Below are 57671 nucleotides of genomic sequence, written 5' to 3'. Positions count from 1 at the left end.
CAGCTCCGCTGCCGGTGGCTCAGCCCGGGCCGGTGCGATCTCCGCGCTGCGCCTCCCGGAGCTCCAGGCGCTCGCCTCGCAGCTCGGGGTCAAGGGCACGTCGAAGATGCGCAAGAGTGACCTCGTCGACGCGATCAAGAGCACCCAGGGAGCGGGAAGCCGACCCGCTGCAGCCGTCATCGTCGACGATGCCGTCGGCGCGTCCGAGGGCGGTCGGCGGGCGACCCGCTCCGCCCGGGCCCCGCGCGTCTCGGAGCCCGCTGACAGCGGATCCACCACCACCAGCGCGCCCGTCGCATCGACGACGGACGGCCGCACCGACGGTGCGCCGGAGCAGCAGCCCGAGACTCCCGAGCGCGGCGACGGTGCCGCGCGCCGGGAGCGCGGGCGCCGCGACATCCGTCTCGCAGCGGGTGAGACGGCGGACGAGCGTGCCGCCCGTGCGGCGGCAGCCGTCGTCGACGTCACCCTCCCGGACCAGCGCTCGCAGCGTGAGCGCGGGTCCCGTCGCGCGGCCCGGGGCGCCGGCGCGCCGCAGGACCTCGTGGCCGGGATCGTTCCCGACGTCGCCGTCGAGCAGGGACGCCCGGCACGTGGCGCCGCCGACGACGCTCCGCAGGGTGCGGGCGACACTGCCGACGCGTCGGCCCACCCGTCCGGTGAGCAGCGGGAGTCGCGCCGTCAGCGCAACGAGCAGCGTCAGAGCGAGCGTTCGGGCGGCGAGCCGCGTCAGAACGAGCGTCCGGCGGGCGAGCCGCGTCAGAACGAGCGGCCCGACGACGACGACGAGCGTGGGGGCCGGCGTCGCCGGGGCCGCGACCGCTACCGCGACCGGGCCAGCGAGCGCCCGGGCGCCGAGCGCGTCAACGAGCGCAAGCGCGGGCGCAACCGGTCGAGCGCGAGCGACGCTGCAAGCTTCGAGGACATCGAGGTGCGCGAGGACGACGTCCTGCTCCCCGTCGCGGGGATCCTCGACATCCTCGACAACTACGCGTTCGTCCGCACGAGCGGGTACCTGCCCGGGGCCAACGACGTGTACGTCTCCCTCAACCAGGTGAAGAAGTCCGGTCTGCGACGGGGCGACGCCGTGACGGGAGTCGTCCGCCAGCTCCGGGACGGCGACACGAGTGGTCAGGCCACGGCGAACCGCCAGAAGTACAACGCGCTCGTGCGGCTCGACACGATCAACGGCATGGCTCCTGACGAGGCACGTGGCCGCGCCGACTTCTCGAAGCTCACGCCCCTGTACCCCCAGGAGCGCCTGCGCCTGGAGACCCCGGAGGCCACCCGCCTCACGCCCCGCGTCATCGACATCGTCGCCCCGATCGGCAAGGGCCAGCGTGGTCTCATCGTCGCCCCGCCCAAGGCGGGCAAGACGATCATCATGCAGCAGATCGCCAACGCGATCACGGCCAACAACCCCGAGGTGCACCTCATGGTCGTGCTCGTGGACGAGCGCCCCGAGGAGGTCACGGACATGGAGCGGACCGTCAAGGGCGAGGTCATCGCCTCGACGTTCGACCGCCCCGCGTCCGACCACACGATCGTCGCCGAGCTCGCCATCGAGCGTGCGAAGCGGCTCGTCGAGCTCGGTCAGGACGTCGTCGTGCTGCTCGACTCGCTCACCCGCCTCTCGCGGGCCTACAACCTCGCGGCCCCCGCGTCCGGGCGCATCCTCTCCGGTGGTGTGGACGCGTCCGCGCTCTACCCACCGAAGAGGTTCTTCGGTGCAGCGCGCAACATCGAGAACGGTGGGTCGTTGACCATCCTCGCCTCGGCGCTCGTCGAGACCGGCTCGAAGATGGACGAGGTGATCTTCGAGGAGTTCAAGGGGACGGGCAACATGGAGCTGCGGCTCGCCCGCTCCCTCGCGGACAAGCGCATCTTCCCGGCGGTCGACGTCAACGCGTCGGGCACGCGCCGCGAGGAGATCCTCATGGGCCAGGACGAGCTCCGCGTGACCTACAAGCTCCGCCGGGTCATGGGTGCGCTCGACCAGCAGCAGGCGATCGAGCTGCTGCTCGGCAAGCTCAAGCAGACGAAGTCCAACGCCGAGTTCCTCATGCAGGTCCAGAAGACCACGCCGAACGGACTCGTCGACGACGAGAACGCCGGCCGCACCGTCTGACCCGCTCGACCGGACGTCGGAGGGGGCGGGAAGTTTCCTGCCCTCCTCGGTGTTCTGGCATACTGTCCCGTCGGCTTCTGGTTCACGGGGACTGTCCGTCCCCGACCCAGGCCATATCCCAAGGAGAAGCACCGTGAAGGCTGAGATCCACCCCGAGTACGTCGAGACGACCGTGACCTGCACCTGTGGCAACTCGTTCGTCACCCGCAGCACGCAGACCTCCGGGCGTATCTCGTCCGACGTCTGCAGTGCCTGCCACCCGTTCTACACGGGCAAGCAGAAGATCCTCGACACCGGTGGCCGCGTCGCCCGGTTCGAGGCTCGCTACGGCAAGAAGGCCGCGAGCAACTAGTACCTCAGCAGCGCCGGTGGGCGTACGTCGACAACCTCTCCAGGGGCAGCCGACGTGCGGCCCGCCGGCGCTGTCGTCGTCCTACCGCCGGGCGCCCAGCCCGCGGCGCACCCGAACCAGGAAGCTGACCACGCCATGAGTGAGTCATTCGCGGCGGTCGAGCCGCTCCTCGCCGAGCACGCGGAGATCGAAGCGCAGCTCGCCGACCCCGCCATCCACGCGGACCCGGCGCGAGCGCGTGCGCTCGGCCGGCGGTACGCGGAGCTCGGACAGGTGGTCGCGGCGTACCGGGGCTGGCGGGAGAGCGTCGACGACGCCGGCGCCGCGGCCGAGCTCGCGGCGGAGGACGCGTCGTTCGCGGCCGAGCTGCCCGAGCTGCGCGCGGCGGCGGACGCGGCTGCCGAGAAGTTGCGTCGTGTGCTCGTGCCGCGCGACCCGGACGACGGGCGCGACGTCATCCTCGAGATCAAGGCGGGGGAGGGCGGCGACGAGTCGGCGCTCTTCGCGGGCGACCTCCTGCGGATGTACCTGCGGTATGCCGAACGGCGAGGCTGGAAGACCGAGATCATCGCGGCGACGGAGTCGGACCTCGGCGGGTACAAGGACGTCCAGGTCGCGGTCAAGGCGCGGGGGACCGTGGCGCCCGAGGACGGCGCCTGGGCCAACCTCAAGTACGAGGGCGGCGTCCACCGTGTCCAGCGCGTTCCCGTCACCGAGTCCCAGGGCCGGATCCACACCTCCGCGGTGGGCGTTCTCGTCTACCCCGAGGTCGAGGACGCGGGGGAGCTCGAGATCGACCAGAACGACCTGCGCATCGACGTGTACCGCTCCTCGGGGCCCGGCGGCCAGTCCGTGAACACGACCGACTCCGCGGTGCGCATCACCCACCTGCCCTCCGGGATCGTCGTGTCGATGCAGAACGAGAAGTCCCAGCTGCAGAACCGCGAGCAGGCGATGCGCGTGCTGCGCGCACGGCTGCTCGCGGCGCGGCAGGAGGCGGAGGCGGCAGCGGCCAACGACATCCGCCGCTCACAGGTGCGCACGGTGGACAGGTCAGAGCGGATCCGCACGTACAACTACCCCGAGAACCGCATCGCCGACCACCGGACCGGCTACAAGTCCTACAACCTCGACCAGGTCCTCGACGGCGACCTCGAGCCGGTCGTCCGGTCGGCGATCGAGGCGGACGAGGCGGCGCGTCTCGCAGCCGCCGGGAGCTGACGGTCGATGGACCTGCTCACCGCCGCTGCGCGGCAGCTCTCGACCGCCGGGATCGAGTCCGCCCGGGTCGACGCAGAGCTGCTCCTCGCGCACGTCGCGGGGACCGACCGGGCCGAGGTGGTCCGTCGCGCGCTGCTCGGGCGTGAGCTCCTCTCCCCGCCCGACGTCCAGCGGTATCGGGAGCTCGTCGCCCGGCGCGCGGCCCGCGAACCGTTGCAGCACCTCACCGGGCGCGCAGCCTTCCGCCACCTCGACCTGGTCGTCGGGCCTGGCGTGTTCGTCCCGCGCCCGGAGACCGAGGCGGTGGCACAGGTGGCGATCGACGAGGCCGCCCGGTTGCGCGCCGCCGGGACGGCGCCGGTCGTCGTCGACCTCTGCACCGGCTCCGCCGCCATCGCCCTGGCCGTCGCGACCGAGGTGCCCGGCGCGCGTGTCCACGCCGTCGAGCTCGATGCGGCGGCGCACGCCTGGGCGGAGCGCAACGTCGCCGCCCACGGGGGAGCGGTGGAGCTCGTTCGCGGGGACGCCCGGACCGCGCTGCCGGCCCTCGCCGGCACGTGCGACGTCGTCGTGTCGAACCCGCCCTACGTCCCGCCCGGCGCGGTCCCGCGCGATCCCGAGGTGGCCGAGCACGACCCCGCGGTCGCGCTGTACGGGCTCGGTCCCGACGGGCTCGAGGTCCCCCGCGGCGTGACGGCAGCGGCCGGACGGCTCCTGCGTGCGGGCGGTCTCTACGTCATGGAGCATGCGGAGTCGCAGGCGGAACCCGCCCGCCGCATGGTCACGGCGTCGGGCATGTTCGGGCCGCCGACCACGCTTCTCGACCTCACGGGCAGGCCGCGCATGGTCGTCGCCCGTCGGACCCCGCCCGCAACCGTGGAAGACTCGATGACGTGAGCACGTCCAGCATCCGACCCGCACTCGACCCGGCAACCTGGGGCCCGGCCCTCGACGAGGCCGTCCACGTCCTGACGCAGGGCGGTCTCGTCGTCCTGCCGACCGACACGGTGTACGGCATCGGTGCGGACGCCTTCCGGCCCGACGCGGTCACCGCCCTGCTGGCCGCGAAGGGACGCGGTCGGCAGATGCCGCCGCCCGTCCTCGTCGGATCTCCGGCGACCCTCGACGCCCTGGCCACGGACGTCCCGGACGCGGCACGCGCGCTGGCCGAACGCTTCTGGCCAGGTGCCCTGACGATCATCCTGCGCTCGCAGCCGTCCCTCGCCTGGGACCTCGGTGAGACCTTCGGCACCGTGGCCCTGCGCATGCCGGACCACCCGGTCGCGCTCGCGCTGCTCGCGCGGACCGGGCCGCTCGCGGTCTCCAGCGCGAACCGCACGGGACGCCCCGCCGCGACGACGGCAGCGGACGCCCACGAGCAGCTCGGCGGAGCCGTGCGCGTGTTCCTCGACGCTGGTGAGGCACCGGGTGGTGTGGCGTCGTCGATCGTCGACGCCACCGGCCCGGAGCTGCGGCTCGTGCGGGCGGGCGCCCTGAGCCTCGAGGCGCTCCGCGAGGTGGCCGACGTCCAGCCACCGCAGACCGCGCCGCCATCGGGGGGAGCGGCCCGGTGAGGGTCTACCTCCTCGTCATGCTCGTGGCCGCGGCGGTGACCTTTCTGCTCACGCCGTTCGCGCGCTGGTTGGCGATCCGGACCGGCGCCGTGACGGCAGTGCGGGCGCGCGACGTCCACGTCATCCCGACCCCGCGGCTCGGTGGTGTCGCCATGCTCCTGGGGTTCGCGGTCGCGCTCGTCTTCGCATCGCGGACGCCGTTCCTCGACGGCGTCTTCGCCGCGTCCGACACCGTCTGGGTGGTGCTGGGCGCGGGAGCCCTCGTCTGTCTGCTCGGCGTCGCCGACGACATCTGGGACCTCGACTGGATGACCAAGCTCGTGGGGCAGGTGCTCGCCGCGGGCCTCATGGCCTGGCAGGGCGTCCAGCTCATCACGTTGCCGGTCGGCGGCCTGACGATCGGCTCGAGCCGGTTGTCGCTCTTCGCGACGGTGCTCGTCGTCGTCGTCGCGATGAACGCCGTGAACTTCGTCGACGGTCTGGACGGCCTGGCCGCAGGCATGATCGCGATCGGAGGCACCGCGTTCTTCGTCTATACGTACCTGCTCACCCGCGCCGACTCGGGGCCCGCCGACTACTCGAGCCTGGCGGCAGTGATCATCGCGGCGCTCGTGGGAGCGTGCATCGGGTTCCTCCCGCACAACCTCCATCCCTCGCGGATCTTCATGGGGGACTCGGGCTCGATGTTCATCGGGCTGACCCTCGCGGCAGCGTCCATCGTCGTGACGGGCCAGATCGACCCCGAGAACGCATCGAGCGGGCAGCGGCTGCCAGCGTTCATCCCGATCCTCCTGCCGACCGCCGTGCTGCTCCTCCCGCTGCTCGACATGGGCCTGGCGGTGGTCCGACGCCTCCTCGCGGGCAAGTCACCGTTCCACCCCGACCGGATGCACCTGCACCACCGGCTGCTCGAGCTCGGGCACTCCCACACCCGCGCCGTGATCATCATGTACCTGTGGAGCGCCGTCTTCGCGTTCGGCGCCGCGGCGCTCGTCGTGGCCGCGTGGCGGGACGTCGTCGTCGGTCTGGCCGTCGCGGTGCTCGTCGCGCTCCTGCTCACCCTCGGCCCCCTGCGTGGACGCACCAGGAAGGCCGCCCACCAACCTCAAGGACAGAACCGATGACCTCGCCCGACGACCGTGTGCCCACCGGCGCCCCCGACGACCTCCCCGCCTTGCCCGTCGTCCCCCCGCACGTGACGAAGGAGATCTTCCGTTCCGCGCTGCGAGCGACCCTCCTCCTCCTCGTGGTCGTCGCCGTCGTCGGTGTCGGCGTCGGCTACCTCGTCGCGGGGACCGCTGGGGTGTGGGGCGCCCTCATGGGCGTGGGGATCACGCTCCTGTTCTCCGGGACGACCATCTGGTCGATGCTCTACACGGCGGACAAGAGCCCGTCGACGACGATGGCGGTCGTCATGGGGGCGTGGCTCGCCAAGATGGTCGTGCTCATCGCGATCCTCGCGACCGTGGGCCAGATGGACTTCTTCCACCGCCCCGTCTTCGCCATCATCGTGCTCGTCGGCGTCGTGGGGTCCGCGGCACTCGACATGTACGCCGTCGCGAAGGGTCGGGAGCCCTACACGAGGGCGGTCTGACCCGCCGCTCCGGGGCCTCTGGGCGCCGGCTCCACGGTGGTCCACAGGCCCGACCACGCCCCCGCATGGGTTAGGATTCATGCGATCCATGACGGACAGGTCCACCGCAGGCGAGCACGCGAAGCAGCGTCCGCATACACGACCACGACGACCGGGAGTTTGCTCTGTCCACCAACGCGACGATGACCCAGCTCGCCGCCGCCGGTGAGGACGGCGGATTCCATCCTCCGTCGATCTCCGAGTTCTTTCCGGCGCCCATCCTCTTCGACGGCACGATCCTCGAGTTCAACCGGATCATGCTCGTCCGCGTCATCGCGGCCGTCGTGCTCATCTGGCTGTTCGTCCTCGCGGCGCGCAAGGCCAAGCTCGTCCCCGGGCGCGGCCAGAACATGGCGGAGATGGGGCTCGACTTCGTCCGCGTGAGCATCGCCAAGGAGATCCTCGGCGACAACGCGCGGCGCTACGTGCCCATGCTCACGACGCTCTTCTTCGCGATCCTCGCGTTCAACATCACAGGTGTCGTGCCCTTCCTCAACATCGCCAGCACGTCGCTGTTCGGGCTCCCGATCATGATGGCGCTGTGGGTGTACGTCGTGTACCTCGCCTCCGGCGTCCAGAAGTTCGGGCTGGGCGGATACCTCAAGGCGAACCTGTTCCCCCCCGGGGTCCCGTGGTTCCTCTACTTCCTCATCACGCCGATCGAGATCCTTCAGGTCTTCGTCTTCCGGCCGGCGACGCTCGCGCTGCGACTCACGGCCAACATGATCGCCGGGCACCTGCTGCTCGTCCTGTGCTTCGGCGCGACGCACTTCTTCTTCTTCGAGGCTGCAGGTGCGCTCAAGGCGATGGGAGTCGTCTCCCTCGTCGCAGGCCTCGGGTTCACGCTCTTCGAAATCCTCGTCGCGGTCCTGCAGGCCTACGTCTTCACCCTGCTCGCCGCGGTCTACATCTCCATGGCGGTGGAGGAGGAGCACTGAGCCGCTCGGCTCCCGCTCGCCTCGCCGCCGTCCCCAGCGTGCGCCCCAACCACGCATAGCACGTCTCACACGACGCCCCGACGGGGCGCCCAACGGAAGGATCACCCCAGTGGACACCACGACCACTCTCGCCGAGCTCACCGGTAACATCAACACGATCGGTTACGGTCTCGGTACGCTCGGCCCGGGCATCGGCCTCGGTATCCTCATCGGCAAGACCGTCGAGGGCATGGCCCGCCAGCCTGAGGTCGCCGGCCAGCTCCGGACCACGATGTTCATCGGTGTGGCGTTCGTCGAGCTCCTCGCCCTCCTCGGGATCGTCGCCGGCTTCCTCTTCCCGGCCGCCAGCTGATGTCAGCCCTGAACGCAGCCGGGATCGTTCTGGCCGCTTCCGAGGGCGACGAGGTAGAGGGCATCAACCTGTTCATCCCCGCGACCTACGACATCGTCTGGTCGACGGTCGTCCTCGTCGCCATCGCTCTGATGTTCTACAAGCTCGTCCTTCCGACGTTCACGCGGATCCTCGACGAGCGGACCGAGAAGATCGAGGGCGGGCTCAACAAGGCGGAGGCGGCGCAGGCCGAGGCCGACGCGCTGCTCGTGGAGTACAAGCAGCAGCTCACCGAGGCGCGATCTGAGGCTGCCCGGATCCGTGAGGACGCGCGCGCGGAGGCGACACAGATCGTCGCCGAGGCACGTGCGAAGGCCACGGACGAGGCGGGACGGATCTTCGAGACGTCCCAGCGTCAGATCGAGGCGGAGCGTCAGCAGGCAGCGATCTCGCTGCGCAACGACGTGGGTGCCCTGGCGACGCAGCTCGCGTCGAAGATCGTCGGGGAGTCCCTCGAGGACTCTGCCCGTCAGTCGCGCGTGGTCGACCGCTTCCTCGATGAGCTCGAGGCGTCGGCCATGACAGCAGCAGCGAAGGGGAAGTGATGCGCGGGACCAGCCAGGCGTCTCTCGAAGCCGCACAGGAACGGTTCGAGCCGGTCCTGGGTGCTCTCGGCCAGCAGGCGTACGCCGTCGGCGACCAGCTGTTCCTGGTCGTCGACGCGCTGGATGCGTCGGGCGCCCTGCGCCGGTCCCTCGCTGATCCGTCGCGGTCCGGGGAGGACAAGGCGCAGCTCGTGCGTGCAGTCCTCGCTGGCGGGTTCGACCCGCGCGCCGTCGAGACGGTCGAAGGTCTCGTGCGGTCGCGCTGGTCGTCCGAGCGGGATCTCGTCGACGCGATCGATCTGCTCGCGATCGACGCCTACCTCGCGTCGGCGCAGGCGCGTGGTGCGCTCGAAGAGGTCGAGGGCGAGCTGTTCGCGCTGACCCGTGCGCTCGTGGGTCACCAGGCTCTGCGGCAGGCGCTCTCGGACAGCTCGACCGACGCGGCCCGTCGGGTCGCGGTCGTCGACCAGCTGCTCGTCGGCAAGGCGGACGAGGTGACGATCGCCCTGTGCCGCCGCGCGACAGCACATCCACGTGGTGAGCGCTTCGTCCCCGCGCTCGGTCGCATCGGTGACATCGCTGCGGCCCGTCGCCAACGGCTCGTCGCCGCAGTCACCGTGGGCGCCGATCTCTCAGCAGCCCAGCGCAGCCGTCTCGAGGCGCTCCTCGCGGACGCCTACGGCTCGCAGGTGCAGCTGCACGTCACGGTCGACCCGGCGGTCCTCGGCGGTCTGCGCGTCCAGGTGGGCTCGGACGTCGTCGACTCGACGGTGCTGTCACGGCTCGCCGAGGCACGCCGGCGGCTGGCGAGCTGACCGACCCGCACGTACGCCGACGCGCTCGTCGGCACCCATGACAGAACGTTCGACCGCGACATGCGGCCACGACAGGAGATATGCAATGGCTGAGCTGACGATCCGGCCCGACGAGATTCGGGCCGCGCTGGACAGCTTCGTGAAGTCCTACACGCCTGAGAGCGTCGTCACCGAAGAGGTGGGCCGGGTCACCCTGGCCGGCGACGGCATCGCCCAGGTCGAGGGACTTCCGGGGGCAATGGCCAACGAGCTGTTGCGTTTCGAGGACGGCACGCTCGGGCTCGCCCTCAACCTCGACGTCCGGGAGATCGGTGTCGTCGTCCTTGGTGAGTTCACCGGCATCGAGGAGGGCCAGGTCGTGCGCCGCACGGGCGAGGTCCTGTCCGTCGCCGTGGGTGACGGGTACCTCGGCCGCGTCGTGGACCCGCTGGGTACCCCGATCGACGGGCTCGGCGAGGTCGCCACGTCCGGTCGCCGAGCCCTCGAGCTCCAGGCACCGGGCGTCATGGCCCGCAAGTCGGTGCACGAGCCGCTGCAGACCGGGCTCAAGGCCATCGACGCGATGATCCCGATCGGCCGTGGCCAGCGCCAGCTCATCATCGGTGACCGCCAGACCGGCAAGACCGCCATCGCGATCGACACGATCATCAACCAGAAGGCGAACTGGGAGACGGGCGACCCGAAGAAGCAGGTGCGCTGCATCTACGTCGCGATCGGTCAGAAGGGCTCGACGATCGCCGCCGTCCGCGGCGCCCTCGAAGAGGCCGGCGCGCTCGAGTACACGACGATCGTCGCAGCTCCTGCGTCCGACCCCGCGGGCTTCAAGTACCTCGCGCCGTACACCGGCTCGGCCATCGGCCAGCACTGGATGTACGAGGGCAAGCACGTCCTCATCGTGTTCGACGATCTGTCGAAGCAGGCCGAGGCCTACCGTGCCGTGTCGCTGCTGCTGCGTCGTCCGCCGGGCCGTGAGGCGTACCCCGGTGACGTGTTCTACCTGCACTCCCGTCTGCTCGAGCGTTGTGCCAAGCTCTCCGACGAGCTCGGTGCCGGATCGATGACGGGCCTCCCGCTCATCGAGACGAAGGCGAACGACGTCTCGGCGTACATCCCCACGAACGTCATCTCCATCACCGACGGCCAGATCTTCCTCCAGTCGGACCTCTTCAACGCCGACCAGCGGCCCGCGGTCGACGTCGGGATCTCCGTCTCGCGAGTCGGTGGATCTGCGCAGATCAAGGCGATGAAGAAGGTCTCCGGGACGCTCAAGCTCGACCTGGCCCAGTTCCGCTCGCTCGAGGCGTTCGCGATGTTCGCGTCCGACCTCGACGCCGCCTCGCGCGCCCAGCTCAACCGCGGTGCGCGCCTCCTCGAGCTGCTCAAGCAGCCGCAGTACTCGCCGTACCCGGTCGAGGACCAGGTCGCGTCCATCTGGGCGGGGACCAAGGGCAAGCTCGACGACGTGCCTGTCGAGGACGTCCGCCGGTTCGAGTCCGAGATGCTCGATCACCTGCGTCGCAACACCGAGGTGCTCTCGACGATCTCGTCGACGGGCAAGCTCGAGGACGCGACGGAGGCGGCGCTGACCGCTGCTGTCGACGACTTCCGTAACGGCTTCCTCAAGGGGGACGGCACGCCGCTCGTCGGCGGCGACGTCGCCGACGACGAGGCCGCGCCGGTCGAGCAGGAGCAGATCGTCCGACAGAAGAAGGCCTGAGTCCATGGCCGGAACCCAGCGCGTCTACAAGGCGCGCATCAAGTCGACACAGTCGCTGAAGAAGATCTTCCGCGCGATGGAGCTCATCGCGGCGTCGCGCATCGGCAAGGCGCGCGCCAAGGTGTCGGCCGCGGGTCCGTACTCGCGGGCCATCACGCACGCCGTGTCGGCCGTGGCGACCCACTCCAACGTCCAGCACCCGCTGACGTCGGAGCGGAGCGACACGAATCGTGTCGCAGTCCTCGTCGTCACGTCCGACCGCGGGATGGCGGGCGCGTACTCGGCGAGCGCCATCCGCGAGGCCGAGAAGCTCATCGAGCGCCTCGGCCGCGAGGGCAAGGAGGTCGACCTCTACCTGGCCGGCCGCCGCGCGGTGAGCTTCTACCAGTTCCGCGGACGCGAGATCACGCGGGCATGGACCGGAGCGTCCGACGCGCCGACGCCCGACGTGGCGGAGGAGATCGCGAGCGACCTGCTCGGCGCGTTCCTCGCGGAGGCCGAGGACGGCGGGGTAGCCGAGCTCCACGTCGTCTACACGCACTTCGTCAACATGGTCACGCAACGCCCGAGAGTGATCCGACTGCTTCCGCTGGAGGTCGTCGACGGGGTCGAGGCCGCCGAACCGGGCAGCAGCGCGCCGCTGCCGCTCTACGACTTCGAACCGTCACCGGAGGCGGTGCTCGACGCACTGCTCCCGATGTACGTGCGGAACAGGATCTTCAGCTGCCTCCTCGAAGCGGCCGCGTCGGAGCTCGCTGCACGGCAGCGAGCGATGCACACCGCCACGGAGAACGCGGAAGACCTCATCCGGATGTACACCCGTCTCGCGAACTCTGCTCGCCAGGCGGAGATCACCCAGGAGATCAGCGAGATCGTGTCGGGCGCCGACGCACTCGCCGCCTCCTGAACAGGAGCATGCCGACCGCGGACACCATCGCGGGACGCAGGCACCACACGACTACAGCTGCTGTCACACCCAGCACCAACTCCGCCGGAGTGATCTCCGGCCCTGCGAAGCGAGGCCAGAAATGACCGCCACCTCCGTCGAAGCACCGGTGGGTCCCACCGGTGGGGCCGCCGTGGGCCGTGTTGCCCGCGTCATCGGTCCCGTCGTCGACATCGAGTTTCCCGCCGATGCCATCCCCGACATCTACAACGCGCTGACGGTCCCGATCGACCTCACCGCGCAGGGTGAGGCCGAGACGGCCTTCACGCTGACGCTCGAGGTCGCCCAGCACCTCGGGGACTCCCTCGTGCGCGCCATCGCGCTCAAGCCCACGGACGGCCTCGTCCGTGGTGCGGTCGTCACGGACACGGGTGCGCCGATCAGCGTCCCCGTGGGCGACGTGACCAAGGGCCACGTCTTCGACGTCACCGGTGAGGTGCTCAACGCCAAGCCCGGTGAGCAGATCGAGATCACCGAGCGGTGGCCCATCCACCGCAAGCCCCCGGCGTTCGACCAGCTCGAGTCGAAGACGACGATGTTCGAGACCGGCATCAAGGTCATCGACCTCCTCACGCCGTACGTGCAGGGTGGAAAGATCGGCCTGTTCGGTGGTGCCGGCGTCGGCAAGACCGTGCTCATCCAGGAGATGATCTACCGCGTCGCCAACAACCACAACGGTGTCTCCGTCTTCGCCGGAGTGGGGGAGCGCACCCGTGAGGGCAACGACCTCATCGAGGAGATGACCGAGTCGGGCGTCATCAAGCAGACCGCCCTGGTGTTCGGCCAGATGGACGAGCCGCCGGGCACGCGTCTGCGCGTGGCGCTGTCGGCGCTGACGATGGCGGAGTACTTCCGCGACGTGCAGAAGCAGGACGTGCTGCTCTTCATCGACAACATCTTCCGCTTCACGCAGGCCGGCTCCGAGGTGTCGACCCTGCTCGGGCGCATGCCGTCCGCGGTGGGCTACCAGCCCAACCTCGCCGACGAGATGGGCCAGCTCCAGGAGCGCATCACGTCCACGCGTGGTCACTCCATCACCTCGCTCCAGGCGATCTACGTCCCTGCGGACGACTACACCGACCCCGCCCCGGCGACGACGTTCGCGCACCTCGACGCGACGACGGAGCTCTCGCGCGAGATCGCTTCGCGTGGTCTCTACCCCGCCGTCGACCCGCTGGCCTCGACGTCGCGGATCCTCGACCCGCGCTACGTGGGTCAGGCGCACTATGACACCGCGACCCGCGTCAAGCAGATCCTCCAGCGCAACAAGGAGCTGCAGGACATCATCGCGATCCTCGGTGTCGACGAGCTGTCGGAGGAGGACAAGACGGTCGTCTCGCGCGCCCGCCGCATCCAGCAGTTCCTCTCGCAGAACACGTACATGGCCGAGCAGTTCACCGGTGTCCCGGGATCGACCGTCCCGATGTCCGAGACGATCGAGGCCTTCTCGAAGATCGCGGACGGCGAGTTCGACCACATGGCCGAGCAGGCGTTCTTCAACATCGGTGGCCTCGAGGACCTCGAGCGCAACTGGGCCCGGATCCAGAAGGAGTACGGCGTCTGACGGACGTCCGTACCCATCCAGGCTCAGCAACTAGTTCCGAGGAGTACACGTGGCACAGCTCGAAGTCGACCTCGTCGCGGCGGACCGTAGGCTCTGGTCCGGCGACGCGAGGCAGGTCAGCGCGCCGGCGGCGGACGGGGAGATCGGCATCCTCGTCGGCCACTCCCCGCTGCTGTCGGTGCTGCGCGCCGGGAAGGTCCGGATCACGGACGCCTCGGGCGGCGTCGTGAGCGCGACGGTGTCCGGCGGGTTCATCTCGGTCGACGCTGACACGGTGACGATCGTCGTCGACAGCGCCGAGCTCGACGGACCCGCGGGCTCCGCGTCGCGCTGACGCACGTGGTGGAGCGCTGAGAGCCGTGGGAATCCTGGGGTGGTCACTCGTCGCGACGATCGTCGTCGTCGTCGCAGTGGCAGTCGCGGGGTACTCACGGCTTCGCGCTCTCACGCACCAGGTGGGCTCCTTCGAGGCGTCCTTGCGGTGCCGGACGACGACCGACCTCTCCGACCCGTGGGTGAGCGGGTTCGCCGTGTACGGGGAGGACCGGCTCGTGTGGTGGCGGACGTGGTCGCTGAGCTGGGCGCCGCGGCACGCATGGCTCCGGGACCGGTTCGAGGTCACGGGGCGCGTGCCGCTCGACCAGGCGGGGATGCCAGACCTCTACCTCGTGCAGTGCAGGTACGACGACACGTCGTTCGACCTGACGATGTCCTCGGGCGCGTACTCCGGGCTCGCATCCTGGCTCGAGGCCGCACCCCCCAGCCAGTGCAACGTCGTCGTCTGACCAGCTGCTGCTCCCGGCGCACCGGACCGTGCGGGTCCGGCTGCGACCGCGTCCTGTACCCGCCATCACCCACGTCACCCATGAGGAGCTCGCGTGCGGATCGTCGTCGCCCAGTGTTCGGCCCACTACACGGGACGGCTGTCGGCGCACCTGCCCCTCGCGACCCGGCTCCTCATCGTCAAGGCTGACGGAAGCGTCCTGCTGCACTCGGACGGCGGGTCGTACAAGCCGCTCAACTGGATGAGCCCACCGTGCACGCTGCGGGTCGGAGTGCCCGACGAGGACGCGGCGGCGCGTGGCGTCACACAGGTGTGGACCGTCCAGCACGCCAAGACGGACGACCGGCTCGTCATCGAGCTGCACACCGTCCACGAGGACGCGTCCCACGACCTCGGGGTCGACCCTGGGCTCATCAAGGACGGCGTCGAGGCGCACCTCCAGGCGATGCTCGCCGCCCAGATCGACCTGCTCGGGCCGGGGCACACCCTCGTCCGGCGGGAGTACCCGACCGCGATCGGTCCGGTCGACCTGCTCGCGCGGGACGCGACCGGGTCGACCGTCGCGATCGAGATCAAACGGCGCGGCGACATCGACGGCGTCGAGCAGCTCACGCGCTACCTCGAGCTGCTCAACCGGGACCCGCACCTGGCGCCCGTACGCGGCGTCTTCGCGGCGCAGGAGATCAGGCCCCAGGCGCGCGTCCTCGCGACCGACCGGGGGATCGCGTGCGTCGTGCTCGACTACGACGCCATGCGCGGCACCGACGATGTGGGGTCACGGCTCTTCTGACCCGGACCGTCCTCGTGCCCTCAGGCCTGCGGGACGAGCCCGCGTCCCAGAGCCGTCGCCAGCGACGGAGCGAGGGGCGCCAGCGGGATGAGGGTCGCCTGGATCGCGTGCTAGAGGTCCGGTTTCCCGGGCCACACCGTGCGTGCCGGCACGTTCGCCGCGTCGAGCTCGTGGTGCCACGAGCCGTGCTCCCGGTCGAGGAAGCTCGTCGCGACGTGGTCCCACCAGCGCGCGTAGTCCGCCGCGAACCGGGGCTCACCGGTCACGCGGTGCAGCGCCGCCGCGGCCCCGATCGCCTCCGCCGCGACCCAGTGCATGCGTGTGGCGACGACCGGGCCAGCGGCCCGCGCAGGGCGTCGAGCGCCGCCTGTGCACGGGGTGCCGATCCCGGCACACCCATGAGGTGCCCGAGCCCGTAGACGTGAGCCATGCGAGCCGTGGCGTAGGTGATGACGGGCTGCGCCGGGTCGACAGCTCCGGAGTCGTCGAGCCATCCGGCTCCCCGTCCGGGAACCTCGAACGCCTCCCCGAACGCCAGCAGCTCGTGGGCGTGCCGCACGAGCCACGCGCGGTGGAGCGCACTGCTCGGCCAGGGCGTAGGGCCCGCCGACGAGCTGCTGGACGTCGTCATGCGGTGGCCGGTGACAGCTCACCCGAGGGTACGTCGGGCTGAGCGGTGCCGAGCCCGGCCCTCGCTCGCAACCAGTGGATCTGCTTCGTCAGCTGGTACCCCTGCCCGCCCTCGTGCTGGTTGAACGGGTAGACCTCGATCGACTTGTCGGTCGGACGATCGCCACCGTAGTGGTTGAAGGCCGCGTACACGGTGGACGGCGGACAGATCGGGTCCATGAGGGCGACGGAGAAGAGCGCGGGCGCCGTCGCCCGCTTCGCGAGGTTCACGCCGTCGACGTACGAGAGGGTCTCGAAGACCTGGGCGGTGTGGTCCCGGTGGACGGACAGGTAGGAGGTGATCTCCCCGTAGGGGAAGGCGTCGGTGATCTCGACGGCTCGGCGGACGTGGCACAGGAACGGGACGTCCACGAGGGCACCGAGCAGATCGGGGACGAGCGCCGTGGTGGCCAGCGCGATGCCACCACCCTGGCTCCCGCCCGCGACAGCGACGCGGTCAGCGTCGACGGTCGGCACCGCGCGCAGCGCCTCGACCGCGCGCACGGCGTCGGCGAAGACCCGGCGGTAGAAGTACTGCGCGGGATCGAGGATGCCGCGGGTCATGTAGCCGCTGGACGCAGGCCCGCTGCCCACGGGGTCCGGGGTGTCGCCCCCGCTGCCCCACCCGCTGCCCTGACCGCGCGTGTCCATGAACAGGTGGGAGAACCCTGCTGCTGCCCACGCGAGGTGCTCGTGCGGGAGCCCGCGGCCCCCGCCGTACCCGTTGAACGACACCACGCCGGGAACCCGGTCCGCGCCCCGGGGCGCGACGAGCCAGGCCTTGATGCGGTGGCCGCCGAAGCCGCTGAACGTGACGTCGTGGACGTCGACGAGATCCAGCCCTGCGTCCACCGGCCGCAGCTCGAGGTCGAGGTCGAAGGCGCGGGTCTCGTCGAGGGTCGCCGCCCAGAAGGCGTCGAGGTCAGCGGGTTCGTGCAGGTCGGGCCGGTACGCGGCGAGAGCCGTCTCGTCGAGGTCGAAGCGTGCCATCTCGAGTCTCCTGGAGGGGTGGGGTCGGGGTGGGTGCAGGCCCACGGCCACCGACTGTCGGGCGCCCGCGTGAGTGCACCGTTGCCCCCGTCGTCGTTGACTGTTGCCGTGCACCGCGTCGGGTGCATGCCGGTCGGCTGTGACCGGCTGGTGGGCACCAACCTTACGGCCTCGCCAAGCGAGCGGCACGACGCGGCCAGGTGGCCGGCAGCTCGCGTGCCGGCCGGTCCACGAGGAGGTGCATCACGAGGTCGACGGCACGGGGCAGGTAGTCTCCTCGGGGACGCCCACCGCGCGGGCGGTCGAGTGCGGGAGCGCTCCCACGGCCATCGTCGCCGGGCTGCAGGAACCACGGACCACGTCACGATCGAGCAGGACCAACACAGAGGGAGTCATCAGCCCATGAGCACTGCGCCTCATGCCCCCGGAGCAGCGACCGGGCGGGAGTTCCCGCCCGGCTTCGTCTGGGGATCCGCCACGGCCGCCTACCAGATCGAAGGTGGAGCCACCGAGGGCGGCCGCGGCCCGTCCATCTGGGACACCTACTCCCACACGCCCGGCAAGACGATGAACGGGGACACCGGCGACGTCGCCGACGACCACTACCACCGCTGGGCCGAGGACATCGAGCACATCAAGAACCTCGGCCTGAGCGCCTACCGGTTCTCGATCTCGTGGCCCCGCGTCCAGCCGGGCGGGTCGGGCGACTTCAACCCCGAAGGGATCGCCTTCTACTCCCGTCTCGTCGACGGTCTCCTCGAAGCGGGCATCAAGCCGGTCGTCACGCTCTACCACTGGGACCTGCCCCAGGAGCTCGAGGACGAGGGCGGCTGGACGAACCGTGCGACGGCGTACAGGTTCGCCGAGTATGCGCGTCGCATGGCCGAGGAGCTCGGCGAGCGGATCGACGTCTGGACGACGCTCAACGAGCCGTGGTGCAGTGCGTACCTCGGGTACGGCTCGGGTGTGCATGCACCCGGTGTGACGGACGCGGAGGGCGCCCTCGCGGCGGTGCACCACCTCAACCTCGCGCACGGCCTCGCAGGACGCGCGATCCGTGAGGTGCTCGGAGACGCGGCGAAGCTCTCCGTGACGCTCAACCTGCACGTCGTGCGACCGGAGGACCCGACGTCGGCCGCCGACCTCGACTCCGTGCGCAAGATCGAGGCGCTCGCCAACGGTGCGTTCCTCGGCCCGATGCTCGACGGCGCCTACCCGGCGGGCCTGCTCAGCGACACGGCGCACGTGAGCGACTGGTCGTTCGTCGAGGACGGTGACCTCGAGATCACGAAGATCCCCCTCGACGTGCTCGGGATCAACTACTACTCCACCGTGAAGGTGCGGCACTTCTCGGGCGAGGGCGAGCGGGCCGAGAACGACGGCCACGGTGCCTCGAAGGCCAGCCCGTGGATCGGCGTCACGGACGTGGAGTTCATCCAGCAGCCCGGCCCGTACACGGCGATGGGCTGGAACATCGAGCCCGCCGGCATGAGCGACCTGCTGCTGTCCGTGCACGCCGCCTACCCCGACCAGCCGATGATGGTCACGGAGAACGGCGCCGCGTTCTCCGACGAGGTGAGCGAGGACGGTCGCGTCCACGACGACCGTCGTGTCGCCTACCTCCACGACCACATCGCTGCGGTGGGCGACGCGATCGACGCGGGTGCCGACGTCCAGGGGTACTTCGCGTGGTCGCTGCTCGACAACTTCGAGTGGGGCTACGGCTACGACCGACGTTTCGGCATCATCCGGGTCGACTTCGACACGCTCGAGCGGATCTGGAAGGACTCGGCGTTCTGGTACCGGTCGCTCGCGACGTCGAACCGCCTGCCGGCCGTCGACGACGTGCGGTACGACGTCTGACGGGCGTCGCGCGACACGCGGGAGCGTGAGGTCCCGCACTTTTCACCCGGTCCCGCGGGACCCGACGGACCGGGTCGACGAGGGGTTGTCCACCGGCTGTGGACGAGAGGTGCACACAGCCGGTGGACAGCCCCTCGTGTCGTACCCGGGCGCCGCGAGGAGTCCGCGGGACGCCGTGCGCTGGCGCGTCGACGGCGTCTGAGCAGGCGCGCAGCGGCAATGTCGGTGGCCCGGTGGAGCATGGGAGAGAGCTCGGCCGCGAGGTCCCGCGGGGGGTGTGGAAGGAGGTCCCGAGAGGCGTCCACAGTTCTCGGACGGTCGTCCACAGGCACGTCGGTGCAGATGTGACGAGCATCCCCGACACACAAGTCCTAGGGGTCGACCTTCCGCCTCACCCCTAGGTATAGTGGTGGGACACCGCAGCCCGGAACGGCGGCGGAAGCGTACGAAGCGAATGACACAGACGTAGTTACACCGGCGTCGTCCCAGGTCACGGCCGCGAGGTCGACGAAGATCCGGCGCGGCAGCCCTCGTGGCGGACGAGGCCGGTCAGGCCAAGAACCAAGGAGACGGACGATGAGCATCACGGTCTACAGCAAGCCCGCATGCGTGCAGTGCGACGCGACCTACCGCGCACTCGACAAGCGCGGCATCGAGTACTCGATCGTGGACATCAGCCAGGACGCCGAGGCCCTCGAGATGGTGCGCGGGCTCGGATACCTCCAGGCCCCGGTCGTCGTCGCCGGCAACGAGCACTGGTCCGGGTTCCGCCCCGACCAGATCAACGCCCTCGCAGCGAAGGTCTCGTCCGCCGTCGCCTGACGCCCCACCCACGGAGGAGGTCGAGGAGCGCATGTCCGCTCTCGTGTACTTCTCGAGCGCCTCGGGCAACACCCACCGGTTCGTCGAGAAGCTCGGTCTCCCCGCCCACCGCATCCCCCTTCGACCGGCCGACGGCTTCTTGTGCGTCGAGCAGCCCTACGTACTCATCGTCCCCACCTACGGCGGGGGCAACGAGGGTGGTGCTGTGCCCCGGCAGGTCGTGAAGTTTCTCAACGACGGGCGCAACCGCTCGTTGATCCGCGGTGTCATCGCCGCAGGCAACTCCAACTTCGGAGCGGCCTACTGCATCGCCGGTGACATCGTCTCCTCGAAGTGCAACGTTCCGTACCTGTACGGCTTCGAGATCCTTGGAACGACCGAGGACGTCCAGCGCGTCCGCGACGGATTGGCTCAATTTTGGCAACGACAGTCACAGGTCCCGGCGTAGAGACCGAGCTCGATTACCACGCGTTGAACGCGATGCTCAACCTCTACGGCCCGGACGGTGAGATCCAGTTCGACAAGGACCGACAGGCCGCCCGTCAGTACTTCCTCCAGCACGTCAACCAGAACACCGTCTTCTTCCACAGCCTCGACGAGAAGCTCGACTACCTCGTCGAGAACAAGTACTACGACCCGGCGGTCCTGGCGAAGTACGACCGCACGTTCATCACGTCGCTCTTCGACTTCGCGTTCTCGAAGAAGTTCCGGTTCGAGACGTTCCTCGGTGCGTTCAAGTACTACACCTCGTACACGCTCAAGACGTTCGACGGGAAGCGGTACCTCGAGCGGTTCGAGGACCGCGTCTGCATGGTCGCCCTCTCGCTCGCCGACGGCGACGAGAAGCAGGCCGTGGACCTCGTCGAGGAGATCATCTCCGGACGTTTCCAGCCGGCGACCCCCACGTTCCTCAACGCCGGCAAGGCCCAGCGCGGCGAGGCAGTCTCCTGCTTCCTCCTGCGCATCGAGGACAACATGGAGTCGATCGCCCGCGGGATCAACTCCGCGCTGCAGCTGTCCAAGCGCGGTGGCGGCGTGGCGCTCCTGCTGAGCAACATCCGTGAGCACGGTGCGCCCATCAAGCACATCGAGAACCAGTCGTCCGGGGTCATCCCCGTGATGAAGCTGCTCGAGGACTCGTTCTCCTACGCCAACCAGCTCGGTGCCCGCCAGGGCGCCGGAGCGGTGTACCTGCACGCCCACCACCCGGACATCATGCGGTTCCTCGACACCAAGCGCGAGAACGCCGACGAGAAGATCCGCATCAAGACGTTGTCCCTCGGCGTCGTCATCCCCGACATCACGTTCGAGCTCGCGCGCAAGAACGAGGACATGTACCTCTTCTCGCCGTACGACGTCGAGCGGATCTACGGCGTGCCGTTCGCCGACGTCTCCGTGAGCGAGAAGTACCACGAGATGGTCGACGACGGGCGCATCCGCAAGACGAAGATCAAGGCCCGCGAGTTCTTCCAGACCCTCGCGGAGCTGCAGTTCGAGTCCGGCTACCCGTACGTGATGTTCGAGGACACCGTCAATGCGGCGAACCCGATCAAGGGCAAGATCACGCACTCGAACCTGTGCTCCGAGATCCTCCAGGTGTCGACGCCGTCGACGTACAACGCAGACCTCTCCTACGAGCACGTGGGACGGGACATCTCCTGCAACCTCGGTTCCATGAACATCGCCAAGGCGATGGACTCCCCGGACTTCGCGAAGACGATCGACACCGCGATCCGTGCCCTGACGTCCGTCTCGGACCAGACGAGCATCGACTCGGTGCCCTCCGTCCGGCACGCCAACGACCTCGGGCACGCGATCGGCCTGGGCCAGATGAACCTGCACGGGTACCTCGCCCGCGAGCGCGTCTTCTACGGCTCCGACGAGGGCATCGACTTCACGAACATGTACTTCTACACCGTGGCGTTCCACGCGATCGCTGCCTCGAACCGGCTCGCGATCGAGCGGGGCCGGGCGTTCGGCGGCTTCGAGGACTCGAAGTATGCGACGGGGGAGTACTTCGACAAGTACACGGAGCAGGTGTGGGCTCCGGCCACGGAGCGGGTCCGCGAGCTGTTCGCACAGTCCGGTGTCGCCATCCCGACGCAGGACGACTGGCGGGCGCTCAAGGCGTCCGTCATGGCGCACGGGATCTACAACCAGAACCTCCAGGCGGTCCCGCCGACCGGATCGATCTCCTACATCAACAACTCCACGTCGTCGATCCACCCGGTGGCCTCGAAGATCGAAATCCGCAAGGAGGGCAAGATCGGGCGCGTCTACTACCCGGCGCCCTACCTGACGAACGACAACCTCGAGTACTACCAGGACGCGTACGAGATCGGCTACGAGAAGATCATCGACACGTACGCCGCGGCGACGCAGCACGTGGACCAGGGCCTGTCCCTCACGCTCTTCTTCAAGGACACCGCGACCACCCGCGACGTCAACCGCGCCCAGATCTACGCGTGGCGCAAGGGCATCAAGACGCTCTACTACATCCGCCTGCGCCAGCTGGCGCTCGAGGGCACCGAGGTCGAGGGCTGCGTCTCCTGCATGCTGTGAGGTGATGTCGCCCGGTTCGCGCCGGGCGGCACCTTCCGCGGACCGGGTCTTGTGATCGCCGGGCCGCTGCGGGGCCTGCCAGGCCCACCACGATCACAGACCCGACCCGCTCCAGGTGCGTGCGTGTCGCTCGAAGTTCCACAGGATCCTGCCTCGTGGCAGGAGAGGGAGTGCAGGAATGTCCACCGGAAAGCTCAAGCTGATCAGCCGCGTGTCGGCGATCAACTGGAACCGCGTCGAGGACGACAAGGACGCCGAGGTGTGGGACCGGCTCGTCGGCAACTTCTGGCTGCCCGAGAAGGTCCCGGTGTCGAACGACATCCAGTCGTGGGCGACGCTCACGCCGGCGGAGAAGGAGCTGACGACCCGGGTGTTCACGGGGCTGACGCTCCTCGACACGATCCAGGGCACGGTGGGCGCCGTGAGCCTCATCCCCGACGCGATCACCCCGCACGAGGAGGCCGTCTACACGAACATCGCGTTCATGGAGTCGGTCCATGCGAAGAGCTACTCGTCGATCTTCTCCACGCTCATCTCGACCCAGGAGATCGACGACGCCTTCCGGTGGTCGGAAGAGAACGTCAACCTCCAGCGCAAGGCGGAGATCGTCCTCAGCTACTACCACGGCGACTCGCCGCTCAAGCGGAAGGTCGCCTCGACGCTGCTCGAGTCCTTCCTCTTCTACTCCGGCTTCTACCTGCCGATGTACTGGTCCAGCCGCGCGAAGCTCACGAACACGGCCGACCTCATCCGCCTCATCATCCGCGACGAGGCCGTGCACGGGTACTACATCGGCTACAAGTACCAGAAGGGCCTCGAGAAGCTCAGCCCAGCCGAGCGCGAGGAGATGAAGGGGTACACCTTCGAGCTGCTCTTCGAGCTCTACGAGAACGAGGTGCAGTACACCGCGGACCTCTACGACGGCGTCGGTCTTACGGAGGACGTGAAGAAGTTCCTGCGCTACAACGCGAACAAGGCGCTCATGAACCTCGGATACGAGGCGCTGTTCCCCAAGGACGAGACGGACGTCAACCCGGCGATCCTCTCCGCCCTGAGCCCCAACGCCGACGAGAACCACGACTTCTTCTCCGGCTCCGGGTCCTCCTACGTCATCGGCAAGGCCGTGAACACCGAGGACGAGGACTGGGAGTTCTGACCGCAGCCGTGGCCCCGCTGTCCTGACGCCGACGTTCCGACCCCTCGGAGCGTCGGCGTCGTTCGTGATGGGTCACTTCGTGGTGGGTCACGGCGTGGTGCGTACCGCGTAACGCACAGCGATCGCACCCGAGCCGAAGCGTCGGTGGTCGAGCAGCTCGAGGTCGAGCCGCATGCCGCGCGGCAGCGCCGGCTTGCCGCCACCCAGGACCACGGGACACAGGACGAGCACGCACTCGTCGACCAACCCGTGCCGGAACGCCTGGGCGCCGATGGTCGCTCCGCCGATGCTCACGTCCGCGGGAGACGCATCCTTGAGCTCGTGCACCTGCGCGGGCTCGAAGCGCCGCTCCAGCCTCGTCCGCGGGGTCGACACCTCGTCGAGGGTCGTGGAGTAGACGACCTTGTCGGCATCGCGCCAGACCTCCGCGTACTCGCGGACGACCGCGGGAGCGTCGGCGAGCCAGTCGTCGTCCTGCCAGACGCGCATCGTCTCGTACATCCGGCGGCCGTAGAGCGACGTGCCGACGTTCCGCTCGTGCTCGTTCCAGAAGGCGTGGACCTCGTCGTCCGGCACCGAGTAGTCGAACGAGCCCGTCTCGTCCTCGAGGTACCCGTCGAGCGAGGTGTTGGCTGCGTAGATGAGCTTGCCCATGAGTGCCTCCGGCCGTGGACCTTCAGGGTCCAACCTGGGCGCTGGCGCCGTCAAGAGCATCGCCCGCTCACCCACCCGCTCGGGGTCGTCGGACACGCACACAGGCCCCGGTCCACCGGGGGAGGTGGGACCGGGGCCTGTGCGGTGCCGGAGCTCTGCGGGGTCGAGAGCCGCGCGGAGGGCTACTCGGCGGCGAGGATCTCGACGACGAATGCGAGGTCCTCGTTCGCCAGCGGGTTGGCCGAGCCGCCGTACGCCAGCTCCTTCGGGATGACGAGGAGCAGCTTCGTCCCGACGGGCTGCCCGACGATGCCCTGGTCCCACCCGGGGATGACGGCGCCGGTGCCGATCGCGGTGGTGAAGGGCTCGCCCTTGTCGTACGACGAGTCGAACTTCTCACCGGTGGACACAGCCCAGCCGGAGTAGTTGAACGTCGCGTTCTGGCCGCTCTCGATGACCGGTCCCGTGCCCTCGGTGAGGACCTGGACGATGAGCTCGTCCGGCCCGCGGAAGCCGGGCTGCAGAGCGATGGAGGGGACGCCCGCGTCGTCGAACGTCACGCTCGGCATTCCTTCCCCGACCGTCATCGGGGGCAGCGGCTCGACGATCTCGAGGGCGGTGACGAGAGTCTCGCCCTCCTCGGGGCCCGGGGCCGCGAGGAGCAGCTGTGCGCCGACCTTCTGCGTAGCGAGCGCCTCCGCGAGCGTGTCACCCGGCATCGCGCCGGAGTAGGCCAGCTCCTGGGGCTGCGCGTCCCACGAGGACCCGGCCGACTCACCGGTCGAGCCGAGGACGGAGGTCCACCTGACCCAGGCCGTCCCGTCGAGCTCGGCGCCGGTGCCCTCGGTGACGACCCGCACGACCTGAGCGCTCACGCTCACCGGAGGCTCCAGCTCGATGGTCGGCTCGGTGCCCGGCTCACCCGTCAGGGTGATGGCCTCCACAGCGGCGATGTCCTCCTCCGTGGGCTCGGCGACCTCCGAGCTCGACTCGCTCGGTGAGGGGGAAGCCTCCTCGTCGGAGCTGCAGCCCGCGAGTGCGAGCGCGGCTCCGATGGTGATCGCGGTCAGTGAGCGAGCAGTGCGGTGCTTCAAGAGGTCTGTCCTTCGATGGATTCCGAGCGGCCGGGCCGCGGGGCCCCGCCACTGTAGCGCCCGAGCCTGGACGAGGGCTGGGCCGCGCACGGTTCGTGCCGGGATGTGCGCCGGGCCGGATCGAGCGGTGACAATGAAGGATGCCCTCGTCCCGCCGGTCCTCGCGCCGTCCCTACTCCCAGGAGCACACGCCCCTGGCTGTGGAGCGGTTGACCGGCGGCCGGCGGACCGAGATCCGCCGGGGTGAGGAATGGACGGTGCAGCCGGTCCGGGCGGGAGAGAAGGCGTACCGCTGCCCGGGCTGCTACGGGGAGATCGCTCCGGGTACCGCGCACGTCGTCGCCTGGGCCAACGACTCGTTGTTCGGGGCGCAGGCAGCACTCGCCGACCGGCGCCACTGGCACACGCACTGCTGGACCACGGCCCGATGACCGGCCACCGACCCGAGGGGACTGCGATGGACACGCTCGCTGTGCACACCTACCGCACCGCAGAGCCGGGTGAGCCGTCGCTCGTCCTGCTGCACGGCTTCCCGCTCGACCACCGGATGTGGGACGAGGTCGCCGCCCACCTCACGTCGGACATGACCGTGGTGGCGCCGGACCTGCCGTTCCTCGGCGCGTCGGTGCCGCTCGCCGGATCGGACGACGCGGCGGCCGGGCCGTCCCTGGACCGCAGCGCCGACGCCGTCGCTGCGGTGATCGCGAACCTCCCACCTGGACCCGTCGTCGTGACCGGACTCTCGATGGGCGGGTACGTGGCGCTCGCCCTCCTCGAGCGCCACCCGGGGCTCGTCCGGGGACTGGTGCTCGTCGACACCAAGGCGACTGCTGATGCTGCGCCGGCGCGCGCCAACCGGCTGCGGATCGCGACGGACGTCGAGACGCTTGACGACGTCGTCCCCGTGCTCGGGATGGCGAGCGCGACCCTCGGTGCGACGACCCGGGCGCAGCGCCCGGAGCTCGTCCAGCTGCTCGAGGGATGGATCGGGTCGCAGCCCGTCGCTGGTGTCGCGTGGTCCCAGCGAGCGATGGCGGCGCGCCCTGACCGCACCTCGGTGCTCGAGGAGTTCTCGGGTCACGCGGCCGTGGTCGTGGGGGAGGAGGACGAGATCACGCCGCTCGTGGACGCCGAGCACATGGCCGCCGCACTCGGTGGCGCCCCCGTGGTGACTGTCCCGGGCGCGGGGCACATGAGCCCGGTCGAGTCGCCGGCGGCGGTCGCGCTCGTCCTGGAACGGGCGGTCCACATGGTCAGCGGCGACGACGGGCGCGACCCGGCACGGTGAGTCAGGCGTCTGAACCCCCGCGCAGCGCGCGGTCGAGAGCCTCCCGGAGGTCGATCGACTCTCCGTCGCGCGCCCCTTGGCCGAGGACGAGCGGGGGATCGGACGGGACGAGCTGCGCGCCGCGGAACCGCGCCGCGAGCGAGGCCGGGACGGTGAGCACGTAGAACTCCCCGTCCGTCCCGATCCCGACGCTGCGGTTACGGCGGAGGTACCAGCCCTCGAGGTGGGTGCGGTACGTCGAGCGGCCGTCGTAGCTGCGCGCGACGAAGCGTTCCGTCGGGACGCCGGCTCTGCGGGCCTCGGTGACGAACCGCGCGATGAGCTTGCGTGCCTCCTGCGTGCTCGCTGCGCGTCGACGCTCGAGCTCGGCCGCCTGGTGGGCGGCGTTGCGGGACCGCTCCTCCCGCCACGCTGCAGCGGATGCTCCAGGTTCGCTCACGCGTGCCCCGTCCGGGTCAGCGGTCCGCCGCGGCGGGACCGGCCGGGGCATCGCCGGACTGAGACGACTCAAGCGCGCCGTCGGTGCGAGAACCCTCGGCCTCGGTGCCCGTCGCCTCGGTGCCCGTCACATCGGTGCTCGCCGTCCCGGTGCTGCCTGTCTCGGTGCTGTCCTTCGCGATGCTGTCGCCAGGGGTGCTGTCCGTATCGGCGGCGGGCGGCGCAGGCACGGGCGTGGGCGGCGCCGGCACCGGGGCGGGCCCGCTCGACGCGCTGGCGTCGTCGCGCTCGGGTGCTGCCACCGCGGTGCCCGGACGCGGGGCGGGCGCGGGGGTCTTCGTGACCGGTCCGGCCTTGCCGGACGCCGCCTTGCGCGCCTGCTGGGCAGGCGTCCCTGCCGCTGCGAGGGGCGCGGGGCGCTTGGACTTCGCCTTCCGCGGGGTCGCCTTGGCCACGGGTTCCTGGTCGGACGTGTCCGCGACCGGCTCGTCCGTCGATGTCGTTGCCGCGACGAACGACTCCTCCGCGGCCGCTGCCTTCTCCAAGGTCTCCGCGCTCGGGATGGCTTCCGCACCGAGCAGTGCCCGGAGCTCGTCGAGGTACGTCGAGATGGACTCACGCTGCCGGTTGAGCTCGTCGACCTGCCGCTGGGCGTTGCTGCGCTCGCGCTCCGCCTCGATGAGAGCGTCGGCCAGCACCTCGTCGGCCTGCTCACGCGCGGCGGACGTCATCGCCGCCGCCGCCCGGCGTGCCGTCTCCGCCGTCTCCTTCGCGTGCGCGTCGGAGTCCTTGCGGATCTGCTCGAACTGGGCGAGGGCGTCGGCCGCGCGCTTCTCGGCCTCCGCCGCGTGCCGCTCGGCGTCGCCGAGCAGCTTGTCGGTCTCGGCGCGCGTGCGCGCGTGCAGCTCGGTGTCGGCCAGCTGGGCCTGCTCGTGCTTCGCGGCGATCTCGAGCTGCGCTGCAGCAAGGGTCTCGCGCGCCTCGTCGAGGAGCCGCGTCGCTTCCGCCCGGGCAGCGGCGACGAGGTCCGTCGCCTCCCGCTGGGCCTGGGAACGCAGGGCGTCGGTCTCGATCGTCGTGCGCTCCCGCAGCTCCGTCGTCTCCCGCTCCGTGGTCGACCGCAGCTCGGCCGTCTCCCGCTGGGCGCTCTCGCGCAGATCGTTCGCCTCACGGGTGGCCGTCTCCACGAGGTGCGTCGCCTCGAGGTTCGCGGAGACGAGCTGCTCGCTCGTCGTGCGCTCGGTGGTCGTGCGCAGCTCGGCGAGGTCGTGCTCCTGCTGGAGACGTCGCGCCTCGAGCTCCTGCTCGACGCCGGTGCGCAGCGCCGCGATCTCGTTCTCCGTGGTCTGGCGGTGGGTCGCGAGCTCCCGGTCGAGCTCGGCCCGGCGCGCGTCCACCTCCTGCTGGACCACCGCGCGCAGCGAGGCCGCGTCGGACTCGGTCTGCTGCCGCAGCTCGTCCGTCTCGCGCACGGTCGTGGTGCGCAGCGTGGCCGCGAACTCCTCGGTCTCGCTCCGCAGTGCGGCCGTCTGCGCCTGCGTGGTGTGCCGGAGCTCGGCAGTCTCGGCCTCGGCCCGCTGGCGGAGGTCGGTCGCGTACCGCTCGGCCTCCTCGCGCTGGGTCGTGGTCGTCGCGAGGGTCGTCGACCGCAGCTCCTCCGCGTCGCGCTCCGTGGTGACGCGAAGCTCGGTGACCTCACGCTCCGTCGTGGCCCGCAGGGTGCCGAGCTCGCGCTCGAGCGCGGTGCGGCGTTCGGTCTCCTCGGTCGCGATGGACGTCCGGATACGGGCCGCCTCACGCTCGGCCGACCCGACGAGCTCCTCAGCACGACGCTCCGCGGACGTGATCGCCGTGTCGGCCTCGTTGGCGGCGGCCGACCGGACCTCCTCGGCCTCGCGGCGCGCCGCGGCGAGCAGCTCAGCCACCTCGTTCTCGGCGCGCGCCTTCATCTGGCCCGCCGTGAGTCGGGCCCGGCCGAGCGTCTCCTCCGCCTGGGCCTCTGCCTGGGCCATGACGTCGGTCGACTGCTCCTCGGCGGACCGCATGAGCTGCTCGATCCGTGAACCGAGCCCGGCGTACGAGGGCCGCTCGGTCTCCCGCAGCTTCTCCTGTGCTTCGGCGAGCGCCGCCGCCGTCTGCGTGGCCTGGCGGTCCAGCGCGTCCGCCCTGGTCCGGGCCTCGGTCAGTGCAGCCTCGAGCGACCGCAGGCGCCCATCGACCTGGGAACGGTCATAGCCGCGCATGACGACAGGGAAGATCGGACGATCGTCGGACACAACAGGCCTCCGTGGTGAGGATCGGGCATGCTCCGCCGAGCACAGGACGAGAGTCAGGTGCGGGAATGAGTCCTGACGGGGTGCCGTCCGGGACGATCGGCCCGCACGACCAGCGTATCCGCTCCGCGCCCACCAGAGCGCCCGATCGCGTGCACGGAGGCCGGGATGGCCGCGTGCTGTGCGCGCACCCGCGTTAGGCTGGATTTTCCACCCTCGAAGGGATTCATCTGTGCTGCACAAGATCGTGCCAGCCGTCCTGGTCGTGCTCGGGCTGCTCGTCGCCGGTCTCGGTGTCGCGTCCGGCACCGTCTGGCGCGCGAGCGACTCCGTCACGCTGCGGACCGGGTCGCAGGAGGACGTGACCCTTCTGCGGACCGAGCCGGGCCTGCTGGGTCTTGTCGACGACGCCGTGAGCATCCGAGCCGTCGCCGGGGACGACGACACCGTCGTCCTGGCGATGGGCCACCCGCTGGACGTCACCGGCTGGATCGGGACGGACGAGGCTCTTGTCGTCACGGGGGCGAGCGACTGGGAGACGTTGGACTCGGAGCTGGCCGAGCCGGAGCCCGCGACCGATGCGACGGCGGACCCGAGCGAGCAACCGCTCCCCGAAGATCCTGCTGCCACCGAGGGCGAGGTGCAGGACGAGGCGGTGCCTGCTCCCGACCCCCAGGGGTCGGACATGTGGGTCGCCGAGACCTCCGGGACCGGATCCGCGACGCTCGAGTGGGACGCGTCGTCCGACGACGAGATCCTGCTCGTGGCGAGCGTCGGGGACTCACCCGAGACTCCCGTGCTGGAGCTCACGTGGTCCCGGACCGTGACGACACCGTGGATGTGGCCCGGTGTCGTCGTCGGGGCGCTCCTCGTCGTCGCTGGGCTCGCGCTCGGTGCGGTGTGGTTCCTGCGCGGGCGTCGTGAGCGTGCAGGCGACGGGACCGGGACGAGGGGCGGTGCGAGCGGAGGCGCGGGCACCATCACTCAACGAGGCGCGACGAAGCCTGGCGCGACGAAGCCTGGCGCGACGACGTCTGGATCGACCCAGCCCGGATCCACCCAGCCTGGATCCACCCAGCCCGGATCCACCGACCGCGGAGCGGCCAAGCCCGGTACGTCGCCGGAGCCGGGCGGGCCCGGCCACGGACCGAGCCCGGCGTCGCCGGCTCAGCGCGCGGTCGCGGCACCTTCACCTAAGAGCGATCCGGTGGCCGGTTCGGACGCGCCCCGCACCCCCGACGGCCCGCTCACCCGGCGCGAGCTGCGCGAGAGGGCCGAGCGCGACCGGATCGAGCGGGAGGAGGCCGAGCGGGCGGCCAAGCGCGCCAAGAGACCGTGGCCACGCACCGGGACGATCCCCGTCGTCCCGGCCCCACAGGTCCCCCGGCTGGCTCCGGAGGCGGTGCCGGCCGAGCCGGAGGTCGACCCGAACCGCCGGATCTGGCTACCCGAGGGCACAGCCTCCACTTCAGGGGGCGGATGGCGCCAGGCATGGGGGGTCCGCCCCGTCGCCGACGAGGACCCGGGACCGACGTCGAAAGGCGCCACGGACGACACCGACCGACGGGAGGGAGGACAGTGATGCGACGCCTTGCACGCCCTGCACGCCCTGCACGCTCTGCCCTGGTCGCCGGGATCGGCCTGCTCCTCGTCACCGGATGCGCACCGGAGCTGCCCACGTTCGTCGTGGGCGAGGTCACCGAGGCACGGCCCGCACTGAGCGTCGAGCAGAGCGCGGACGTCTACGCCGAGATCGGGGAGGTGCTGGCGGCCGCCCAGGAGACGCTCGACCCGGCGGTCCTCGACGCCCGGCTGACCGGCCCCGCCCGCGAGCTGCGCGCCGCCGAGCTGACCGTCGCGGCCGCGCGCGGGTCCGTCGACGCGATCACCGAGCTCCCCCTCAACGTCCAGTCGTACATGGTGCCGACGACCCCCCAGTGGCCGCGGACCGCGTTCGCGGTGAGCGAGCGACCGCAGAACCTGCAGACCGAGCGGCTGCTCGTGACACAGCAGGCGGGACCCCGGGAGAACTACAAGCTGTGGGGATGGTTGCGCCTTTTCCCTGGCGTCACCCTGCCCGAGTTCGCCGCAGCAGACGTCGGGTCCCCGGAGGTGCCCCTCGACGAGGCAGCGACGCTCGTCGTGTCCCCGGCGGAGGTCGTCCAGCAGTACGTGGACGTGCTCAACGCCGGGGACGCGTCTGCGTACGCCGCGTCCTTCGCCGTCGACCCGCTGCGCGAACAGATCACCACGCTGCGGGCAGGTCGTCAGGAGTCCGCCGCCGTCATCGCCGGCACGTACACCCTGACGTTCTCTGCTCCTGCAGGCGAGGCGCGTGCGCTGCGCACCGCCGACGGCGGCGCCCTCGTCGTCGCGAAGGTCACGTCCATCGAGACGCTCGCCGGCGAGGTCGGCGCGACCGTGCCGCCGTCGGCGACGGAGGGTGCCTTCACCGGCGGCGCCGCGGCGGCCAACTCCCTGACGACGGGCCGGACGGGGCTCGTCGGCATCCGCATACCGCCTACCGGATCGGTGGATCCGGTAGCGGTCGTCGGGAGCGAGCTTCTGACGACCTCGGCCTCTGTGCCGTAGCGGTCGACCCTCTCATCCACGGAAAGTAGGAACAATGAGTCTTCCAGGAGCCCCCGGCGGCCAGTTCGACGTGCGCGGCGCGGTGGACCTGTCATCGCTCGGCCGGCCCACCGCTCCGCCGCCCGGGGCTCCCGGTGGCGCGCCGGCAGCGGGCGGGTTCGTCGTCGACGTCACCGACGAGACGTTCCCGTCGCTCGTCCAGCAGTCGGCGAAGGTTCCGGTCGTCGCGCTCCTGTGGTTGCCGACGGACGCCGACAACGCCCGCCTCGCGACGGACCTCGCCGCTCTGGCGGAGGACTTCGCCGGACGGTTCCTCCTCGCACGCATCGACGTGACCGCGTACCCGCAGATCGCCCAGGCCTTCCAGCTCCAGGCGTTCCCGACGGTCGTCGCGATCCTCGCCCAGCAGCCGATGCCGTTGTTCCAGGGCACGGCTGAACGCGACCAGATCCGGGCAGTCCTCGACCAGGTGCTCGAGGCCGCCCAGGCGAACGGCATCACCGGTGTCCTCGCGGCGGGTCCCGGCGAGGCCGACGCCCTGCCCGAAGCGGAGCCCGAGCTCCCGCCGCTCCACCAGGCTGCGTACGACGCGATCGAGGCCGACGACCTCGACACGGCAGCCGCAGCGTACGAGCAGGCACTGAAGGAGGACCCGCGGGACCACCTCGCGACCGCCGGTCTCGCACAGGTGCGGTTGCTCCAGCGCACCCGGGACGCGGACCTCGCGGCCGTGCGCAAGGCCGCCGCCGAGGCCCCGACCGACGTGGAGGCGCAGCTCGCGGTCGCTGACCTCGACCTGCTCGGCGGCAAGGTCGAGGACGCACTGAGCAGACTGATCGAGCTCGTGCCTGATGCCCCCGACCGGGAGGTCCTGCGCCGCAGGCTCGTCGAGTACTTCGACCTGCTCGGCCCACAGGACCCGCGGGTCGGTCCCGCACGCCGGGCGCTGACGAACGCGCTCTACTGAGGGAGGCCGTCGACAGCGACGGTCGCCTGCCTGGACACGACGACGGCGTCCCTCCGAGGAGGGACGCCGTCGTCGTGCTCAGGGGCCCGTCGAGAACGGGCGCGGCTGTCAGTCCGTGCCGGTGAGGTCAGGAGCGGCGCTGGCTCCTGCTGCGGCACGGTCCGCGACACCGACCACGCCACGATCGTTCTCCGGCGTCGTCTCCGGGGTCGTCTCCGTCACCTCGGGTGTGAGGAACACGGCGCCCAGCGGCGGGACCCGCAGCGCGGCGGAGTACGGCCGGCCACAGGCCGGGACCGGCTCGGACACGACGGCACCGAGGTTGCCGACGCCCGAGCCGCCGTACTCGTGCGCGTCCGTGTTGAGCACCTCGCGCCACACCCCGCCCGCCGGGAGGGCGACACGGTAGCCCTCGTGCGGTGAGCCCGCGAAGTTCACGACGACGGCCATGACCCGGCCCTCCGCGTCCTTGCGCAGGAACGACAGGACGTTGTGGTCGGCATCGTTGGCGTCGAGCCACTCGAACCCGGCCGGGTCGTGATCGAGCGCCCAGAGCTCCGGGTGCTCGCGGTAGACCGTGTTGAGGTCGCGCACCATGCGCTGGACGCCGGAGTGCTCAGGGGTGTCCAGCAGGCCCCAGTCGAGGCTGCGCGCCTCGGCCCACTCGGAACGCTGCGCGAACTCGTTGCCCATGAACGACAGCTTCTTGCCCGGGTGCGCCCACTGGTAGGCGAAGAGGACGCGGACGCCTGCTCGCTGCTGCCAGTCGTCTCCCGGCATCTTGCCGATGAGCGAACCCTTGCCGTGGACGACCTCGTCGTGACTGATCGGGAGGACAAACTGTTCGGAGTACGCGTACACCATCGAGAACGTCACCTCGTGGTGGTGGTAGCGACGATTGATCGGCTCAACCGCGAGGTAGCGCAGGGTGTCGTTCATCCACCCCATGTTCCACTTGAGGCCGAACCCGAGACCGCCCGCGTTCGTCGGGCGGGTGACACCCGGCCACGCCGTCGACTCCTCGGCGATGATCATGGCGCCAGGACTGCGGCGGTACGCCGTGGCGTTGGTCTCCTGGAGCAGTGCGATCGCCTCGAGGTTCTCGCGCCCGCCGTGGACGTTGGGCCGCCACTGGCCGGGGTTGCGGGAGTAGTCGAGGTAGAGCATCGACGCGACGGCGTCCACCCGCAGGGCGTCGACGTGGAACTCCTCGAGCCAGTACGTGGCGTTGGCGACGAGGAAGTTCCGGACCTCCGCGCGGCCGAAGTTGAACACGTAGGTGCCCCAGTCCTGCTGCTCGCCCAGCAGGGGGTCGGGGTGCTCGTAGAGGGGCGTCCCGTCGAAGCGTGCGAGCGCCCACTGGTCCTTGGGGAAGTGGGCGGGGACCCAGTCGACGATGACACCGATGCCGGCGCGGTGGAGGGTGTCGATGAGATGACGCAGGTCGTCGGGGTGGCCGAACCGCGAGGTGGGTGCGTAGTAGGACGTGACCTGGTACCCCCACGACCCGCCGAAGGGGTGCTCCGCGACCGGCATGAGCTCGACGTGGGTGAAGCCCATCTCGAGCACGTACGCGGTGAGCTGCTCGGCGAGATCGCGGTAGGACAGCCCCTGCCGCCACGAGCCCAGGTGCACCTCGTAGATGCTCATCGCCTGGTTGTGGGGGTCGGTCGCTGCGCGCCGGGCGATCCACTCGTCGTCCTGCCACGTGTAGTCCGAGCGGACGACGACGGAGGCGGTCGCCGGTGGCACCTCGGTGCCCTTGGCGAGCGGGTCGGCCTTCTGGTGCCACGAACCGTCGGGACCGAGGATCTCGAACTTGTACCGTGTCCCCTCGACGAGGCCGGGCACGAAGAGCTCCCAGACGCCCGTCGAGCCCAGGACGCGCATCGCGTGCGACGCACCGTTCCAGAAGTTGAAGTCGCCGAGCAGCCGCACCGCCCGCGCATTGGGTGCCCACACGGCGAACGCCGTGCCGTGGACCTCGCCCATGGCGCTCGGATACGTCTTGACGTTGGCGCCCAGAACCGTCCAGAGCTCCTCGTGCCGACCCTCGCGGATGAGGTGCTGGTCCATCTCCCCGACGGTCGGCAGGAAGCGGTAGGGGTCGTCCACGACGCTGCTCTCGTCCCCGTACCGGACACCGATGCGGTAGTCGGGGACGCTGCCGTCCGGGGCGGGAAGGACAGCGACCCAGACACCGTCCTGCTCGTGCGTCGCGGGGTACTCGCCGGTGAGCGTGACGATCGACACCTCGTCCGCGAGGGGGCGCAGGGCCCGGACCGTGACCGAGACGCCGTCCTCCCCGAGGTGGGCTCCGAGGATGGCGTGCGGGTCGTAGAAGGTTCCACGCGCGATGGCGGCGAGGTCGTCGCTGGGGACGGGGAGCGGGGACAGCGGCCCCGTCCGGTGAGTTGTCGGTTCGATCATGGCCCTACCCTTCCACGCGCCGCGGGGGCGTGCACGCGCGAACCGCGGTGTCCTGCCTGGTCACGCGGCCACGACCCGGTCGAGGATCCGATCGATCGCTGCAAGCGGGATCGAGATCCAGTCGGGTCGGTTGCGCTCCTCGTACACGACCTCGTAGAGCGCCTTGTCGAGCTCGAAGGCGTCCCGGATGAGCACACGGTCCGCCAGCGACGGGGGCCGGCCGAACCCGAGGGCGCCGGGGACGGAGAGGTACCCGGTGTACCCCTCGAGGAAGGCGCGGCGGGCCGACCGTGCCCATTCCGACGACCCGGCGCCACCGACGGCGGCGGCGTAGTCGAACGACCGGAGCATCCCGGCGACGTCGCGCTCGCCGAGGTCCGGCCGCGTGCGCTCGCCCATCGGTCGCAGGGGCTCGCCCTCGAAGTCGAGGATCCGCCACCCCTTCTGCGGGCTGTACAGCGCCTGCCCGAGGTGCAGGTCACCGTGGATGCGCTGGACGGGAGGGAGCGGGCGTCCCTGGGCGAGCGCCTCGTCGGCGACCTCCCGGAGCCGCTGGAGGAAGGTCTCGATGTCTGCTGCGCGCTCGCGGACGGCGGCGCTCGACGCCGCTGCCGAACGCACCCGCCGGCGGAGGGCGTTGAGGAGCCATTCGGGGTCCGCGGGCTCCACCTCGTCCGGGAACGCCCGGCGCAGCGCACTGTGCATCTGCGCGACCTGCGTCCCGAGCTCCCGGGCAGGGCTGTTGAACGGGCGGTCGTCGGCAGCGAACTCGCAGGCGAGGACGAAGCCGTCCGTCGCCTGCGGGACGAGCTCGGCGAGGACACCGGCGTGCGCGCGCCACGGCGCGGGCCGGGTGCCCCCGTCGGCGTGCTCGGCGGACCCGGGCGCGTCGGGGGCCACGACGACCTCCTGCCACGCGTACGGCTCCGGGACCCCGTGCCATCCCACGCGGGTGAGGGCGAGCGGCACCGTGATGTCCGGGTTGTCGCCCGGCGAGAGCGACCGCAGGACCTTGAGCATCGACCCTCCGGCGATCCGCGGGAGGAGGACCGAGCTGTTGGACTGCTCGACCTTGAGGACGTGGGCGCCGGAGAAGTCGTAGGGACGCTCGACGGGCGCCGTCCCGTCGGCCCACACGGCCGAGTCCAACCATGCTCCCCAGAAGGCGGGGTGCTGCACGCCGTCGAAAAGGTCACCACCAGGGACGGTGGCGATGTACCCGGGCGCCCGCGCGGAGTCGGGACGCTCGAGCACGACGCTCTCCGAGCGTCGCTCGAGCACGACCGGGACCTGCAGGGTCACGTCGATCCCGCCCGCCGGGTCCTGGGCGCGGACGATCTCGACGAACACCTCCACGGTCCCGGCGGACCCCGTCGGAGCGGGCAGCGGGATGCGCGTCGTCGAGGTCACCCGCGCCTGCGCGCCCTTCGCCGGGTACCACCGGCGACCCGGCAACCACTCGCGCAGCGCACCGAGGACACCGTCGTCAGCGCCCTCAGCCGTCGTCACCAGACCTTGTTCACCCTCACGCGCCAACACCGCCACACCCCGTCCATGCGTCGAGCGGGTGCCTGATTGCTCCCGTCACTCGGAATCCGATGGTCCATCGCCCGCGGCCGGTGTGCCGGCCGGGGTGACGCTGAGCCAGTAGAAGTCCCGCGAGCCCAATGTCATCACGAGATCCCCGCTGCCGCTCACCGTGCCGAGGTCGGACCCGCCGAAGACATCCGTGAGCGCCGCGCCCTCGAGTCCTGGCAGGCGCACCCGCACCGAGCGTGCCGTGGCTGCGAGGTTCGTGACACACAGCAGCGTCTCGTCAGCGCTCACCCGGAGGAATGCGAGCACGGCCTCGTTGTCCGCCGCCAGGGGCACGAAGGACCCCGTGCCGAAGGCCGGGTGCTGACGGCGGACCTTGAGCATGCCGTGCACCCAGTGCAGCAAGGAGGTGGGCTGGGCCCACTGAGCCTCGACGTTGACGGTCTGGTAGTTGTGCACGAGCGACTGGATCACCGGCAGGTAGAGCTTGCCGTGGTCCGCGGTGGAGAAGCCGGAGTTGCGGTCCGGGGTCCACTGCATCGGGGTTCGCACGGCATCGCGGTCGGGCAGCCAGATGTTGTCACCCATACCGATCTCGTCCCCGTAGTACAGGCACGGGCTCCCCGGCAGGGACAGCAGCAGAGCGTGCGCGAGCTCGATCTCCTTGCGGGAGTTGTCGAGCAGCGGCGCCAACCGTCGACGGATCCCGATGTTCGCCCGCATGCGCGGATCGGGGGCGTACCACCCGTACATCGAGGCGCGCTCCTCCGTCGAGACCATCTCGAGCGTGAGCTCGTCGTGGTTGCGCAGGAAGGTGCCCCACTGGGCGCCGGCCGGGATGGCCGGGGTGTCCGCGAGGATGTCGACGATCTGCTTGGCGCGCTGGTCCTTGATCGCGTAGAAGATCCGGGGCATCACGGGGAAGTGGAAGCACATGTGGCACTCCGGCTCCTCCTCGGTGCCGTAGTACTGCACGACCTCCTCGGGCCACTGGTTCGCCTCGGCGAGCATGATCCGCCCGGGGAACTCCGTGTCGATCATCTTGCGGAGGTCCCGGAGGAACGTGTGGGTCTCCGGCAGGTTCTCGCAGTTGGTGCCCTCGGACTCGAAGAGGTACGGCACCGCATCGAGCCGGAACCCGTCGACACCGACCTGGCACCAGAACCGCGCGACGTCCATCATCGCCTCGACGACCCGTGGGTTCTCGAAGTTGAGGTCGGGCTGGTGGGAGAAGAACCGGTGCCAGAAGTACTGCCGGCGGACGGGGTCGAACGTCCAGTTCGAGGTCTCCGTGTCGACGAAGATGATGCGGGCGTCGGGGTACCTCGTGTTGTCGTCGCTCCACACGTAGTAGTCGCCGTAGGGGCCCTCAGGGTCCGAGCGGGAGGACTGGAACCACGGGTGCTCGTCGCTCGTGTGGTTCATGACGAGGTCGATGACCACGCGGATCCCTCGGGCGTGGGCCTCCTCGATGAGCTCGGTGAAGTCGCTGATCGCCCCGTACTGGGGGGAGATGGCCGTGTAGTCCGCGACGTCGTACCCCCCGTCGCGCAGCGGTGAGGGGAAGAACGGGGGGAGCCACAGGCAGTCGATGCCCAGCCACTGGAGGTAGTCCAGTCGCTGGATGAGCCCGCGGATGTCACCGGAGCCCGCGCCGGTCGAGTCCGAGAACGCGCGGATGATCACCTCGTAGAAGACGGCGGTCTTGAACCACTCGGGGTCGTCGGAGAGCCCTCGCGCGCGGAGGTGGACCTCGTCGGGGTGATCGCTCGTCCCACCTCCGGGCGCGGTGGGCTGGTGCTTCTGCGGAAGGGCTCCGAGGGGGATCGGTGCGGTGGGCGGGGGGGTGGAGCGGCGGGTCGTCAAAGAGGCCTCACGTGGATGATGTGCGCGCAGTTGGCGTACGGGTCGAGCTGGACGAATGCCTGAGCACCCCAAGCGTAGGTGGCTCCGGTGAGCAGGTCGCGCGCACCGAAGACGGTGTCCTGCGAATCGCTCCGCGCGGGGAGTCCGAGCGCCTCGAGGTCGAAGGAGACGAATCCGGCGCGCGTGGCGTGGGGATCGAGGTTCACCACGGTGATGACGGTGTCCGCCTCGCCTGTGGGCGAGTGCTCGGCGCTCAGGTGCGACGAGAAGGCGAGGATCGAGTCGTCGGTCGTGGGATGCACGGTGAGGTTGCGCAGCTGTCGCAGGCTGGGGTGCTCGCGCCGGATCTCGTTGAGCCGCGTGAGCAGGGTCGAGATGCCGATCTCGGGTGCGAGCGACCAGTCACGCTGCTTGAACTCGTACTTCTCGTTGTCGATCTGCTCCTCGACGCCGGGCCGCGGCACACGCTCCGCGAGCTCGTACCCGGAGTAGATCCCCCACGTGGGTGACCCGGTGGCCGCGAGCACGGCGCGGATCGCGAAGGCAGCGACGCCCCCGTGCTGGAGGTACGGCGGGAGGATGTCGTGGGTGGTCGGCCAGAAGCTCGGGCGCATGTACGACCCGGACGGGCCGGACACCTCGGTGAGGTACTCCTCGAGCTCTTCCTTCGTGTTGCGCCACGTGAAGTACGTGTAGGACTGGTGGAACCCGATCTTGGCGAGGGTGTGCATCATCGCGGGGCGGGTGAACGCCTCGGACAGGAACACGACGTCCGGGTTGGTCGAGCGGATCTCACCCAGGAGCCGCTCCCAGAACCACAAGGGCTTGGTGTGCGGGTTGTCGACCCGGAACGCGGTGACGCCGTGGTCCATCCACACGGTGAGCACCCGCAGGATCTCCTGGTAGATCCCCTCGGGGTCGTTGTCGAAGTTCAGGGGGTAGATGTCCTGGTACTTCTTCGGCGGGTTCTCGGCGTAGGCGATCGTCCCGTCGATCCGGGTGGTGAACCACTCCGGGTGCTCGGTGACCCACGGGTGGTCGGGGGAGCACTGGAGCGCCACGTCGAGCGCGACCTCCATCCCGAGCTCGCGGGACCGGGCCACGAAGCGGTCGAACTCCTCGAACGTGCCCAGCTCCGGGTGGATGGCGTCGTGCCCACCCTCGGCGGAGCCGATCCCGTAGGGCGACCCCGGGTCGCCCTCGACCGTGGTGAGGGTGTTGTTGCGGCCCTTGCGGTTCGTCGTGCCGATGGGGTGGATCGGGGTGAGGTAGACGACGTCGAAGCCCATGGCGGCGATCGCCGGGAGTCGCTCGGCGGCGGTCTCGAAGGTGCCTGAGACCCATCGCTGGGTGAGCTCGTCGTACCGCGCGCCCTCGGAACGGGGGAAGAACTCGTACCAGGCCCCTGCGAGGGCGAGGGGCCGGTCGACGACGAGCGGGTAGGACTCCGACGCGGAGACCATGTCCCGCAGCGGGTTGCGTGCGAGCACCTCGTGGACCTCGGGCGACGTGGCGACGGCGAGGCGTGCCGTGGGCGGGCGGGAGGTGTCCTCGAGCGCCGTGACGACGGACAGCAGGGCCGCGGCGTCAGCAGGCGCGATGTCTGGCCGCGCGGCGGCCCGCGCGAAGAGCGCGGCGCCCTCCGCGAGCATGAGGTCGACGTCGATGCCCGCGAGGATCTTGATCGTCGCGTCGTGCTCCCAGGTCCCGTACGGGTCCGACCAGCCCTCGACGCGCAGGGACCACCGTCCCGGGGCGTCCGGGACGAGCTCGCCGCGGTACCGGTCGAGACCGGGGGCGATGTCGACCATCCGGACGGTGCGCTCGGTGCCGTCCGGCGCGACGAGCACCGCGGTCGCGCCCACGGCGTCGTGGCCCTCGCGGAACACCGTGGCCTCGACGGGCACGACCTCGCCCACGGCGGCCTTGGCCGGCCACCGGCCGGCGTCCACCACGGGAGCGACGTCGAGGACCGGGATGCGCCCGATGAGCTCGACCGGTGCGCTGGCGGTGGAGCGGGTGGGTGCGGTGCGCGAGGCCAGCGTCTTCTTCGCCGCCGCGGTGACCTTCGCTTTTGCTTTTGCCGTCGCGGTCGCGGGCGACGACGACGATGCAGCCGCCGTCGTCGTCCTCGTCTTCGCCCTCGCGGTCGTCGCGCCTGCCGCGGCCGCCGTCGTGGTCCGCGCTCGCCGTGTGCGCGGTGCAGGCGCCGCGGGTTCCACCTGCTCGACAGCGGTCATGGGCTCCGGCGGCGTCCCTGTGCTGCTCGTGGCGGCTGCGGGTCGGCTGGCGGAGACGGGGGCGGGGGCCGGCGTGGCCGGCGTCTTCCCGGAAGTCTTCGGGGAGGGTTGAGTGGTCACATGCCCGAACCTACAGACTCGGCGCGCGCGCGGACACTCGAAGAACGACTTCGTCCGAAAAGGGTGTGCTGACGGTCGATCCTGACTAGTGTCGGTCGAGTGAAAGCCATTCGTAGATTCACCGTCCGCACCGTTCTCCCCGCCGTCCTCCAGGACCTTGACGAGCTCGCGCACAACCTGCGCTGGTCGTGGCACCCGTCCACCAGGGACCTGTTCGAGAGCCTCGACCCCATCCTGTGGCGGGAGGTGAAGGAGGACCCGGTCGCGCTCCTCGGTGCGCTGTCCCCGGACAAGCTCGCCGTCCTCGCGTCGGACGCGAACCTCGTGGAGCGGGTCCGGACCGAGACGGCGGACCTGCGCGAGTACCTCACCGCGCCGCGCTGGTACCAGGGCGAGGGTGAGGACCTCCCGCAGGCGATCGCCTACTTCTCTCCGGAGTTCGGCATCACGAAGGTCCTGCCGCAGTACTCCGGCGGACTCGGCATCCTCGCCGGCGACCACCTCAAGAGCGCCTCGGACCTCGGCGTGCCGATCACCGGCGTCGGTCTGCTCTACGGCGCCGGCTACTTCGTCCAGTCGTTGACCGCCGACGGGTGGCAGGTCGAGGAGTACCCCCTGCTCGACCCGGACGGCCTGCCGATCACGCTCCTGCGTGAGGACGACGGTCTACCCGCGAAGGTGAGCATCGCTCTGCCTGGCGGCCGCACCCTCCACGCGCACGTCTGGGTCGCCGCCGTCGGCCGCGTCCCGCTGCTCCTCCTCGACTCCAACATCCCCGAGAACGACGAGCAGGCGCGCAAGGTCACGGACCGTCTCTACGGTGGCGGTGGCGAGCACCGTCTGCAGCAGGAGCTGCTGCTCGGCGTGGGCGGTGTCCGGGCGCTGCGCCTGTGGTCGCGCCTGACCGGAGCCCCCGAGCCGGAGGTCTACCACACCAACGAGGGGCACGCCGGGTTCCTCGGCGTGGAGCGGATCGCTGAGCTCGTCAACACGCACGGGCTCACCTACGACGAGGCGCTCGAGGCGGTCCGGTCAGCGACCGTCTTCACGACGCACACGCCCGTCCCGGCTGGTATCGACCGGTTCGGCATCGACACCATCAGCCAGTACTTCGGCGGGGCCAACGAGATCCCCGGCGTCCCGCTGGAGCGAATCCTGCGGCTCGGTGCGGAGGACTACGCGGGCGGCGACCCGACGGTCTTCAACATGGCGGTCATGGGGCTGCGCCTGGGTGGCCGTGCGAACGGCGTCTCCATCCTCCACGGCGAGGTCTCCCGGGGGATGTTCAACGGCCTGTGGCACGGGTTCGACCCGACGGAGGTGCCGATCACCTCGGTGACCAACGGCGTCCACGCACCGACGTGGGTGGACCGACGTCTGAGCGAGCTCGCCGCGGCGCGGTTGGACCAGTCCGAGCTGGAGTCGGGTGCAGGGTGGCTGCGGAGCGACGCCATCAGTGACGCCGAGCTGTGGCGGGTGCGTCGTGACCTGCGCTCGCAGACCGTCGACGACGCCCGGGTCCGCCTGCGCAAGTCGTGGCGCAAGCGCGGCGCGAGCCCGGCGGAGCTCGGCTGGATCGACGAGGCGTTGTCGCCCGACGTCCTGACCATCGGGTTCGCACGTCGGGTGCCGACGTACAAGCGGCTCACCCTCATGCTCCGCGACCCCGACCGGCTCCGCGCGCTGCTCCTGCACCCCGAACGGCCGGTCCAGCTGATCATCGCCGGCAAGTCCCACCCCGCGGACGACCAGGGCAAGCGGCTCATCCAACAGCTCGTCCGGTTCACCGACGACCCTGCTGTGCGCCACCGCATCGTCTTCCTCCCGAACTACGACATCGGGATGGCGCAGACGCTCTACCCGGGATGCGACGTGTGGCTCAACAACCCGCTGCGTCCTCTGGAGGCCTGCGGGACGTCGGGCATGAAGGCCGCGCTCAACGGCGGGCTCAACCTCTCCATCCTCGACGGATGGTGGGACGAGTGGTTCGACGGTGAGAACGGGTGGGCCATCCCGACGGCCGACGGGGTCGAGGACGCCGACCGTCGCGACGACCTCGAGGCCGCTGCGCTCTACGACCTCATCGAGTCGCAGGTCGCTGCCCGGTTCTACGACCGCGGAGCGGACGGTGTGCCGCAGCACTGGATGCAGCAGGTGCGGCACACGCTCGCGACACTGGGCCCGAAGGTCCAGGCGACGCGCATGGTCGCGGACTACGTCACCCGCCTGTACGCCCCCGCGGCGTGGGCCGGGCGTGCCCTGCACGGTCAGGGATACGCGGGTGCGAAGGACCTGGCGCGCTGGAAGGAGACGGTACGTGCCGACTGGAGCGGCGTCCGGGTCGACCACGTCGAGTCGGCGGGCCTGGGCGAGGCGCCGCAGGTCGGTGACCGTCTCGCGGTGCGCGCGTACGTCTCCCTGGGCGCGCTGCGCCCCGAGGACGTCGAGGTCCAGGTCGTCCACGGCAAGGTCTCCGAGAGCGACGAGATGTCGTCGTTCGTCACGGAGCCGCTCCACGTCCTCGAGACGTACGAGGACGGGCGGTACGCGTTCGGCGGTGACGTCGTCCTCGACGCGTCGGGTCCCTTCGGCTACACGGTCCGTATCGTGCCCAAGCACGACGGTCTGGCGAACGTCGCCGAGCTGGGTCTCGTCGCCAACGCCTGACCGACAGGCTGCCCTCCGCTGAGCGGGGGACGCGCCCGCAGAGAGCACGACGCCGGGCCGGGGAGCATCGCTCCCGGCCCGGCGTCGTGCTGTGCGGATCGTCACCAGCGGATCGTCACCAGCGGATCGCGCCGGCTGTCAGCCCTCGGCGCGGATCTCGTGGGCGACGTACACGTGCAGGCTCAGCGGTTCGAGCCGCACCTCGGTGCCCGCAGCCAGGGCCGCGTCCGGCTCGTCGCCCGTCCCGGAGCGCTCCGCCGGGTTCTCCCAGCCGCTGTCCCACACGAGCGACCAGTCGCGGTCGCTGTTGCCACGCCCGGCCACGGAGACCGTCACGGGGTCGAGCGTCCCGTTGACGACGAGCAGGACGTGCGGCTCGCTCTCTCCGACGCGCGGCGCGGGCCGGCCCCGGCGGAGCATCTGCACGACCCGCACGTGCGGGTCGTGCCACTGCTCGTGACTCACGGGCTCACCCGCGGCGTCGTACCACGCGAGGTCCGGTTGCGTGGGCTCGTCCTGCGGCCGCGGGTGACCCAGGAAGAAGTCCTCGACGCGCAGCGCCGGGTGCTCGCGCCGCAGCGCGAGGAGGTACCGGGTGGTCTCGAGGAGGTCCTTGCGCCACGGGGAGAGGTCCCAGTTCACCCAGGACAGCTCGTTGTCCTGGCAGTAGGCGTTGTTGTTGCCGCGCTGGGTGCGTCCCATCTCGTCCCCGGCCGTGATCATCGGGGTGCCGGCCGACAGCAGGAGCATGGCCATGAGGTTGCGGACGGACCTGCGTCTGAGCGGAGCGATCTCCATCCCCGCCGTGCCGGTGGCCACCGGTCCCTCGAGCCCGTGGTTCCACGAGCGGTTGTCGTCGCTGCCGTCCCGCCCGTTCTCGCCGTTCGCGAGGTTGTGCTTGTGGTCGTACGCGACGAGGTCCGCCATCGTGAAGCCGTCGTGCGCGGTCACGTAGTTGACGGACGCCACCGGCCCGCGCACGAGGGGCGGGTCGCTGTGCCCGAAGAGGTCGGCGGACCCGGCGAGGCGGGTGGCGAGCTCGCGGATCCCGTGACCCGGGCGGCCGTGGGCTGCCTGGGCAGGGTCGGACAGCCAGAAGGAGCGCACCGCGTTGCGGAACCGGTCGTTCCACTCAGCCATGGGCGCAGGGAAGTGTCCGGTCTGCCAGCCACCGAGGCCGATGTCCCACGGCTCCGCGACGAGCTTGAGCTGGTTGATCACCGGGTCCGTCTGCAGTGCGACGAGGAAGGGGTGGTTCGAGGTGAATCCTGAGCTGTCCCGCCCGAGGGTCACGGCGAGGTCGAACCGGAACCCGTCGACACCGACCTCCTCGGCCCAGTACCGCAGGGAGTCGAGCGCCATCTGCACGACGCGCGGCTTGCGGAAGTCGAGCGAGTTGCCGCAGCCGGTGACGTCGGCGAGGTGCAGCGGGGAGCCGCCGTCGTGCAGGTAGTACGCGGAGTTGTCGAGGCCCCGCCAGCTGAGGTGCTGGCCCGGCTCGCCGCCCTCGCACGTGTGGTTGTAGACGACGTCGAGCAGCACCTCGATGCCGGCCTCGTGGAGGAGGTGCACCATGCCGCGCACCTCGTCGAGCACGGCAGCCGGCCCGGCGTCACGTGACTGCTTCGTGGCGTACGCCTCGTGCGGCGCGAAGAACCCGAGGGTGTTGTACCCCCAGTAGTTGGTCAGGCCCTTCGCGACGAGGTGCGGCTCGTCGACGAACGCGTGGATCGGCAGGAGCTCGAGGGTCGTGATGCCGAGCGTGGTGAGGTGCGCGATCGTCGCGGGATGTGCCATCCCGGCGTACGTCCCGCGCAGGTGCTCGGGCACGGCCTCGAGGGTCCGGGTGAGCCCGCGGACGTGCGCCTCGTAGACGACCGTGTCCCGCCACGGGACGTGGGGGCGCCGCACGGGCGGGTGGTGGTCCCGCGGACCGACGACGACGGAGTGGGGCACGTGTGCGAGCGAGTCGCGATCGTCGGCGGGACCGAACGGGTCCCCGGTGACGGTTCCGGGGAGCGCTCCGGGCTCGGTGACGTGACCGTAGCTCACGGGGCCGAAGTCCAGCTGGCCCGTGATGCCTCGTGCGTAGGGGTCGACGAGCAGCTTCGCGGGGTTGTGCCGCATCCCGGCCGCGGGGTCCCAGGGGCCGTACGTGCGGAACCCGTACCGCTGGCCCTCGCGGACGCCCGGGACGTACCCGTGCCAGACGCCGTAGCTATGCTCGACGAGGGAGACCCTGCGCTCGGTGAAGCGCGGACCGTCGGGGGCGGCGCTCGGCTCGACGGGGTCGATGAGGCACAGGTCGACGCCGGTCGCGTGGGAGGCGAGCACAGCCACGCGCACGCCGGACGCGTCTGGGTGGACGCCGAGGGGCGGGACGGCTCCGTGTGTGGACCGGGGGGCCGGGTGGTGGTGGTTCATGGAGTTTTCTCACGCCGATCGTGGGTCGAAGGTGCAGGCGGGACGCTTCGTCTCGCCGCATCGGCAGCGCTGTAGGCTGCATGCGGATTGTCGCGATGGAAAGAGAGCCGTGGTCATGAGGATCGTCGTCCCAGTCAAGCATGTCCCAGATATCCACTCGGATCGACGGTTCTCCGACGCGGGGACGGTGGTGCGGAGCGCGGAGGACGGGACCCTCAACGAGCTCGACGAGAACGCGCTCGAGGCTGCGCTCCAGCTCGTCGAGGCGCTCGACGAGGACGAGCGGGCCGACAGCGAGGTGATCGCGCTGACGGTCGGCACGGCGCAGTCCGACGCCGCGATCCGCAAGGCCTTCCAGCTCGGTGTGCCCACGGGCATCCGGGTGACGGACCCCGCCATCGAGGGGTCCGACGTGTTCGGGACGGCGCGTGTCATCGCCGCAGCGATCCGGACGATCGGCAGGGAGAAGCCCGTCGACCTCGTCATCACCGGCATGGCTGCCCTCGACGGCCTCGGATCCGTGGTGCCTGCGCTGCTCTCCGCGGAGCTCGGTCTTCCACAGCTCACGCTCGCCGGTCGACTGTCCGTGGAGCACGGCCAGGTCGAGATCTCCCGGGAGCTCGACGGTGTGACGGAGGTCCTCACGGCGCCGCTGCCCGCGGTCGTCAGCGTCACCGATCACGTCAACACCCCGCGGTACCCCAACTTCAAGCTCATCATGGCGGCTCGCACCACTCCCATCACGGAGTGGGACCTTGCAGCCGTCGGGCTCGATGCGGCGTCGGTCGGGACCCCGGCCGCCCGCGCTCGCGTCGTCTCCAGCGTTCCGCGCCCGCCTCGCAATCCTGTCGAGCTGGTGACGGACAAGGGCGAGGGCGGCCTGGCGCTCGCCGAGTACCTCGTCCGCAACGATCTCGTCTGACCCGTGAGGAACGCACCGACCATGACACACCCCACCGGCACCCGACCTGGCGTGCTCGTCCTCCTGGACACCCCCGCGCAGGGGTTGCGCTCACCAGCGCTCGAGCTGCTCACCGCAGCACGTGAGCTCGGCGAGACGACGGCGGTCGCGCTCGTCGAGCCGTCCGACCGGACGCTCGAGGAGCTGGCCGCGTACGGCGTCTCGCGGTTGCTCGTCGCCGACCTCGTGGGAGTCGCCGAGGGCAGCGAGCACCTCACGCCGGTGGCGGCCGAGGCTCTGGTAGCGGCTGTCGGAGCGAGCTCGCCGGCCGTCGTGCTGCTCTCCTCGTCCTTCCAGAACAGGGAGGTCGCGGCTCGTCTCGCCCTGACGACCGGGGCCGGCCTCGTGCTCGACGTGACCTCGGTCGGGCGTGACGAGGGCCGCTACGTGGGCAGCAAGCGTGTCTTCGCCGGCTCGTGGGACGTCGTGTGCGAGGTCGTCACACCGCTCGCGGTCTTCACGGTCCGCGCCAACGCGGTCGTCGCGGCCCCGTCGGACGCCTCCAGCGAGGTCCAGGTCGAGCGCTTCGTCGTGGAGCCGACGCCAGCAGCGACCGCCGCCGTGCTCGTGTCCCGCACCGAGCACGAGCCCGCCGGTGCCGGCCACGGTCGCCCCGCTCTCGCCGAGGCCGCGTACGTCGTCGCCGGCGGACGCGGGACGCTCGGCGACTTCGGGCCCGTGGAGGACCTCGCGGACGCCCTCGGTGCCGCTGTGGGAGCGACCCGCGACGCTGTCGACGAGGGGTGGATCGACCACGACGCGCAGATCGGCCAGACCGGCGTGACGATCGCGCCGCGCGTCTACATCGGTGCGGGCATCTCCGGCGCACCGCACCACCGCGGCGGCATGCAGGCGTCCGGCGTGATCATCGCCGTGAACAACGACCCGGACTCCCCGATCTTCGAGATCGCGGACTTCGGGGTCGTGGGCGACCTCGCCGACGTGCTGCCGCAGGCCGCCGAGGCGATCCGGGAGCACAAGAAGAGCTGAGCGTCCCCGACGGGAGCGGCTCGTAGACTTGTGCACCGTGAGCCCTTCCCGTGACGCCTACCTCGACCACGCCGCGACCACGCCGATGTCTGCGGCGGCCGTCGCCGCGTTGACCGAGCAGCTGCAGTCGACCGGCAACGCGTCGTCGCTGCACGCCGCGGGGCGAGCGGCTCGCCGCGTGGTGGAGGAGTCCCGGGAGCAGGTCGCGGCAGCGCTCGGGGCGCGCCCCAGCGAGGTGATCTTCACCGGTGGGGGGACCGAGGCGGACAACCTCGCGGTCAAGGGGCTGTTCTGGTCACGCCGCGTCGCCCGGCCGGAGCGGCGGCGCATCCTCGTCTCGGCCGTCGAGCACCATGCCGTGCTCGACCCCGCGTTCTGGATGGCCGAGCATGCCGGAGCGGAGATCGTCCTTCTCGACGTGGATGCCGAAGGTCGTCTCGACGTCGCTGCGCTGCGCGCCGAGCTCGCTGAGCACGCCGACGAGACCGCCCTCATCAGCGTCATGTGGGCGAACAACGAGGTCGGGACCGTGCAGCCGGTCGCCGAGGTCGTTGCCGCGGCGCGCGAGCACGGCATCCCCGTGCACAGCGACGCCGTACAGGCGGCGGGGCACCTGCCCGTCGACTTCGGGGCGAGCGGTCTGGACGCGATGACGGTCACCGCGCACAAGCTCGGGGGACCGGTGGGGGTCGGCGCGCTCCTCGCCCGCCGCGCCCTCGACCTCACGCCCGTCCTCCATGGAGGTGGCCAGGAGCGGGCCGTGCGTTCCGGCACCCTGGACGCTGCCGCGATCCGCGCGTTCGCGGTCGCTCTCACCGAGGCGACGAGCACCGTGCAGGCCCGGCAGGAGCGGCTCGCAGCCCTGCGGGACCGGCTCGTCAAGGGTGTGCTGGCGACGGTACCCGGAGCCACGCTCCGCGGCCCGGCCCTCGGCACGGCCGGTCGTCTCCCGAGCAACGCCCACTTCACCTTCGCCGGCTGCGAGGGGGACTCCCTGCTGTACCTGCTCGACTCTGCGGGGGTCCAGGTCTCCACGGGGTCCGCGTGCCAGGCGGGCGTGCCCCAGCCCTCGCACGTCCTGCTCGCGATGGGTGTGCAGGAGGAGGATGCGCGCGGCGCTCTGCGGTTCTCGCTGGGGCACACCTCGACGGACGCGGACGTCGACCTCCTCCTCGAGGTCCTGCCCGACGTCGTCGCTCGCGCGCGGGCAGCCGGCCTTGCGTCCGCGCGGGCCGTCGTCGGCCGTCCCCGCACCTCGGGGAACCGCGCGGAGGCTGGAGCATGAGGGTCCTGGCAGCGATGTCCGGCGGGGTGGACTCCGCGGTGGCCGCCGCGCTCGCGGTCGAGGCCGGGCACGACGTCGTCGGCGTCCACATGGCCCTGTCCCGCAACCGCAACCAGTTCCGGACGGGCTCCCGGGGGTGCTGCTCCATCGAGGACGCCGGCGACGCCCGACGCGCAGCGGACATCCTCGGCATCCCCTACTACGTGTGGGACCTGTCGGAGAGGTTCGAGGACACGGTGGTCGCGGACTTCTTGTCCGAGTACGCAGCCGGGCGCACGCCCAACCCGTGCGTGCGGTGTAACGAGCACATCAAGTTCGATGCCCTGCTCGACAAGGCGCAGGCCCTGGGGTTCGACGCGGTGGCGACCGGCCACTACGCGCGTGCCGTCGATCGACTGCTCCCGGACGGCACGTCCGTCAGGGAGCTCCACCGGTCGCCGAACGTGACGAAGGACCAGTCGTACGTGCTGGCCGTGATGGGGCCCGACCGCCTCTCGCGGGCGATCTTCCCGCTGGGCGGCTTCGCCACGAAGGACGAGGTCCGCGCGGAGGCCGCGGCACGGGGGCTGAGCGTGTCCGCGAAGCCGGACTCCTACGACATCTGCTTCGTCGCGGACGGCGACACGCAGGGGTACCTCCGAGAGCGGCTGGGCTCGCAGCCCGGTCCGATCGTCGATGCTGACGGCGCAGTCCTGGGGGAGCACGACGGCGCGTACGCGTACACCGTGGGACAGCGCAAGGGACTGGCGCTCGGCCGCCCGGCCGCGGACGGCCGGCCGCGCTACGTGCTCGACGTGCAGCCGGCGACGCGGACCGTCGTCGTCGGACCGGCGGAGCTCCTCACGGTGGACCGCATCGTGGGCGACCAGACCGTGTGGCTCGCCGCCGATGTCGTGCCCGGGCCGGGCGGGTGGCTGGACGTCGAGGTCCAGGTGCGGGCCCACGGAGACCCGGTGCCCGCACGTGCGCGCACCGTTGCGGGTGACCCCGGTCAGGCGCCGGGGATGGAGGTCGAGCTCGTCGGGGCCACCCTGCGGGGGGTCGCTGCCGGGCAGTCGCTCGTCGTCTACGCAGGCACCCGGGTGCTCGGTCAGTCGACCGTCGTCTCGGCGACGCGGGCCCGGGTGCGCGCCTCGTGACCGGAGTGAGCGGCCGTGGCCCGTGGCCCGGCACCGACGTCCTCGAAGCCCAGACGAGCGTGCTCGGGACCCTCGCGGACACTCCCTACGGTGTGCAGGGCGTGCCCTTCCTCCCGGTCCTGGCAGCCAGGGGTCCGGGAGCGGACCCGGTGGGTCGGAGCAACGCGCTGCTCGTGGACATGCCGGTCGAGCTCGGCCCGCACGGGTGGCGGCTCAGCGACGCACCCGGCATGGACCTCGATCGCGCGCGAGCGTTCCTCAGGGAGGACCTCGACACCCTCGCGGTCGCCGGGTACGGCTACCGCGGCCCGCTCACCGTCCAGGTCACCGGGCCGTGGACCCTCGCGGCGACCCTCTACCTCGCGCGGGGTGACCGCGTGCTCTCCGACCGCGGGGCGGTCCGTGAGCTCGGGCTGTCGCTCGCGGCGGGGGTCGCGGAACATCTCGCGGCCCTGCGCTCCCAGGTCCCGGGCGCGGAGGTGACCGTGCAGGTGGTCGAGACGCTGCTCGGTCAGGTCGCGGCCGGTGTCCTGCCCACCTTCTCCGGGTACTCGAGGCTCCGTGCGGTCGCGGGACCGGAGCTCGTCGAATGCCTTCGTCCTTTCCTCGACACCCTCCGGGGGGCTGGTGCGGCGAGCGTCGTGCACCTCGGTTCGGCCTGGGTCGGTATCGAGGCAGCCGTCCTCTCGGGCGCTGATGCGGTGGGGATGAGCCTCGCACCCGTGTCGGCCGGGTGGAACGAGCGCGGCTGGGAGAGCGTGGCGCGCGCCGTCGAGGGCGGTACGGGTTTCTGGGCGGGTCTCCCGCGTCCCACCGTGTCGCAGTGTGCCGGGGCTGACATCGGCAGCCTCGTCGACGTCGTCCGCGTCCCGTGGCTGCGGATGGGGCTCCCCGCCTCGGGGCTCGACGGCGTCGTGCTCGTCGGGTCCGACGACGTGGCTGCAGCGGCGGGATCCCTCACCCGGGGACCGGTCGGCGCCGGCAGCGCGCAGGATGCGCGGGGCGAGCTGAGCTCGCTCGTCCGGGCCGGCGCGATGCTCGCGGAGCACGCCGCGAGCTAGCGATGAGGGCAGGGCCAGCTGACGGCGCACGCGGGGCGACGGACGGGGCGCACGCGGCGCGACCGACCGAGCGCTCCGGGTGCCGCCCGACTACCATCCCTGGGTGCCCCGACTGCTCGCTGACACCACACCTCTGCGCGTCTCCCCGCCGTTCCGCCACCTGTGGTGGGGCCTGGGGGTGTCGAACTTCGGCACCCAGCTCACGGTCGTCGCGGTCGGTCTCCAGGTCTACGCGCTCACGGGGTCCACCCTCGCGGTGGGTGTGCTGGGCATCTGTGCTCTCGTCCCGCTCGTCGTGCTCGGCCTCTACGGCGGGGCCCTGGTGGACGCCTACGACCGGCGCCGCGTCGCGCTCGGGGCATCGACGGTGCTCTGGCTCACGACCATCGTGCTCGCGGCCCAGGCATGGGCCGGCGTGGAGTCTGTCGGGGTCCTCTACGGGCTGGTGGCCCTGCAGTCAGCCGGGTTCGCCGTGAACAACCCGGCGCGCTCCGCGATCATCCCGCGGTTGCTGGATGCCCGGCACCTGCCAGCGGCGAACGCACTCATGACGATCACGTGGAACGTGGCTCTCACCGCAGGACCGCTCGCGGCTGCGTTGCTCGTCGCCACCTGGGACTACGCGGTGGTGTACACGATCGACGCCGTCTGCTTCACCGCAGCCCTCTGGGCGATCCTGCGGTTGCCGGACATGCCTCCCGAGCGCGCCCCGGTCCGGGCCGGACGCGGCGCCGGCGGTACCGCGGCGCACGGCGACGACGCCGGGGTGGACGCCGGTGCCGCTCCGTCCGGCGGACGCCGCGTCGGGCTGGAGGCGGTGCTGGAGGGCCTGCGCTACCTGGCGACGCGACCGAACGTCCGGATGACGTTCCTCCTCGACCTCGCGGCGATGATCCTCGCGATGCCACGCGTGCTGTTCCCTGCGGTGGGGGTGGTCATCATCGGTGGTGGTGAGACGACCACGGGGATGCTCACGGCGGCGCTCGCCGTCGGCGGTCTCCTGGCGGGGCTCTTCTCGGGCGGACTCACGCGCGTCCACCGGCAGGGCCTCGTCGTCGTGTGGGCGATCGTGGCGTGGGGACTGGCGGTGGCCGGGTTCGGGGCTGTCCTGGTCCTGGCAGGACGCACCTCCCCCGACTCGGTGCTCGTCGGCGCGCTCGTCGCAGCGGCGGTCATGCTCGCCCTGTGCGGTGCCGCGGACGCAGTCAGTGCCGTCTTCCGTCAGACCATCCTGCAGGCGGCGACCCCGGACGCGATGCGGGGCAGGCTCCAGGGCATCTTCATCGTCGTCGTCGCGGGCGGCCCACGCCTGGGGGACCTCGTCCTCGGGGCGCAGTCCTCGTGGTGGGGTGAGGGCTGGGCCGCCGTCGTGGGTGGGCTGGCCTGCATCGTCGTCGTGGTCGCGCTCGTCCGCCTCCAACCGCGGTTCCTCGCGTACGACGCCCGAGATCCCCAGCCCTGACGGCCTGTCAGGCGAGCCGCTCACGCAGGAAGCGATACGCGAGGGCGGACATGTACGCGGCCTGTGCGTTGTTCGCCGCTCCGCCGTGGCCTCCCTCGATGTTCTCGTAGTACGTGACGTCCTTGCCGGTCGCGAGCAGGTGCGCGGCCATCTTCCTCGCGTGACCGGGGTGCACCCTGTCGTCGCGGGTCGATGTCGTGAGCAGCACCGGCGGGTATGCCCGACGCGCATCGACGAGGTGGTACGGCGAGAACGTGCGGATGAACGCCCACTGGTCAGGGTCGTCCGGATCGCCGTACTCGGCCATCCACGACGCGCCGGCGAGCAGGTGGGAGTAGCGCGCCATGTCGAGGAGCGGGACCTGGATGACGACGGCACCGAAGAGCTCTGGGTACTGGGTGAGCATGTTCCCGGTGAGGAGGCCGCCGTTGGAGCCACCCTGCACGCCGAGGTGGGCGGGCGACGTCACGCCGCGAGCGACGAGGTCGCGTGCGACGGAGGCGAAGTCCTCGTACGCACGGTGCCGGTTCTCCTTGAGCGCGAGCTGGTGCCAGCGCGGCCCGTACTCGCCTCCGCCCCGGATGTTGGCGACGACGTAGACCCCACCGTCCGCGAGCCACGCGCGCCCGAGGGTGCCCGAGTACCCGGGCGTCAACGAGATCTCGAACCCGCCGTACCCGTAGAGCAGCGTCGGGGCGGAGCCGTCGAGCGGGAGGTCCGCCGGGCGCACGACGAAGTACGGGACCCTGGTGCCGTCGTCGGACGTGGCGAAGTGCTGCTCGACGACGAGGCCTGACGCGTCGAAGAAGGCGGGCGAGGTCTTGAGGGGCTCGGGGTCCTCGCCGACCGTCACGAAGGAGAGGGTCGTGGGCGTGAGGTAACCGGTGGAGACGAGCCACAGGTCGTCGCTCTCGTCGCGCTCGACCGCGGACACCGAGACCGCGGCAAGCTCGGGTGCACCGCGCAGGGGTTCGCGCTGCCACTCCCCGGTCGCGCCTCCTGCTGGCGGGGTGAGGACGACCAGCCGGTTCTGCACGTCGTCGAGGATGTTGAGCACGAGGTGGTTCCGGGTCCACGTCGCGCCGGCGAGCGAGGTCGTCGCGGTGGGGACGAAGACCGGTTCCAGCGTGGCGTCCCCCGCGAGGAACGCGTCGAACCGCGCGGCGAGCAGCGACCCGGGTGCATACGCGCGGCCAGCGGTCTCCCACTCCTCACGGAGCTCGATCAGCATCCACTCGCGGTGCACGGTGACCTCTGCGGACCGCGGGACCTCGACGCGCACGAGGTCCTCACCGTCGACGAGGAACAGCTCGGAGTCGTAGAACGCGACAGACCGTTCGACGAAGTCACGGACGAACCCGGGGGTGTGGCTCCGGTAGGCGTGGATGTACATGTCGTCGGGCTCGCCCTCGTAGACGAGCTCGGCCGACTCGAGCGGCGTGCCCCTGCGCCACCGCCGTACGGTCCGCGGATAACCGGACGGGGTGAGCGACCCCGGGCCGACGTCCGTGTAGGCGTACACGGTGTCGTCGTCGATCCACGAGAGACCACCCTTCGACTCCGGCCGGTAGAACCCGCCGCGCTCCGGCGGGACGAGCTCGAGGGTCTCGAGGTCGAGCTCGCGCGTCACGTCGGCGTCCGAGCCGCCGCGCGAGAGGTCGACGAGGGCCCGCCGGCGTTCGGGCGGGAGCACGCTCGCACCGTGCCACACCCAGCTCTCGCCCTCCGCCTCGGCGAGGGCGTCAAGATCGAGCACCGTCTCCCACCGTGGGTCCTCGGACCGGTAGTCCGCGGGCGTCGTACGACGCCACAGCCCGCGAGGGTGGTCCGCGTCCTTCCAGAAGTTGTAGTAGAAGTCACCGATCTTCGAGACTCCGGGAATCTTCTCCGCCGAGTCGAGGACCTCGGCGATCGCGTCGCGGGTGCGTGCGAACGCTGGCGTCGCCGCGAGCGAGCCGTCGGTCTCCGCGTTGCGTGCGCGCACCCAGGCGAGCGCCTCGTCGCCGTCGACGTCCTCGAGCCACAGGTACGGGTCCGCGCCACCGGGTCCGGAAGGTCCGGGAAGGCCCTCGACGGACTGCGGCTGCGCGTTCTGCGGCGCCGTGGCGCCGTGGTGGTCGGAGAGGGGGATGTCGTGCTCGGTGCTCATGGCGCCCACCCTACGAGGTGGGACCGACGCCCGGTCGCTCCGGTCGATGGGGACGGGGCGCGCGGGAGTCGGGCATCCTGCCCAGAGCCGGTACCGGGGCGCGCGATGTGGGCGCCCCACGCGATGATGTACCGGTGAGCGACATGACACAGGACGCCGATCGGATCTCGTCGACCATCCCGCCCGGGGATGCCCCCCAGACCGACTTGGAGGCCTCACCCGGGCTGAGCGACGCCCGCTCGCGGTGGAAGGACCTCGCCGAGCAGATCGAGGCCCACCAGTTCGCGTACTACGTACGGGACGCCCCGACGGTGTCCGACGCCGAGTACGACGCGCTGCTGCAGGCGCTCGCGGCGCTCGAGGCCGAGCACCCGGACCTGCGCGTGCCCGACTCACCGACCCAGCGGGTCGGTGGGACCTTCTCGACGGAGTTCACCGCCGTCGACCACATCGAGCGCATGCTCAGCCTCGACAACGCGTTCAACACCGAGGACCTCGCTGCATGGGCGGAGCGGGTGCACCGGGAGATCGGCACGACGGACGTGCACTACCTCTGCGAGGTGAAGATCGACGGCCTCGCCATCTCGCTCGTCTACGAGGACGGACGTCTCGTGCGCGCGGTCACCCGGGGGGACGGCCGCACGGGGGAGGACGTGACCCTCAACGCCCGCACCATCGAGAGCATCCCGCAGCGGCTCGGGGGAGACCCCGCGACGCACCCCGCGCTCATCGAGATCCGCGGCGAGGTGTTCATGCTCGTCGACCAGTTCGCCGCTCTCAACGAGGCCCAGGTCGCCGCCGGGCGAGCGCCGTTTGCGAACCCCCGCAACGCTGCCGCCGGATCCCTGCGGCAGAAGGACCCACGCGTCACGGCCGCGCGGCCGCTGCGGATGTATGCGCACGGGGTCGGCGCGCTGCGCTGGAGCCAGCCGCAGCCCCCGGCCCTGGTGCGCCAGTCCGACGCCTACGAGCTCTTCGCCTCGTGGGGTATCCCCGTGTCCGGGCACACGAGGGTCGTCGACGGACTCGACGGCGCGCAGGCGATGATCGACCACTACGGCGCGCACCGCCACGAGATCGAGCACGAGCTCGACGGCATCGTGCTCAAGGTCGACGAGATCGCGCTGCAACGGCGCCTCGGCAGCACGAGCCGCGCCCCCAGGTGGGCCATCGCGTACAAGTACCCGCCGGAGGAGGTCAACACCAAGCTCCTCGACATCCAGGTGAACGTCGGCCGCACCGGTCGGGTGACGCCGTTCGGGCTCATGGAGCCGGTGCTCGTCTCAGGCTCCACCGTGGAGATGGCGACGTTGCACAACGCGAGCGAGGTCGCGCGCAAGGGCGTGCTCATCGGGGACACGGTCGTGCTGCGCAAGGCGGGTGACGTCATCCCGGAGATCGTCGGGCCGGTGGTCGAGCTGCGGGACGGGTCGGAGCGCCCCTTCGTCATGCCGACGCACTGCCCCTCCTGCGGCACGCCGCTCGCGCCGGCGAAGGAGGCGGACGTCGACATCCGTTGCCCCAACCAGCGGTCGTGCCCGTCCCAGCTGCGGGAGCGGATCTTCCACCTCGCCGGCAGGGGTGCGTTCGACATCGAGGCTCTCGGTTGGGAAGCGGCGATCGCGCTCGTCGACCCGGAGCACAACCGGCCGGAGACCGCCGAGGAGCCGCGCCAGGTCCCGGTGCTCGAGAACGAGGCGGGGTTCTTCGACCTCACGGCCGACGATCTGGCGGACGTCCACGTGTGGCGTGAGAAGAAGGACAAGGGTGTGCCGACGGGCACGTGGCAGCGTGTCCCGTTCTTCTGGACGCGGGGTACGGCCAAGACGCCGTCCAAGCCGACGGCATCGACCGTGAAGTTCTTCGAGCAGCGGGACAAGTCGAAGACACAGCCGCTGTGGCGCGTCCTCGTCGCGCTGTCGATCCGCCACGTGGGGCCGACAGCGGCCCGGGCGCTCGCAGGCGCCTTCGGGTCGCTGGACAGGATCCGGGGAGCGAGCGAGGAGGAGCTCGCAGCTACCGAAGGTGTCGGCCCGACGATCGCCGGAGCCGTGCGAGAGTGGTTCGCCGAGTCGGGCGACAGCGGGAGGAACTGGCACCTCGATGTCGTCGAGCGGTGGGCGGCTGCAGGCGTCCGGATGCAGGACGAGGTCGACGAGACGGTCGAGCGCACCCTCGAGGGCCTCACGGTCGTCGTCACCGGGTCGCTCGACGGGCTCAGTCGCGACGGCGCGAAGGAGGCGATCATCGCGCGTGGAGGAAAGTCGTCGGGGTCGGTCTCGAAGAAGACGAGCTTCGTCGTCGTCGGTGAGAACGCCGGCACGAAGGAGACGAAAGCCCGCGAGCTCGGGTTGCGGATCCTCGACGAGGCCCAGTTCACCGTGCTGCTGGAGCACGGGCCGCAGGCGCTCGCCGACGAGCCGCCAGCGGACGGCGCCGAGCTCGGCGCCGCCTCTGTCGCGCACCCGTGACGGGGGTCACCGGACCCGGACTTGCTCATCGCGTTCATGTCGACGTAATGTTCTGGACGTCAGCCCGACTGGGAGGAACAGACACCACTGCGAAGCTCGTTACG

General features: G+C 70.8%; 48 protein-coding genes (1 of these 48 running past the window's edge). 36 read left to right on the top strand and 12 right to left on the bottom strand.

The genetic code is table 11. The features are described 5' to 3' along the window. From rho to nucS, 17 genes are all read left to right on the top strand, one after another. Nucleotides 1-2128 carry the 3' portion of a transcription termination factor Rho gene (gene rho / locus AC54T1_RS12140; protein ID WP_496912099.1) on the top strand. The gene continues 29 nt to the left of window position 1, outside the view, so the window shows 2128 of its 2157 coding nt (coding positions 30-2157); its start codon lies beyond the left edge, outside the window; the stop codon is at nucleotides 2126-2128. A gap of 133 nt (nucleotides 2129-2261) precedes the next feature. Further along, the gene (rpmE, locus tag AC54T1_RS12135; RefSeq protein WP_484346005.1) at nucleotides 2262-2480 is read left to right on the top strand and encodes a 50S ribosomal protein L31; all 219 of its coding nucleotides are present in this window, start codon (nucleotides 2262-2264) and stop codon (nucleotides 2478-2480) included. 135 nt (nucleotides 2481-2615) lie between these two features. Beyond that, the gene (prfA, locus tag AC54T1_RS12130) at nucleotides 2616-3701 is read left to right on the top strand and encodes a peptide chain release factor 1 (protein WP_484346006.1); all 1086 of its coding nucleotides are present in this window, start codon (nucleotides 2616-2618) and stop codon (nucleotides 3699-3701) included. A 6-nt stretch (nucleotides 3702-3707) separates the two neighbouring features. Then, nucleotides 3708-4598, top strand: a complete 891-nt coding sequence (gene prmC, locus AC54T1_RS12125; RefSeq protein ID WP_496912098.1) for a peptide chain release factor N(5)-glutamine methyltransferase — start codon at nucleotides 3708-3710, stop codon at nucleotides 4596-4598. Then, on the top strand, nucleotides 4595-5275 hold the full coding sequence (locus AC54T1_RS12120; RefSeq protein ID WP_496912097.1) for an L-threonylcarbamoyladenylate synthase: 681 nt from the start codon (nucleotides 4595-4597) through the stop codon (nucleotides 5273-5275). Before prmC ends, AC54T1_RS12120 begins: the two co-directional genes overlap by 4 nt. After that, nucleotides 5272-6399, top strand: coding sequence for an MraY family glycosyltransferase (locus AC54T1_RS12115; RefSeq protein ID WP_484346009.1), 1128 nt, complete (start codon nucleotides 5272-5274; stop codon nucleotides 6397-6399). Before AC54T1_RS12120 ends, AC54T1_RS12115 begins: the two co-directional genes overlap by 4 nt. Next, nucleotides 6396-6869 carry a Cg1360 family ATP-synthase-associated protein gene (locus tag AC54T1_RS12110; protein ID WP_484346010.1) on the top strand — a complete coding sequence of 158 codons (474 nt, stop codon included), beginning with the start codon at nucleotides 6396-6398 and terminating at the stop codon, nucleotides 6867-6869. Before AC54T1_RS12115 ends, AC54T1_RS12110 begins: the two co-directional genes overlap by 4 nt. Nucleotides 6870-7051: 182 nt before the next feature. Further along, nucleotides 7052-7846, top strand: a complete 795-nt coding sequence (gene atpB / locus AC54T1_RS12105) for a F0F1 ATP synthase subunit A (RefSeq protein ID WP_484346011.1) — start codon at nucleotides 7052-7054, stop codon at nucleotides 7844-7846. A gap of 109 nt (nucleotides 7847-7955) precedes the next feature. Continuing rightward, nucleotides 7956-8198, top strand: coding sequence for a F0F1 ATP synthase subunit C (gene atpE / locus AC54T1_RS12100; protein ID WP_484346012.1), 243 nt, complete (start codon nucleotides 7956-7958; stop codon nucleotides 8196-8198). Beyond that, entirely contained in the window at nucleotides 8198-8782 is a 585-nt protein-coding gene (locus AC54T1_RS12095; protein WP_484346013.1) for a F0F1 ATP synthase subunit B, read from the top strand. The genes atpE and AC54T1_RS12095 overlap by 1 nt, the downstream gene beginning before the upstream one ends. Next, the gene (locus tag AC54T1_RS12090; RefSeq protein WP_484346014.1) at nucleotides 8782-9597 is read left to right on the top strand and encodes a F0F1 ATP synthase subunit delta; all 816 of its coding nucleotides are present in this window, start codon (nucleotides 8782-8784) and stop codon (nucleotides 9595-9597) included. The genes AC54T1_RS12095 and AC54T1_RS12090 overlap by 1 nt, the downstream gene beginning before the upstream one ends. Nucleotides 9598-9682: 85 nt before the next feature. Beyond that, nucleotides 9683-11314 (top strand): F0F1 ATP synthase subunit alpha, encoded by a 1632-nt coding sequence (gene atpA / locus AC54T1_RS12085; protein ID WP_484346015.1) that lies wholly within the window; start codon nucleotides 9683-9685, stop codon nucleotides 11312-11314. Nucleotides 11315-11318: 4 nt separating this feature from the next. Beyond that, nucleotides 11319-12221 carry a F0F1 ATP synthase subunit gamma gene (locus AC54T1_RS12080; RefSeq protein WP_484346016.1) on the top strand — a complete coding sequence of 301 codons (903 nt, stop codon included), beginning with the start codon at nucleotides 11319-11321 and terminating at the stop codon, nucleotides 12219-12221. 121 nt (nucleotides 12222-12342) lie between these two features. After that, nucleotides 12343-13824 carry a F0F1 ATP synthase subunit beta gene (gene atpD / locus AC54T1_RS12075; RefSeq protein WP_484346017.1) on the top strand — a complete coding sequence of 494 codons (1482 nt, stop codon included), beginning with the start codon at nucleotides 12343-12345 and terminating at the stop codon, nucleotides 13822-13824. A gap of 49 nt (nucleotides 13825-13873) precedes the next feature. Then, on the top strand, nucleotides 13874-14158 hold the full coding sequence (locus AC54T1_RS12070; RefSeq protein ID WP_484346018.1) for a F0F1 ATP synthase subunit epsilon: 285 nt from the start codon (nucleotides 13874-13876) through the stop codon (nucleotides 14156-14158). A gap of 25 nt (nucleotides 14159-14183) precedes the next feature. Then, a complete protein-coding gene (locus AC54T1_RS12065) occupies nucleotides 14184-14609 on the top strand; it encodes a DUF2550 domain-containing protein (RefSeq protein ID WP_484346019.1) in 426 nt (141 codons plus the stop codon). A gap of 93 nt (nucleotides 14610-14702) precedes the next feature. Beyond that, nucleotides 14703-15398: an endonuclease NucS gene (nucS, locus tag AC54T1_RS12060; RefSeq protein ID WP_484346020.1), complete on the top strand. Its 696-nt coding sequence runs from the start codon at nucleotides 14703-14705 to the stop codon at nucleotides 15396-15398. Between the two features lie 110 nt (nucleotides 15399-15508). On the opposite strand, the gene AC54T1_RS12055 is transcribed toward nucS, so the two are convergent. Together AC54T1_RS12055 and AC54T1_RS12050 are read right to left on the bottom strand one after the other, a co-directional pair. Continuing rightward, the gene (locus AC54T1_RS12055) at nucleotides 15509-15892 is read right to left on the bottom strand and encodes an AGE family epimerase/isomerase (RefSeq protein ID WP_496912096.1); all 384 of its coding nucleotides are present in this window, start codon (nucleotides 15890-15892) and stop codon (nucleotides 15509-15511) included. A gap of 133 nt (nucleotides 15893-16025) precedes the next feature. Beyond that, complete coding sequence (locus AC54T1_RS12050; protein ID WP_496912095.1) at nucleotides 16026-17057, bottom strand: acetylxylan esterase; 1032 nt, start codon at nucleotides 17055-17057, stop codon at nucleotides 16026-16028. Between the two features lie 402 nt (nucleotides 17058-17459). Here AC54T1_RS12050 and AC54T1_RS12045 point away from each other — a divergent pair, with 402 nt between their 5' ends. From AC54T1_RS12045 to nrdF, 5 genes are all read left to right on the top strand, one after another. Beyond that, nucleotides 17460-18920 (top strand): GH1 family beta-glucosidase, encoded by a 1461-nt coding sequence (locus AC54T1_RS12045; RefSeq protein ID WP_496912094.1) that lies wholly within the window; start codon nucleotides 17460-17462, stop codon nucleotides 18918-18920. 576 nt (nucleotides 18921-19496) lie between these two features. Continuing rightward, on the top strand, nucleotides 19497-19742 hold the full coding sequence (nrdH, locus tag AC54T1_RS12040) for a glutaredoxin-like protein NrdH (RefSeq protein ID WP_484346024.1): 246 nt from the start codon (nucleotides 19497-19499) through the stop codon (nucleotides 19740-19742). Nucleotides 19743-19773: 31 nt separating this feature from the next. Further along, the gene (gene nrdI, locus AC54T1_RS12035) at nucleotides 19774-20190 is read left to right on the top strand and encodes a class Ib ribonucleoside-diphosphate reductase assembly flavoprotein NrdI (RefSeq protein WP_484346025.1); all 417 of its coding nucleotides are present in this window, start codon (nucleotides 19774-19776) and stop codon (nucleotides 20188-20190) included. After that, nucleotides 20148-22304 carry a class 1b ribonucleoside-diphosphate reductase subunit alpha gene (gene nrdE / locus AC54T1_RS12030; RefSeq protein ID WP_496912161.1) on the top strand — a complete coding sequence of 719 codons (2157 nt, stop codon included), beginning with the start codon at nucleotides 20148-20150 and terminating at the stop codon, nucleotides 22302-22304. Before nrdI ends, nrdE begins: the two co-directional genes overlap by 43 nt. A gap of 178 nt (nucleotides 22305-22482) precedes the next feature. Beyond that, nucleotides 22483-23460 (top strand): class 1b ribonucleoside-diphosphate reductase subunit beta, encoded by a 978-nt coding sequence (gene nrdF / locus AC54T1_RS12025; protein WP_484346027.1) that lies wholly within the window; start codon nucleotides 22483-22485, stop codon nucleotides 23458-23460. A gap of 87 nt (nucleotides 23461-23547) precedes the next feature. On the opposite strand, the gene AC54T1_RS12020 is transcribed toward nrdF, so the two are convergent. Together AC54T1_RS12020 and AC54T1_RS12015 are read right to left on the bottom strand one after the other, a co-directional pair. Continuing rightward, nucleotides 23548-24114 carry a dihydrofolate reductase family protein gene (locus AC54T1_RS12020; RefSeq protein WP_496912093.1) on the bottom strand — a complete coding sequence of 189 codons (567 nt, stop codon included), beginning with the start codon at nucleotides 24112-24114 and terminating at the stop codon, nucleotides 23548-23550. A 182-nt stretch (nucleotides 24115-24296) separates the two neighbouring features. After that, complete coding sequence (locus AC54T1_RS12015) at nucleotides 24297-25208, bottom strand: FKBP-type peptidyl-prolyl cis-trans isomerase (RefSeq protein WP_496912092.1); 912 nt, start codon at nucleotides 25206-25208, stop codon at nucleotides 24297-24299. Nucleotides 25209-25348: 140 nt separating this feature from the next. Between AC54T1_RS12015 and AC54T1_RS12010 the strand changes: the two genes are divergently transcribed. Beyond that, on the top strand, nucleotides 25349-25639 hold the full coding sequence (locus AC54T1_RS12010) for an Rv1322 family protein (protein ID WP_484346030.1): 291 nt from the start codon (nucleotides 25349-25351) through the stop codon (nucleotides 25637-25639). A gap of 26 nt (nucleotides 25640-25665) precedes the next feature. After that, nucleotides 25666-26496, top strand: coding sequence for an alpha/beta fold hydrolase (locus AC54T1_RS12005; RefSeq protein WP_484346031.1), 831 nt, complete (start codon nucleotides 25666-25668; stop codon nucleotides 26494-26496). 1 nt (nucleotide 26497) lies between these two features. On the opposite strand, the gene AC54T1_RS12000 is transcribed toward AC54T1_RS12005, so the two are convergent. Both AC54T1_RS12000 and AC54T1_RS11995 read right to left on the bottom strand, forming a co-directional pair. Next, entirely contained in the window at nucleotides 26498-26935 is a 438-nt protein-coding gene (locus AC54T1_RS12000) for a hypothetical protein (RefSeq protein WP_496912091.1), read from the bottom strand. Nucleotides 26936-26951: 16 nt separating this feature from the next. After that, nucleotides 26952-29177, bottom strand: coding sequence for a coiled-coil domain-containing protein (locus AC54T1_RS11995; protein ID WP_496912090.1), 2226 nt, complete (start codon nucleotides 29175-29177; stop codon nucleotides 26952-26954). A gap of 262 nt (nucleotides 29178-29439) precedes the next feature. On the opposite strand from AC54T1_RS11995, the gene AC54T1_RS11990 reads away from it, so the two are divergent. The 3 genes from AC54T1_RS11990 to AC54T1_RS11980 are packed head-to-tail and all read left to right on the top strand — an operon-like array spanning nucleotide 29440 to nucleotide 32766. After that, nucleotides 29440-30789 carry a hypothetical protein gene (locus AC54T1_RS11990; RefSeq protein WP_496912089.1) on the top strand — a complete coding sequence of 450 codons (1350 nt, stop codon included), beginning with the start codon at nucleotides 29440-29442 and terminating at the stop codon, nucleotides 30787-30789. After that, entirely contained in the window at nucleotides 30789-31799 is a 1011-nt protein-coding gene (locus AC54T1_RS11985) for a DUF8094 domain-containing protein (RefSeq protein ID WP_496912088.1), read from the top strand. The genes AC54T1_RS11990 and AC54T1_RS11985 overlap by 1 nt, the downstream gene beginning before the upstream one ends. Before the next feature lie 34 nt (nucleotides 31800-31833). Continuing rightward, nucleotides 31834-32766, top strand: a complete 933-nt coding sequence (locus AC54T1_RS11980; RefSeq protein ID WP_496912087.1) for a co-chaperone YbbN — start codon at nucleotides 31834-31836, stop codon at nucleotides 32764-32766. Nucleotides 32767-32874: 108 nt separating this feature from the next. Here AC54T1_RS11980 and glgB read toward each other — a convergent pair whose 3' ends face one another. From glgB to AC54T1_RS11960, 4 genes are all read right to left on the bottom strand, one after another. After that, entirely contained in the window at nucleotides 32875-35196 is a 2322-nt protein-coding gene (gene glgB, locus AC54T1_RS11975; RefSeq protein ID WP_496912086.1) for a 1,4-alpha-glucan branching protein GlgB, read from the bottom strand. 60 nt (nucleotides 35197-35256) lie between these two features. After that, nucleotides 35257-36705, bottom strand: a complete 1449-nt coding sequence (locus AC54T1_RS11970) for a maltokinase N-terminal cap-like domain-containing protein (RefSeq protein ID WP_484346038.1) — start codon at nucleotides 36703-36705, stop codon at nucleotides 35257-35259. 75 nt (nucleotides 36706-36780) lie between these two features. After that, the gene (treS, locus tag AC54T1_RS11965) at nucleotides 36781-38598 is read right to left on the bottom strand and encodes a maltose alpha-D-glucosyltransferase (protein ID WP_496912085.1); all 1818 of its coding nucleotides are present in this window, start codon (nucleotides 38596-38598) and stop codon (nucleotides 36781-36783) included. Further along, nucleotides 38595-40577: an alpha-1,4-glucan--maltose-1-phosphate maltosyltransferase gene (locus tag AC54T1_RS11960; RefSeq protein WP_496912160.1), complete on the bottom strand. Its 1983-nt coding sequence runs from the start codon at nucleotides 40575-40577 to the stop codon at nucleotides 38595-38597. Before AC54T1_RS11960 ends, treS begins: the two co-directional genes overlap by 4 nt. Nucleotides 40578-40584: 7 nt before the next feature. On the opposite strand from AC54T1_RS11960, the gene AC54T1_RS11955 reads away from it, so the two are divergent. Both AC54T1_RS11955 and glgP read left to right on the top strand, forming a co-directional pair. Further along, the gene (locus tag AC54T1_RS11955; RefSeq protein WP_496912164.1) at nucleotides 40585-40950 is read left to right on the top strand and encodes a hypothetical protein; all 366 of its coding nucleotides are present in this window, start codon (nucleotides 40585-40587) and stop codon (nucleotides 40948-40950) included. Nucleotides 40951-41057: 107 nt separating this feature from the next. Beyond that, nucleotides 41058-43625, top strand: coding sequence for an alpha-glucan family phosphorylase (glgP, locus tag AC54T1_RS11950; RefSeq protein WP_484346040.1), 2568 nt, complete (start codon nucleotides 41058-41060; stop codon nucleotides 43623-43625). A gap of 138 nt (nucleotides 43626-43763) precedes the next feature. On the opposite strand, the gene glgX is transcribed toward glgP, so the two are convergent. After that, on the bottom strand, nucleotides 43764-46049 hold the full coding sequence (gene glgX / locus AC54T1_RS11945; protein ID WP_496912084.1) for a glycogen debranching protein GlgX: 2286 nt from the start codon (nucleotides 46047-46049) through the stop codon (nucleotides 43764-43766). A 115-nt stretch (nucleotides 46050-46164) separates the two neighbouring features. Between glgX and AC54T1_RS11940 the strand changes: the two genes are divergently transcribed. The 6 genes from AC54T1_RS11940 (at nucleotide 46165) to AC54T1_RS11915 (ending at nucleotide 52947) form a co-directional block, all read left to right on the top strand. Beyond that, a complete protein-coding gene (locus AC54T1_RS11940) occupies nucleotides 46165-46971 on the top strand; it encodes an electron transfer flavoprotein subunit beta/FixA family protein (RefSeq protein WP_496912083.1) in 807 nt (268 codons plus the stop codon). A gap of 21 nt (nucleotides 46972-46992) precedes the next feature. Next, nucleotides 46993-48000: an electron transfer flavoprotein subunit alpha/FixB family protein gene (locus tag AC54T1_RS11935; protein ID WP_496912082.1), complete on the top strand. Its 1008-nt coding sequence runs from the start codon at nucleotides 46993-46995 to the stop codon at nucleotides 47998-48000. 37 nt (nucleotides 48001-48037) lie between these two features. After that, nucleotides 48038-49285 (top strand): cysteine desulfurase family protein, encoded by a 1248-nt coding sequence (locus AC54T1_RS11930; RefSeq protein ID WP_496912081.1) that lies wholly within the window; start codon nucleotides 48038-48040, stop codon nucleotides 49283-49285. Beyond that, nucleotides 49282-50424, top strand: coding sequence for a tRNA 2-thiouridine(34) synthase MnmA (gene mnmA / locus AC54T1_RS11925; protein ID WP_484346045.1), 1143 nt, complete (start codon nucleotides 49282-49284; stop codon nucleotides 50422-50424). Before AC54T1_RS11930 ends, mnmA begins: the two co-directional genes overlap by 4 nt. Then, nucleotides 50421-51485 carry a uroporphyrinogen decarboxylase/cobalamine-independent methonine synthase family protein gene (locus tag AC54T1_RS11920; protein ID WP_496912080.1) on the top strand — a complete coding sequence of 355 codons (1065 nt, stop codon included), beginning with the start codon at nucleotides 50421-50423 and terminating at the stop codon, nucleotides 51483-51485. The genes mnmA and AC54T1_RS11920 overlap by 4 nt, the downstream gene beginning before the upstream one ends. A gap of 103 nt (nucleotides 51486-51588) precedes the next feature. Beyond that, on the top strand, nucleotides 51589-52947 hold the full coding sequence (locus tag AC54T1_RS11915) for an MFS transporter (RefSeq protein ID WP_484346047.1): 1359 nt from the start codon (nucleotides 51589-51591) through the stop codon (nucleotides 52945-52947). A 7-nt stretch (nucleotides 52948-52954) separates the two neighbouring features. Here AC54T1_RS11915 and AC54T1_RS11910 read toward each other — a convergent pair whose 3' ends face one another. Continuing rightward, nucleotides 52955-55096, bottom strand: a complete 2142-nt coding sequence (locus AC54T1_RS11910; protein WP_496912079.1) for a prolyl oligopeptidase family serine peptidase — start codon at nucleotides 55094-55096, stop codon at nucleotides 52955-52957. A gap of 107 nt (nucleotides 55097-55203) precedes the next feature. On the opposite strand from AC54T1_RS11910, the gene ligA reads away from it, so the two are divergent. Continuing rightward, nucleotides 55204-57567 (top strand): NAD-dependent DNA ligase LigA, encoded by a 2364-nt coding sequence (gene ligA / locus AC54T1_RS11905; protein WP_496912078.1) that lies wholly within the window; start codon nucleotides 55204-55206, stop codon nucleotides 57565-57567. Nucleotides 57568-57671: the final 104 nt, after the last annotated feature.

This window comes from Sanguibacter sp. Z41_6 (assembly GCF_059621145.1).
Note: the sequence above shows the minus strand (reverse complement) of the source record. Positions and strands in the feature narration are given on the sequence as shown.

Excerpts from the sequence above, each read along its gene's own strand:
- prfA (WP_484346006.1), top strand. The coding sequence starts at position 2,616 with ATGAGTGAGTCATTCGCGGCGGTCGAGCCGCTCCTCGCCGAGCACGCG.
- prmC (WP_496912098.1), top strand. The coding sequence starts at position 3,708 with ATGGACCTGCTCACCGCCGCTGCGCGGCAGCTCTCGACCGCCGGGATC.
- AC54T1_RS12110 (WP_484346010.1), top strand. The coding sequence starts at position 6,396 with ATGACCTCGCCCGACGACCGTGTGCCCACCGGCGCCCCCGACGACCTC.
- atpB (WP_484346011.1), top strand. The coding sequence starts at position 7,052 with ATGACCCAGCTCGCCGCCGCCGGTGAGGACGGCGGATTCCATCCTCCG.
- AC54T1_RS12095 (WP_484346013.1), top strand. The coding sequence starts at position 8,198 with ATGTCAGCCCTGAACGCAGCCGGGATCGTTCTGGCCGCTTCCGAGGGC.
- AC54T1_RS12090 (WP_484346014.1), top strand. The coding sequence starts at position 8,782 with ATGCGCGGGACCAGCCAGGCGTCTCTCGAAGCCGCACAGGAACGGTTC.
- atpA (WP_484346015.1), top strand. The coding sequence starts at position 9,683 with ATGGCTGAGCTGACGATCCGGCCCGACGAGATTCGGGCCGCGCTGGAC.
- AC54T1_RS12080 (WP_484346016.1), top strand. The coding sequence starts at position 11,319 with ATGGCCGGAACCCAGCGCGTCTACAAGGCGCGCATCAAGTCGACACAG.
- atpD (WP_484346017.1), top strand. The coding sequence starts at position 12,343 with ATGACCGCCACCTCCGTCGAAGCACCGGTGGGTCCCACCGGTGGGGCC.
- AC54T1_RS12055 (WP_496912096.1), bottom strand. The coding sequence starts at position 15,892 with ATGGCTCGACGACTCCGGAGCTGTCGACCCGGCGCAGCCCGTCATCAC.
- AC54T1_RS12050 (WP_496912095.1), bottom strand. The coding sequence starts at position 17,057 with ATGGCACGCTTCGACCTCGACGAGACGGCTCTCGCCGCGTACCGGCCC.
- AC54T1_RS12045 (WP_496912094.1), top strand. The coding sequence starts at position 17,460 with ATGAGCACTGCGCCTCATGCCCCCGGAGCAGCGACCGGGCGGGAGTTC.
- nrdH (WP_484346024.1), top strand. The coding sequence starts at position 19,497 with ATGAGCATCACGGTCTACAGCAAGCCCGCATGCGTGCAGTGCGACGCG.
- nrdI (WP_484346025.1), top strand. The coding sequence starts at position 19,774 with ATGTCCGCTCTCGTGTACTTCTCGAGCGCCTCGGGCAACACCCACCGG.
- nrdF (WP_484346027.1), top strand. The coding sequence starts at position 22,483 with ATGTCCACCGGAAAGCTCAAGCTGATCAGCCGCGTGTCGGCGATCAAC.
- AC54T1_RS12020 (WP_496912093.1), bottom strand. The coding sequence starts at position 24,114 with ATGGGCAAGCTCATCTACGCAGCCAACACCTCGCTCGACGGGTACCTC.
- AC54T1_RS12010 (WP_484346030.1), top strand. The coding sequence starts at position 25,349 with ATGCCCTCGTCCCGCCGGTCCTCGCGCCGTCCCTACTCCCAGGAGCAC.
- AC54T1_RS12005 (WP_484346031.1), top strand. The coding sequence starts at position 25,666 with ATGGACACGCTCGCTGTGCACACCTACCGCACCGCAGAGCCGGGTGAG.
- AC54T1_RS11995 (WP_496912090.1), bottom strand. The coding sequence starts at position 29,177 with ATGCGCGGCTATGACCGTTCCCAGGTCGATGGGCGCCTGCGGTCGCTC.
- AC54T1_RS11985 (WP_496912088.1), top strand. The coding sequence starts at position 30,789 with ATGCGACGCCTTGCACGCCCTGCACGCCCTGCACGCTCTGCCCTGGTC.
- AC54T1_RS11980 (WP_496912087.1), top strand. The coding sequence starts at position 31,834 with ATGAGTCTTCCAGGAGCCCCCGGCGGCCAGTTCGACGTGCGCGGCGCG.
- glgB (WP_496912086.1), bottom strand. The coding sequence starts at position 35,196 with ATGATCGAACCGACAACTCACCGGACGGGGCCGCTGTCCCCGCTCCCC.
- AC54T1_RS11955 (WP_496912164.1), top strand. The coding sequence starts at position 40,585 with ATGAGCTCGACCGGTGCGCTGGCGGTGGAGCGGGTGGGTGCGGTGCGC.
- glgX (WP_496912084.1), bottom strand. The coding sequence starts at position 46,049 with ATGAACCACCACCACCCGGCCCCCCGGTCCACACACGGAGCCGTCCCG.
- AC54T1_RS11940 (WP_496912083.1), top strand. The coding sequence starts at position 46,165 with ATGAGGATCGTCGTCCCAGTCAAGCATGTCCCAGATATCCACTCGGAT.
- AC54T1_RS11935 (WP_496912082.1), top strand. The coding sequence starts at position 46,993 with ATGACACACCCCACCGGCACCCGACCTGGCGTGCTCGTCCTCCTGGAC.
- mnmA (WP_484346045.1), top strand. The coding sequence starts at position 49,282 with ATGAGGGTCCTGGCAGCGATGTCCGGCGGGGTGGACTCCGCGGTGGCC.
- AC54T1_RS11910 (WP_496912079.1), bottom strand. The coding sequence starts at position 55,096 with ATGAGCACCGAGCACGACATCCCCCTCTCCGACCACCACGGCGCCACG.